Annotated in this window: 58 protein-coding genes and 4 pseudogenes (1 of these 62 only partly in view); 40 read left to right on the forward strand and 22 right to left on the reverse strand. The window is 71.2% G+C overall.

Going from position 1 to position 54,744, the window contains the following annotated elements:
* On the reverse strand, window positions 1–784 hold a 784-nt coding region (locus CIB93_RS03575; RefSeq protein ID WP_257001995.1), incomplete at its 3' end, for a UbiA family prenyltransferase.
* Between the two features lie 118 nt (window positions 785–902).
* On the opposite strand from CIB93_RS03575, the gene CIB93_RS03580 reads away from it, so the two are divergent.
* The 10 genes from CIB93_RS03580 (at window position 903) to CIB93_RS03625 (ending at window position 8,478) form a co-directional block, all read left to right on the forward strand.
* Window positions 903–1,955, forward strand: a complete 1,053-nt coding sequence (locus tag CIB93_RS03580) for a type III polyketide synthase (protein ID WP_096623974.1) — start codon at window positions 903–905, stop codon at window positions 1,953–1,955.
* Window positions 1,956–1,970: 15 nt separating this feature from the next.
* The gene (locus tag CIB93_RS03585; protein ID WP_096623976.1) at window positions 1,971–2,498 is read left to right on the forward strand and encodes an isoprenylcysteine carboxyl methyltransferase family protein; all 528 of its coding nucleotides are present in this window, start codon (window positions 1,971–1,973) and stop codon (window positions 2,496–2,498) included.
* Window positions 2,495–3,511 (forward strand): NAD(P)/FAD-dependent oxidoreductase, encoded by a 1,017-nt coding sequence (locus CIB93_RS03590; RefSeq protein WP_096623978.1) that lies wholly within the window; start codon window positions 2,495–2,497, stop codon window positions 3,509–3,511. Before CIB93_RS03585 ends, CIB93_RS03590 begins: the two co-directional genes overlap by 4 nt.
* Window positions 3,512–3,667: 156 nt before the next feature.
* Complete coding sequence (locus CIB93_RS03595; RefSeq protein ID WP_096623980.1) at window positions 3,668–5,287, forward strand: MFS transporter; 1,620 nt, start codon at window positions 3,668–3,670, stop codon at window positions 5,285–5,287.
* 3 nt (window positions 5,288–5,290) lie between these two features.
* Complete coding sequence (locus tag CIB93_RS03600; RefSeq protein WP_096623982.1) at window positions 5,291–5,746, forward strand: VOC family protein; 456 nt, start codon at window positions 5,291–5,293, stop codon at window positions 5,744–5,746.
* Window positions 5,747–5,842: 96 nt separating this feature from the next.
* Entirely contained in the window at window positions 5,843–6,241 is a 399-nt protein-coding gene (locus CIB93_RS03605; protein ID WP_096623984.1) for a DUF6221 family protein, read from the forward strand.
* 117 nt (window positions 6,242–6,358) lie between these two features.
* Window positions 6,359–7,228 carry a hypothetical protein gene (locus CIB93_RS03610; protein WP_096623986.1) on the forward strand — a complete coding sequence of 290 codons (870 nt, stop codon included), beginning with the start codon at window positions 6,359–6,361 and terminating at the stop codon, window positions 7,226–7,228.
* A gap of 1 nt (window position 7,229) precedes the next feature.
* Window positions 7,230–7,670, forward strand: a complete 441-nt coding sequence (locus CIB93_RS03615; protein WP_096623988.1) for a hypothetical protein — start codon at window positions 7,230–7,232, stop codon at window positions 7,668–7,670.
* On the forward strand, window positions 7,667–7,984 hold the full coding sequence (locus CIB93_RS03620) for a hypothetical protein (protein ID WP_096623990.1): 318 nt from the start codon (window positions 7,667–7,669) through the stop codon (window positions 7,982–7,984). The genes CIB93_RS03615 and CIB93_RS03620 overlap by 4 nt, the downstream gene beginning before the upstream one ends.
* 290 nt (window positions 7,985–8,274) lie before the next feature.
* Entirely contained in the window at window positions 8,275–8,478 is a 204-nt protein-coding gene (locus CIB93_RS03625; RefSeq protein WP_003964323.1) for a cold-shock protein, read from the forward strand.
* A gap of 107 nt (window positions 8,479–8,585) precedes the next feature.
* Here CIB93_RS03625 and CIB93_RS03630 read toward each other — a convergent pair whose 3' ends face one another.
* Window positions 8,586–8,831: a hypothetical protein gene (locus CIB93_RS03630; RefSeq protein WP_096623992.1), complete on the reverse strand. Its 246-nt coding sequence runs from the start codon at window positions 8,829–8,831 to the stop codon at window positions 8,586–8,588.
* A gap of 426 nt (window positions 8,832–9,257) precedes the next feature.
* On the opposite strand from CIB93_RS03630, the gene CIB93_RS03635 reads away from it, so the two are divergent.
* Window positions 9,258–9,821 (forward strand): DJ-1/PfpI/YhbO family deglycase/protease, encoded by a 564-nt coding sequence (locus tag CIB93_RS03635; protein WP_096623994.1) that lies wholly within the window; start codon window positions 9,258–9,260, stop codon window positions 9,819–9,821.
* Window positions 9,822–9,829: 8 nt separating this feature from the next.
* Here the strand turns inward: CIB93_RS03635 and bla are convergent, their stop codons facing one another.
* The 3 genes from bla to CIB93_RS03650 all read right to left on the reverse strand — a co-directional run bounded on the left by bla (window position 9,830) and on the right by CIB93_RS03650 (window position 12,108).
* Window positions 9,830–10,777, reverse strand: a complete 948-nt coding sequence (gene bla / locus CIB93_RS03640; RefSeq protein WP_096623996.1) for a class A beta-lactamase — start codon at window positions 10,775–10,777, stop codon at window positions 9,830–9,832.
* A 49-nt stretch (window positions 10,778–10,826) separates the two neighbouring features.
* Window positions 10,827–10,973 carry a hypothetical protein gene (locus tag CIB93_RS39520; RefSeq protein WP_179499945.1) on the reverse strand — a complete coding sequence of 49 codons (147 nt, stop codon included), beginning with the start codon at window positions 10,971–10,973 and terminating at the stop codon, window positions 10,827–10,829.
* Window positions 10,974–11,079: 106 nt separating this feature from the next.
* Window positions 11,080–12,108 carry a S66 peptidase family protein gene (locus CIB93_RS03650; RefSeq protein WP_096623998.1) on the reverse strand — a complete coding sequence of 343 codons (1,029 nt, stop codon included), beginning with the start codon at window positions 12,106–12,108 and terminating at the stop codon, window positions 11,080–11,082.
* A 284-nt stretch (window positions 12,109–12,392) separates the two neighbouring features.
* On the opposite strand from CIB93_RS03650, the gene CIB93_RS03655 reads away from it, so the two are divergent.
* The 5 genes from CIB93_RS03655 (at window position 12,393) to CIB93_RS03670 (ending at window position 14,366) form a co-directional block, all read left to right on the forward strand.
* Window positions 12,393–12,611, forward strand: coding sequence for an MbtH family protein (locus tag CIB93_RS03655; protein WP_096624000.1), 219 nt, complete (start codon window positions 12,393–12,395; stop codon window positions 12,609–12,611).
* Window positions 12,608–12,751, forward strand: coding sequence for a hypothetical protein (locus CIB93_RS37645; protein WP_179499946.1), 144 nt, complete (start codon window positions 12,608–12,610; stop codon window positions 12,749–12,751). The genes CIB93_RS03655 and CIB93_RS37645 overlap by 4 nt, the downstream gene beginning before the upstream one ends.
* A gap of 118 nt (window positions 12,752–12,869) precedes the next feature.
* A complete protein-coding gene (locus tag CIB93_RS03660; RefSeq protein ID WP_096624002.1) occupies window positions 12,870–13,436 on the forward strand; it encodes an FABP family protein in 567 nt (188 codons plus the stop codon).
* 86 nt (window positions 13,437–13,522) lie between these two features.
* Window positions 13,523–13,951 carry a DUF4190 domain-containing protein gene (locus CIB93_RS03665; RefSeq protein ID WP_096624004.1) on the forward strand — a complete coding sequence of 143 codons (429 nt, stop codon included), beginning with the start codon at window positions 13,523–13,525 and terminating at the stop codon, window positions 13,949–13,951.
* A 28-nt stretch (window positions 13,952–13,979) separates the two neighbouring features.
* On the forward strand, window positions 13,980–14,366 hold the full coding sequence (locus CIB93_RS03670; protein WP_096624006.1) for a VOC family protein: 387 nt from the start codon (window positions 13,980–13,982) through the stop codon (window positions 14,364–14,366).
* Here CIB93_RS03670 and CIB93_RS03675 read toward each other — a convergent pair.
* Window positions 14,354–15,240 (reverse strand): annotated as a pseudogene (locus CIB93_RS03675) (NAD(P)H-binding protein). The gene CIB93_RS03670 and the pseudogene CIB93_RS03675 overlap by 13 nt on opposite strands.
* Before the next feature lie 124 nt (window positions 15,241–15,364).
* On the opposite strand from CIB93_RS03675, the gene CIB93_RS03680 reads away from it, so the two are divergent.
* Together CIB93_RS03680 and CIB93_RS39525 are read left to right on the forward strand one after the other, a co-directional pair.
* On the forward strand, window positions 15,365–15,958 hold the full coding sequence (locus CIB93_RS03680) for a TetR/AcrR family transcriptional regulator (RefSeq protein WP_096624008.1): 594 nt from the start codon (window positions 15,365–15,367) through the stop codon (window positions 15,956–15,958).
* Between the two features lie 177 nt (window positions 15,959–16,135).
* Window positions 16,136–16,213, forward strand: coding sequence for a 50S ribosomal protein bL37 (locus CIB93_RS39525; RefSeq protein ID WP_373558710.1), 78 nt, complete (start codon window positions 16,136–16,138; stop codon window positions 16,211–16,213).
* A gap of 221 nt (window positions 16,214–16,434) precedes the next feature.
* Here CIB93_RS39525 and CIB93_RS03685 read toward each other — a convergent pair whose 3' ends face one another.
* The 9 genes and pseudogenes from CIB93_RS03685 to CIB93_RS03725 form a co-directional block, all read right to left on the reverse strand.
* Entirely contained in the window at window positions 16,435–17,373 is a 939-nt protein-coding gene (locus CIB93_RS03685) for a PfkB family carbohydrate kinase (protein ID WP_096624010.1), read from the reverse strand.
* Window positions 17,370–18,359, reverse strand: coding sequence for a zinc-dependent alcohol dehydrogenase family protein (locus CIB93_RS03690; protein WP_096624012.1), 990 nt, complete (start codon window positions 18,357–18,359; stop codon window positions 17,370–17,372). Before CIB93_RS03690 ends, CIB93_RS03685 begins: the two co-directional genes overlap by 4 nt.
* A complete protein-coding gene (locus tag CIB93_RS03695) occupies window positions 18,356–19,228 on the reverse strand; it encodes a carbohydrate ABC transporter permease (RefSeq protein ID WP_096624014.1) in 873 nt (290 codons plus the stop codon). The genes CIB93_RS03690 and CIB93_RS03695 overlap by 4 nt, the downstream gene beginning before the upstream one ends.
* Window positions 19,225–20,187: a carbohydrate ABC transporter permease gene (locus tag CIB93_RS03700; RefSeq protein ID WP_096624016.1), complete on the reverse strand. Its 963-nt coding sequence runs from the start codon at window positions 20,185–20,187 to the stop codon at window positions 19,225–19,227. Before CIB93_RS03700 ends, CIB93_RS03695 begins: the two co-directional genes overlap by 4 nt.
* On the reverse strand, window positions 20,184–21,551 hold the full coding sequence (locus tag CIB93_RS03705) for a sugar ABC transporter substrate-binding protein (protein ID WP_096624018.1): 1,368 nt from the start codon (window positions 21,549–21,551) through the stop codon (window positions 20,184–20,186). Before CIB93_RS03705 ends, CIB93_RS03700 begins: the two co-directional genes overlap by 4 nt.
* A gap of 140 nt (window positions 21,552–21,691) precedes the next feature.
* Window positions 21,692–22,453: a DeoR/GlpR family DNA-binding transcription regulator gene (locus tag CIB93_RS03710; protein WP_096624020.1), complete on the reverse strand. Its 762-nt coding sequence runs from the start codon at window positions 22,451–22,453 to the stop codon at window positions 21,692–21,694.
* A 240-nt stretch (window positions 22,454–22,693) separates the two neighbouring features.
* A pseudogene (locus tag CIB93_RS39395) lies at window positions 22,694–23,825 on the reverse strand (MAB_1171c family putative transporter).
* Window positions 23,826–23,848: 23 nt separating this feature from the next.
* Window positions 23,849–24,373, reverse strand: coding sequence for a hypothetical protein (locus CIB93_RS03720; protein ID WP_096624022.1), 525 nt, complete (start codon window positions 24,371–24,373; stop codon window positions 23,849–23,851).
* A gap of 11 nt (window positions 24,374–24,384) precedes the next feature.
* Complete coding sequence (locus CIB93_RS03725; protein WP_218839751.1) at window positions 24,385–24,855, reverse strand: hypothetical protein; 471 nt, start codon at window positions 24,853–24,855, stop codon at window positions 24,385–24,387.
* Window positions 24,856–25,038: 183 nt separating this feature from the next.
* Between CIB93_RS03725 and CIB93_RS03730 the strand changes: the two genes are divergently transcribed.
* The 15 genes from CIB93_RS03730 to CIB93_RS03800 all read left to right on the forward strand — a co-directional run bounded on the left by CIB93_RS03730 (window position 25,039) and on the right by CIB93_RS03800 (window position 41,257).
* On the forward strand, window positions 25,039–26,157 hold the full coding sequence (locus tag CIB93_RS03730) for a ParB/RepB/Spo0J family partition protein (protein ID WP_096624026.1): 1,119 nt from the start codon (window positions 25,039–25,041) through the stop codon (window positions 26,155–26,157).
* 698 nt (window positions 26,158–26,855) lie between these two features.
* Window positions 26,856–28,034: a LuxR C-terminal-related transcriptional regulator gene (locus CIB93_RS03735; RefSeq protein ID WP_179499947.1), complete on the forward strand. Its 1,179-nt coding sequence runs from the start codon at window positions 26,856–26,858 to the stop codon at window positions 28,032–28,034.
* A 290-nt stretch (window positions 28,035–28,324) separates the two neighbouring features.
* On the forward strand, window positions 28,325–28,750 hold the full coding sequence (locus tag CIB93_RS03740; protein ID WP_096624030.1) for a MarR family winged helix-turn-helix transcriptional regulator: 426 nt from the start codon (window positions 28,325–28,327) through the stop codon (window positions 28,748–28,750).
* Between the two features lie 25 nt (window positions 28,751–28,775).
* Window positions 28,776–30,260, forward strand: coding sequence for an FAD-dependent monooxygenase (locus CIB93_RS03745; protein ID WP_096624032.1), 1,485 nt, complete (start codon window positions 28,776–28,778; stop codon window positions 30,258–30,260).
* Window positions 30,260–30,583, forward strand: coding sequence for a TcmI family type II polyketide cyclase (locus tag CIB93_RS03750; protein ID WP_096624220.1), 324 nt, complete (start codon window positions 30,260–30,262; stop codon window positions 30,581–30,583). The genes CIB93_RS03745 and CIB93_RS03750 overlap by 1 nt, the downstream gene beginning before the upstream one ends.
* Window positions 30,583–31,863: a beta-ketoacyl synthase gene (locus CIB93_RS03755; RefSeq protein WP_096624034.1), complete on the forward strand. Its 1,281-nt coding sequence runs from the start codon at window positions 30,583–30,585 to the stop codon at window positions 31,861–31,863. The genes CIB93_RS03750 and CIB93_RS03755 overlap by 1 nt, the downstream gene beginning before the upstream one ends.
* Window positions 31,860–33,122: a ketosynthase chain-length factor gene (locus tag CIB93_RS03760; protein ID WP_096624036.1), complete on the forward strand. Its 1,263-nt coding sequence runs from the start codon at window positions 31,860–31,862 to the stop codon at window positions 33,120–33,122. The genes CIB93_RS03755 and CIB93_RS03760 overlap by 4 nt, the downstream gene beginning before the upstream one ends.
* Window positions 33,109–33,378, forward strand: a complete 270-nt coding sequence (locus CIB93_RS03765; RefSeq protein ID WP_096624038.1) for an acyl carrier protein — start codon at window positions 33,109–33,111, stop codon at window positions 33,376–33,378. The genes CIB93_RS03760 and CIB93_RS03765 overlap by 14 nt, the downstream gene beginning before the upstream one ends.
* Before the next feature lie 12 nt (window positions 33,379–33,390).
* Window positions 33,391–34,176, forward strand: coding sequence for a 3-oxoacyl-ACP reductase FabG (gene fabG / locus CIB93_RS03770; protein WP_096624040.1), 786 nt, complete (start codon window positions 33,391–33,393; stop codon window positions 34,174–34,176).
* A gap of 67 nt (window positions 34,177–34,243) precedes the next feature.
* Complete coding sequence (locus CIB93_RS03775; RefSeq protein WP_257001997.1) at window positions 34,244–35,191, forward strand: aromatase/cyclase; 948 nt, start codon at window positions 34,244–34,246, stop codon at window positions 35,189–35,191.
* A 3-nt stretch (window positions 35,192–35,194) separates the two neighbouring features.
* On the forward strand, window positions 35,195–37,225 hold the full coding sequence (locus CIB93_RS03780) for an SDR family oxidoreductase (protein WP_096624044.1): 2,031 nt from the start codon (window positions 35,195–35,197) through the stop codon (window positions 37,223–37,225).
* Between the two features lie 33 nt (window positions 37,226–37,258).
* Window positions 37,259–38,830, forward strand: a complete 1,572-nt coding sequence (locus tag CIB93_RS03785) for an acyl-CoA carboxylase subunit beta (protein WP_096624046.1) — start codon at window positions 37,259–37,261, stop codon at window positions 38,828–38,830.
* Window positions 38,827–39,048: an acyl-CoA carboxylase subunit epsilon gene (locus tag CIB93_RS03790; RefSeq protein ID WP_179499948.1), complete on the forward strand. Its 222-nt coding sequence runs from the start codon at window positions 38,827–38,829 to the stop codon at window positions 39,046–39,048. Before CIB93_RS03785 ends, CIB93_RS03790 begins: the two co-directional genes overlap by 4 nt.
* A 29-nt stretch (window positions 39,049–39,077) precedes the next feature.
* Entirely contained in the window at window positions 39,078–40,061 is a 984-nt protein-coding gene (locus tag CIB93_RS03795) for an LLM class flavin-dependent oxidoreductase (protein WP_096624048.1), read from the forward strand.
* Entirely contained in the window at window positions 40,058–41,257 is a 1,200-nt protein-coding gene (locus CIB93_RS03800; protein ID WP_257001998.1) for an MFS transporter, read from the forward strand. The genes CIB93_RS03795 and CIB93_RS03800 overlap by 4 nt, the downstream gene beginning before the upstream one ends.
* 20 nt (window positions 41,258–41,277) lie before the next feature.
* On the opposite strand, the gene CIB93_RS03805 is transcribed toward CIB93_RS03800, so the two are convergent.
* On the reverse strand, window positions 41,278–42,093 hold the full coding sequence (locus CIB93_RS03805; RefSeq protein ID WP_257001999.1) for an SDR family NAD(P)-dependent oxidoreductase: 816 nt from the start codon (window positions 42,091–42,093) through the stop codon (window positions 41,278–41,280).
* A 54-nt stretch (window positions 42,094–42,147) separates the two neighbouring features.
* Between CIB93_RS03805 and CIB93_RS03810 the strand changes: the two genes are divergently transcribed.
* Complete coding sequence (locus tag CIB93_RS03810) at window positions 42,148–42,657, forward strand: nuclear transport factor 2 family protein (protein WP_096624052.1); 510 nt, start codon at window positions 42,148–42,150, stop codon at window positions 42,655–42,657.
* A gap of 73 nt (window positions 42,658–42,730) precedes the next feature.
* Here CIB93_RS03810 and CIB93_RS03815 read toward each other — a convergent pair whose 3' ends face one another.
* Window positions 42,731–44,188, reverse strand: a complete 1,458-nt coding sequence (locus CIB93_RS03815) for an MFS transporter (protein WP_096624054.1) — start codon at window positions 44,186–44,188, stop codon at window positions 42,731–42,733.
* A 177-nt stretch (window positions 44,189–44,365) separates the two neighbouring features.
* Here CIB93_RS03815 and CIB93_RS03820 point away from each other — a divergent pair, with 177 nt between their 5' ends.
* Together CIB93_RS03820 and CIB93_RS03825 are read left to right on the forward strand one after the other, a co-directional pair.
* The gene (locus CIB93_RS03820; protein ID WP_179499949.1) at window positions 44,366–44,944 is read left to right on the forward strand and encodes a TetR/AcrR family transcriptional regulator; all 579 of its coding nucleotides are present in this window, start codon (window positions 44,366–44,368) and stop codon (window positions 44,942–44,944) included.
* Window positions 44,945–45,038: 94 nt separating this feature from the next.
* Complete coding sequence (locus CIB93_RS03825) at window positions 45,039–45,827, forward strand: SDR family oxidoreductase (protein ID WP_096624058.1); 789 nt, start codon at window positions 45,039–45,041, stop codon at window positions 45,825–45,827.
* Between the two features lies 1 nt (window position 45,828).
* Here the strand turns inward: CIB93_RS03825 and CIB93_RS03830 are convergent, their stop codons facing one another.
* Together CIB93_RS03830 and CIB93_RS03835 are read right to left on the reverse strand one after the other, a co-directional pair.
* Window positions 45,829–46,719 carry an LLM class F420-dependent oxidoreductase gene (locus CIB93_RS03830; RefSeq protein ID WP_096624060.1) on the reverse strand — a complete coding sequence of 297 codons (891 nt, stop codon included), beginning with the start codon at window positions 46,717–46,719 and terminating at the stop codon, window positions 45,829–45,831.
* Window positions 46,720–46,767: 48 nt separating this feature from the next.
* Window positions 46,768–47,998: pseudogene (locus tag CIB93_RS03835) on the reverse strand (erythromycin esterase family protein).
* 75 nt (window positions 47,999–48,073) lie between these two features.
* On the opposite strand from CIB93_RS03835, the gene CIB93_RS03840 reads away from it, so the two are divergent.
* The gene (locus CIB93_RS03840; protein WP_096624062.1) at window positions 48,074–48,817 is read left to right on the forward strand and encodes a TioE family transcriptional regulator; all 744 of its coding nucleotides are present in this window, start codon (window positions 48,074–48,076) and stop codon (window positions 48,815–48,817) included.
* Here CIB93_RS03840 and CIB93_RS03845 read toward each other — a convergent pair.
* The 3 genes and pseudogenes from CIB93_RS03845 to CIB93_RS03855 all read right to left on the reverse strand — a co-directional run bounded on the left by CIB93_RS03845 (window position 48,771) and on the right by CIB93_RS03855 (window position 51,255).
* A complete protein-coding gene (locus CIB93_RS03845) occupies window positions 48,771–49,463 on the reverse strand; it encodes a 2-phosphosulfolactate phosphatase (protein ID WP_096624064.1) in 693 nt (230 codons plus the stop codon). The two genes, CIB93_RS03840 and CIB93_RS03845, sit on opposite strands and share 47 nt — an antisense overlap.
* A 79-nt stretch (window positions 49,464–49,542) precedes the next feature.
* Window positions 49,543–50,369: pseudogene (locus CIB93_RS03850) on the reverse strand (sorbosone dehydrogenase family protein).
* A gap of 265 nt (window positions 50,370–50,634) precedes the next feature.
* Complete coding sequence (locus CIB93_RS03855; RefSeq protein WP_096624066.1) at window positions 50,635–51,255, reverse strand: TetR/AcrR family transcriptional regulator; 621 nt, start codon at window positions 51,253–51,255, stop codon at window positions 50,635–50,637.
* Window positions 51,256–51,422: 167 nt separating this feature from the next.
* Here CIB93_RS03855 and CIB93_RS03860 point away from each other — a divergent pair, with 167 nt between their 5' ends.
* The 3 genes in view from CIB93_RS03860 to CIB93_RS03870 are tightly spaced (each overlapping or abutting the next) and all read left to right on the forward strand, a layout consistent with a single transcriptional unit that may run on beyond the window.
* Window positions 51,423–52,001, forward strand: a complete 579-nt coding sequence (locus tag CIB93_RS03860) for a (2Fe-2S)-binding protein (RefSeq protein ID WP_096624068.1) — start codon at window positions 51,423–51,425, stop codon at window positions 51,999–52,001.
* Entirely contained in the window at window positions 51,998–52,990 is a 993-nt protein-coding gene (locus tag CIB93_RS03865; RefSeq protein ID WP_096624070.1) for a xanthine dehydrogenase family protein subunit M, read from the forward strand. The genes CIB93_RS03860 and CIB93_RS03865 overlap by 4 nt, the downstream gene beginning before the upstream one ends.
* Window positions 52,987–54,744: the 5' portion of a xanthine dehydrogenase family protein molybdopterin-binding subunit gene (locus CIB93_RS03870; RefSeq protein ID WP_096624072.1), read on the forward strand. 399 nt of this gene lie beyond the right edge of the window; only the first 1,758 of its 2,157 coding nucleotides appear in the window; the start codon lies at window positions 52,987–52,989; its stop codon lies off the right edge, out of view. The genes CIB93_RS03865 and CIB93_RS03870 overlap by 4 nt, the downstream gene beginning before the upstream one ends.

Here is a 54,744-nt window from a genome sequence, read left to right on the forward strand (position 1 = left end):
CCCCGGCCAGGGCGAGCGCGGCCGCGCCTCCGGCATTCGGCGGGCCGGACGGCCCGAGCGCCAGCACGGCCGTGGCCCCCAGCAGCGGCAGCGGCAGCAGCAGCCGGGTTCCCGCGCCGCCCAGCCGGTGCGGCAGCCCCCGGATGCCGGCCGACCGGTCCGCCGCGATGTCCGGGAGCGTGTCGGCCAGATGCGCCGCGAACCCGAGCAGCGCCCCGGCCGTGACCGTCCACCACCGGGGCGAAGGGCCGCCGGGCTGGGCCAGGGCGACCGCCGCGGGCAGGGCGGCGAACCCGGCCACGTACGGCAGCCAGGACAGGGCGGTCGCCTTGAGCCACAGGTTGTAGAGCCAGGCCACCGCGACCGCGGCGAGGTGCACCGTACCGGCGAGGACTCCGCAGGCCAGCGAGAGCGGTACGCACAGGGCGAGCGCGAGCCCCGCCGCCCCCCACACCGCGCGCACCCCGACCGCACCGTCGGCCACCGGCTTCCCCCGGCGCCCCGCGAGGGCGTCGCGCCGGGTGTCGTACGCGTCGTTGCACCACCCCACCGACAACTGACCCGCCAGCACCGCCGCCGCGACCAGCGCCGAACGCGGGCCGCCCAGGCCCGAGCCGAGAGCCAGGGCGAAGGCGATCGCGGTCACGGCGGCCACCGGCCCCGGATGGCAGGCGAGCGCCAGAGCGGCGGCGAGGTCCGTGACACGCCGGACCGGCCGGAGGGTGACCGCCGCCCCGCGCGGCGGCGCTGCGGCGGTGCGCGGGGTCCCGTCCATGGCGTCCATCGGGCGATCGTAGGGACCTGCCGACCCGTCAATGCGACAACCGGGCGGGTCCTTTGCCCCATTTCATCACTTCTTGTGGGCAGGATGGGGCCATGACGTCCCCGAAGCAGGAGCCAGGATGACCCGGATCGCCGCGGTCCACGGGGTCCTGCCGCCCCACCGCCACACCCAGTCCGAGGTCACCGACATGGTGGCCCGCACCTGTCTGCCGCCAGGCGCCGACCGCCGCGTCCTGGACCGGCTCCACAAGAACTCCCGTGTACGCAACCGGCACACCGTGCTCCCCCTGGACGGCTACCGCGAACTGGAGGGATTCGGCGACGCCAACGACGTGTTCATCCGCTCCGCGGTCGACCTCGGGGCGCAGGCAGTACGCGGCGCGCTGTGCTCGGCCGGGCTGCGCCCCACCGACGTCGACCTGCTGATGTTCACCTCCGTCACCGGCATCGCGGCCCCCTCCGTCGACGCCCGGCTCGTGACGCGCCTGGGCATGCGGTCCGACGTCAAACGGCTGCCCGTCTTCGGCCTCGGCTGCGTCGCCGGAGCCGCCGGGGTGGCCCGGTTGCACGACTACCTCCTCGGCCGTCCCGACGACGTCGCCGTGCTGCTCTCGGTCGAGCTCTGCTCCCTCACCTTCCAGCGCCGGGACGCGACCCCCGCCAACCTGGTGGCGACCGCGCTGTTCGGCGACGGGGCGGCCGCCGTTGTCGCCCTCGGACAACGCCGGGCCGTCGCCGGACCCGAGATCGTGGACACCCGCAGCCGGATGTACCCGGACACCGAACACGTCATGGGCTGGGACATCGGCAGCACCGGCTTCACCGTGGTCCTGGACCCGGCGGTGCCCGACGTCGTCCGCCGCTACCTCGCCGACGACGTCAGGGAGTTCCTCGCCGGACACGGCCTCAAGCCCAAGGACATCGCCCACTGGGTCTGTCACCCCGGCGGCCCCAAGGTGCTGGAGACCGTCACGGAGGTCCTCGGCCTGCCCGACGGCGCGCTCGACGTCACCTGGCGCTCGCTCACCGACATCGGCAACCTGTCCTCCGCCTCGGTCCTGCACGTCCTGCGCGACACCATCGAACAGCGCCGGCCGGAGCCCGGCACCCCCGGCCTGCTGCTGGCCATGGGCCCGGGATTCTGCTGCGAACTGGTGCTGCTGCGCTGGTAGAAAGGGAGGGGCAGGATGATCTGGTACACCGCCCTGGTGCTGGCCGTCGCCGCCGAGCGCCTGGCCGAACTCGTCGTGGCCCGCCGCAACACCCGCTGGAGCCTCGCCCGCGGCGGTACGGAATCGGGCCGGGGGCACTACCCGGCGATGGTCGCCCTGCACACCGCGCTCCTGGTCGGCTGCCTCGCGGAGGTCCGGCTGGCCGAACGCCCGTTCCTGCCCGCCATCGGCTGGGCCATGGCCGCCCTCGTCGTGGCCGCAGAGGCGCTGCGCTGGTGGTGCATCCGCACGCTCGGCCCCCGCTGGAACACCCGCGTCATCGTCGTACCCGGCCTGCCCCGCGTCACCGGCGGCCCCTACCGGTGGCTGAGCCACCCCAACTACGTCGCCGTCGCCGCCGAGGGCGTGGCGCTGCCCCTGGTCCACGGTGCCTGGGTGACCGCCCTCGTCTTCACCGTGCTCAACGCCGCCCTGATGACCGTCCGGATCCGCTGCGAGGATGGGGCACTGGCCCGTCTCCCGGCAGCGGACGCCCGGGCATGATCGACGTCCTGGTCGCGGGCGGCGGCCCGGCCGGGCTCGCGGCCGCGATCCGGGCCGCGTCGGCGGGCCTGGAGGCGGTGGTGGTCGAGCCGCGCGCCGCCCCCGTCGACAAGGCGTGCGGCGAGGGAATCATGCCCGGTGGCGTCGCGGCCCTGCGCGGCCTCGGCGTCCGGGTGAACGGCCACGACCTCCGGGGCATCCGGTACACCGACGGCCGGCGCAGCGCGGAGGCGGCGTTCCGGGGCGGCCCCGGCGCGGGCGTACGCCGCACCGAACTCCACGCCGCCCTGCACGAACGGGCCGCCGCCCTCGGCGTGCGCGTCGTCACGGGAAAGGCGGGGGAGATCCGCCAGGACGAGCACACCGTCCGGGCCGCCGGGCTCACCGCCCGCTGGCTCATCGCGGCCGACGGCCTGCACTCGCCGCTGCGCCGAGCCCTGGGCCTGGACCGGCCGGTCCCTGGGCCCGGCCGCTACGGGCTGCGACGCCACTACGCCATCGCCCCCTGGACCGACCACGTCGAGGTGCACTGGTCGCGGCACGGTGAGGCGTACGTGACCCCGGTCGGCGAACGCCTCGTCGGCGTGGCCGTCCTGAGCCGCGACCGCCGCCCCTACGAACGCCACCTGGCCGCCTTCCCGGCCCTCGCCGCCCGGCTGGGGGGCGGCCCCGACGCCACCCCCGTACGCGGGGCAGGTCCGCTGCGGCAACGGGCGCTGGGGCAGCGGGCCGGGCGGGTCCTGCTGGTCGGCGACGCCGCGGGCTACGTCGACGCCCTGACCGGGGAGGGCATCGCCCTCGCGGTGGCCACCGCGAGCGCCGCCGTCGACTGCCTGAGCGCCGGGCGGCCCGAGGACTACCCGCGCCGCTGGGCCGGGGTCACGCGACGGTACCGGCTGCTGACCCTCGCCCTGCTGAGCGCCGCAGGGCATCCGTCCTCGGGCCGGCTGATCGTCGCGGCCGCCCACCGGGCCCCCGCCGTCTTCCGCGCGGCGGTCCGCGCGCTCCAGTGAAACGACCCCGCGGGAGCGCCCGGTGATCGATTGGCGGGGCCCGGGGTTCCGTCATAACGTCGGTCGGGTGAACGCCCGCGGTCACCGTTCACCGGACCGGCGGAGACCGGACGCCCCACGCGGCGCACTGCCTCGGCACGAGAGACGGACCCCACCATGACGGGCTCCCACGCGACACCCGCGCACCCGGCCAAGAACTCCGAACGGCACCGGGGCGGCGCGATGGCGCTGCTGGTCATCGCCTCGTGCCAGCTGATGGTGGTGCTCGACATCACCATCGTCAACATCGCGCTTCCGCACATGCAGAAGTCCCTGGGGTTCTCCACCGAGAACCTCTCCTGGGTGATCAACGCCTACACGCTGACCTTCGGCGGGCTGCTGCTGCTCGGCGGACGCCTCGGCGACATCCTCGGCCGCCGCCGGGTCTTCGTCTTCGGCGTGCTCCTCTTCGTCTTCGCCTCGCTGCTCGGCGGACTGTCCCAGGAGTCCTGGCAGTTGCTGGCGGCCCGATCGCTCCAGGGCGTCGGCGGCGCGATCGCCTCGCCCACCGCCCTGTCGCTGATCACCACCACCTTCCGCGAGGGCCCCGAACGCAACCGGGCGTTCGGGGTGTTCGCCGCCGTGTCGGCGGGCGGCAGCGCGATCGGGCTGCTGGCGGGCGGGCTCCTCGTGGAGTGGCTCGACTGGCGCTGGGTCCTGTTCGTCAACGTCCCCATCGGCCTGCTGATCGCGCTGGCCACCCCCCGCTACATCGCCGAGTCCGAACGCCGTCCCGGCCACTTCGACGTCGCGGGCGCCCTCACCTCCACGGTGGGCATGGTGCTGCTCGTCTACGGCTTCATCCGCGCGTCCGAGGACGGCTGGAGCGACGCCCTGACCCTCGGGTCGTTCGCCGCCGCCGTGGTGCTCCTGACCGGGTTCATCGCCATCGAACGCGGCTCCAGACAGCCCATCACCCCCCTGTGGATGTTCCGCGACCGCAACCGTGCCGGGGTCTACGGCATGATGCTCAGCCTGGCCGCGGCCATGTTCGGGATGTTCTTCTTCCTGACCCTCTTCGTGCAGAACGTCCTCGACTTCAGCCCGCTGCGGGCCGGACTCGCGTTCCTGCCGGTGAGCGCCATCATCGCGGTCGGCGCGGGACTCGCCTCCCAGCTGCTGCCCAGGTGGGGGCCCAAACCCTTCATGGTGGCCGGTGCGCTGTTCGCCGCGACCGGCCTCGGCTGGCTCACCCTGACCGACGTCCACAGCTCCTACCTCGGCTCCATCCTCGGGCCGATGCTCGTCTTCGGATTCGGCATGGGCATGCAGTTCGTGTCGTTGACCCTGATGGCCGTCTCCGGTGTCGCCCCGAAGGAGGCGGGCGCCGCATCCGGCATCCTCAACGCCACCCAGCAGGTCGGCGGATCCCTCGGCCTGTCGATCCTGGTGACGATGTTCGGCACGGCCAGCCGCAACGAAGCCACCGAGCAGGTGCCCGAATTCCTCCAGGAGGCCACCCCGGCCCAGCTGCTGGAGTTCCGCAGAACCGGTGAACTGCCACCGCCCTGGGCCGACCAGGTCCTGACCTCGGGGGTGTCCAGCGCCTTCGTCGTCGCGGCCTGCTTCGCCGTGTTCGCCGCCCTGATCGCTCTGCTGGTCATCCAGGTGCGGCCCGCGGACCTGGCCCGCCTGCAGGGCGGCGCGACCCCGCTCGCCGGTGAGGAGACCGTCGACAGCGGGCAGGATGAACCCCGGGCCGACCCGGACACCGACCGCCCCGCGAAAGGGAGCTGAACCATGGACTGGACCCTCGAAGTGATCGTCCTTCCCGTCACCGACATCGACCGGGCCCGGGACTTCTACCGGGACAAACTGGGCTTCCACCTCGACATCGACGCCGAAGTGATGGCGGGCGCCCGGGTCGTGCAGCTGACCCCGCCCGGCTCCGGCTGCTCGATCGCCCTCACCGACGGCCTGCCCAACCCGACGGGAACCCCGAAGCCGGGCACGTACCACGGCCTCCAGCTCTGCGTCACCGACATCGACGCCGCCCACGCCGAGCTCGTCGGCCGGGGTGTCGAGGTGTCCGAGCCCCAGCGGTACACCGACGAGGACGGCGCGACCTTCATGTACTTCACCGACCCGGACGGCAACGGCTGGGCGGTGCAGGAATACCGCCGCCGCAAGACCGAGCCGCTGCACCGGCTCCTCACCGACCTGGCCGCGCGGAGCACGGGCGACACGGCGGGGTGAACCGGCCGGAGTCGGATCGTGCCCCGCCCGGCCCATCCATCAGAATGCTCCCCGTATCGAGTGCGGAGATCCAACAGCGCAAGGGAGCAGCATTCAATGGGCGGCAACGCAGACATGGTGGCCTTCGTCCGGGCGCGGCTCGCCGACGAGGAACAGGTCGCCCGGGCCGCCGGCGGGGACCGATGGCGGTGCCCGGCCGATGTGCCGGGCGAGGTCCACGACCGCACCGGCGGGGTGGCGTTCACCGTGCGGGGCCGCGGGTTCGACCAGCACATCGCCTTCCAGGACCCGGCGCGCTCCCTGGAGCGCATCGAGACCCACCGGGTCCTGCTGGGTGAGTACGTCGAGGTCGCCGACCTCGACACCGACCGCCCCGCGCAGGACTTCCCCTCCGGCCGCGCGGTGGGCCTCGGCTTCGCCGTACGCCAACTGGCCGCCGAGTACGCCGGACACCCCGACTACCAGGCGCGCTGGCTGCCCCGCTTCATCCAGTAGCGGCCCCCGGGGGGCGGGAGACTCTCCGCCGGACCATGATTCCGGGAAGTCCGCCTGCACGGAGTGCAGTTGATCGATAGCATCTCCCCATCGGCCGACACCGGGGGAGTTGCGCGCGTGCCCGACGTCTGGGAGAACACTCGATCGCGGTGGGAGAGCGTCCGGCACGCCGTCGAAGGCGGCGGTCCGGCCCCCGGGCCGGAAGCGGCGACCCTCCACGGCAGGATCGGACTCTCCGTCAATCCCGTCGCCATCACCGGCGAGGCGGGGGCGGGCAAGACCGTCCTGTACGACGCCCTGACACAGTCGATCCGCAGCGGCGACAGCGACAGCGCCCGCAGCCCCGACATCGAGAAGCACGCCACCGTCCTGCGCTCCGGCAGCCGGCGCACCCGGGCAGCCGTCACCGTCATCCCGGGCCAGCTCTCCGCCCAGCGCGAACGCGCCCTGACCGACACGATGCGCGGGGACGCCTCCCCGCACGGCATCGTCCACGTCGTCTGCTGGGGACACAACAGGATCTGGCAGCGGGGCGCCCAGCGCGACGTCCACGAGGCGATCGCCGCCCAGGGCGGCCCCGTCGACCAGGAAGCCGTACGGAACTGGCACCGGCGCAAGGAGGCGGCGGACTTCCGGCTGCTCGTCGACGCGATCATCGACGGGCAACTGGCCCAACGGCTGCGGTGGCTGATCGTCGCCGTGTCCAAGAGCGATCTGTACTGGGACCGCCTCGGCGAGGCACGCGACCACTACATCCCCGGCGGCTCCCGCCGGGAGTCCTCGTTCGCCGCCCTGATGCGGGACCTGCAGAACGAGACGTCGCTGCGCCTGTCCGTCCTCCCCATGGCCTCCCGCCTCATCCGGCACCAGTTCCTGCCGGGACTGCCCGCGCAGACCTCACAGCTGGACGATGCGCAGATCGGCGCGCTGCGCACCCACTTCGGCCAGGAACTCCAGGCGTTCATCACGCAGCGGAACGGGGGCTGACATGGCCGCGATCGACAGCGGAGCGGCGTTCCTTCGGACACTGGCGGCCGCGGAACGACGGCTGGCCGCCGTCCAGGCGCTCAGCGCGCGGCGACGGCGGGTCCGTCGGCCCCGGATCGCCGCGGCCTCCCTCGCCGCGCTGATCCCGGCGGTGTTGCTGCTCGCCGCCGCGGCGGGCGACGGCCCCGGCGGTGCGGCAGTGGCGGTGGGTCTGGCCGTGGCGGCGCTCGCGCTCGCCGCGTACATCGCCCTCGGCCTCATGATCGAGCGGCCACTCGGCCGACGTATGGCGCAGGAGGAGCACACCATGATCGAGGAGGTGAACCGGATGCGGGAGCTGTTCACCCATATCGCCGAGCGGGAGCGGTGGGAGGCACGACTGACCCGGTCGGTCCGGGAGCGCCTCTCCTGCTTCCCCGTCGAAGGAGGGTCCCTGCGGTGATCCGACGCCTGGCGGTCGTCTTCGGACTGGTGGCCTTCCCCGCCGCCCTGTTCACCTCGGCCGGATACGTCCTGGCCACCCGGGACCAGGGCCCCTACCAGCGGGTGTTCGAGGACCAGTGGGACGCCATCGCGGCCGGGTTCGCCGTCACGGCCTGCGGGGCACTCGTGGTGGCGTACGGCGCCCGGCTCTGCTTCAGCGTGCTCGGCGGCTTCCAGCCGGACAACGTACGCCGGGGAGCGCTGGCCCTGCTGGGCGGTGCGCTCGTCTGCGGAGTGGGTCTCCTGCTGCTGTGGCGGCTGCTGGAGGTCTGAAGAGGCGCGCGGCGACACCTGCGGAATCTCTCCGTCCGGGTCGCCGACGGCCCCTGAACGGAACGTGATCGGAAGACTACGGAGCGGTTACTGTGACACTGATCGTCAGCAAAATGGCGTTGCTCTCTGGTGAGGAGTGATCCCGCCGTGTAGCGTCGCCGACAGATGTCGTGGTTCGCAGTACCTGCCCGCGCCTGGCGCGGGCGTTTTGCTGTGCAGTGCCTGAGAACCAGGGCGATCACCTCCGGGTCCGCGCGGTGCGGATCCGTTTACTGCTGAGAGGTACAGGCATGGCCAGCGGAACCGTCAAGTGGTTCAACTCGGAAAAGGGCTTCGGCTTCATCGCGCAGGACGGCGGCGGCCCCGACGTCTTCGCGCACTACTCGAACATCAACTCCACCGGCTTCCGTGAGCTCCAGGAAGGCCAGGCGGTGACCTTCGACATCACCCAGGGCCAGAAGGGCCCGCAGGCGGAGAACATCACCACCGCCTGATCCGGGTTGACCGACTCTCGGGCCCCGAAGCGCACGCACCGCGCTCCGGGGCCCGAGGGCGTTCCCGGGCCCTGCGGCCCGCCCTGCCTCGGCTCCGGCCCGGACTCCTAGTCCGGTGACTCGTCCGGAGTCGGATCCTCGGGGTGCGCGCCGGCGTTGCGCGGGGTGTCCGGGCCGGAGCCCGCCTCGTCCGGATCGGGCTCGCCGCTCTCGCGGGCCACCCGCTCGGGCACCGGTATGTCGAGCGAGTCCTCGTCCTCCCCGGTCTGCTGGTCCGGCAGGTCCGCCGGTATGGGGGGCGGGCTGCCGGAAGCCCCGTTGTGGGCGGCGCCTTCGGGCCTGCGGTCGGTCATGAGAGCTTCCTTCCGTGCTGACCCCGGTGGGACCGGGGACGACTGGTCCGCCCTGCTGGGTACCCCTTGCCGCGCGGAGCACTCCTCCCGGATCCGGCCTCCGGCCGAAGGTGCGGGGTGCCGACGGCTCGGCCGTATCGGGAGCCCCGGCCCATCGGCCCGGACCGCACGCGCGGTGCGACGGTGTGACCCGCCCGGGTGCGGGTACCCGGTGCGTGGCTCCACCTCCACAGTAGGGCCCGACCGCGGAAGGGGAGGCGCAGAGGATGGTCCACTTCGACGCGCGCCTCTCGTACCGCTGCGCCACAGTGGAGATCAGGATCGCGGACGTCTGACCGGGCCCGGCCGGCATGGTGCTGCCGGCCACGCTCGTACGGGGCGCAGAGGGAACAGAAGCGTCGGAAGACCGGAAGAGAGGAGCAGTCCATGTCCACCACCGATCTCGGCGACCGCCGGATCCTGGTCATCGTCACCAACTACGGGGTCGAGCAGGACGAACTCGTCGTCCCCGTCCGGCACCTGCGCGACCGAGGCGCCCAGGTCGGCGTGGCGGCGGTCTCCGGCGACGAGATCCGCACCCTCGTCGGCGACCGCGATCCCGGCGAGAGTGTGCGGCCCGACCTCACGCTCGCCGACGTCGACCCCGCCGCGTACGACCTCCTGCTGGTACCTGGCGGCACGCTGAACGCCGACTCGCTGCGCCTGGAGGACGCCACCACCCGGATCGTCAGCTCGTTCGCCGCATCCGGCAGGCCGGTGGCCGCGATCTGCCACGGCCCGTGGGCGCTCGTGGAGGGCGGCTATGTCAGAGGTAAGACGCTGACCTCGTACGCCTCCCTGCGCACCGACATCACCAACGCGGGCGGCACCTGGGTCGACAAGTCGGTCGTCCGCGACGACGCCTCCGGCTGGCCGCTGATCACCTCGCGGAACCCCGGTGACCTGGAGGACTTCCTCGGCGAGATCGACGCCGTGCTCACCGGGGCCTGACCCACCTGTCAGGGAGTGTCCTGCCCGGTCAGCGCGCCGACGGCGACGGACGCCGCCTTCGCGATCAGCGTGTTGTCGAAGGCGGCTTTCGCGTCCTTCCGGTTGGACAGCACCGCCAGCACGAGCGGGGCGGCGTCTGGCGGCCACACCACGGCGATGTCGTTGCGCGTCCCGTACGAACCGCCCGCCCCGGTCTTGTCGCCGACGGTCCACCCCTTCGGGGCCCCGGCCCGGATCAGCTCGTCGCCGGTGGTGTTGGTCCGCAGCCACTGGGTGAGCCGGGCCCGCTCGGGCCTGCCGAGGACATCGCCCAGGACGAACGCGCGCAGATCCTCGGCCAGGGCCCGGGGCGTGCTGGTGTCGCGTGTCGCGCCCGGGCTCCACTCGTTGAGCTCCGTCTCGCGCCGCTCCATTCGCGTCACGTCGTCCCCGAGCCCCGCCAGCACCGTCTGGAGCCCCCGGGGCCCGCCGAGCGCGTCGAACAGCAGGTTCCCGGCCGTGTTGTCGCTGTAGCGGACGGCGGCGTCGCACAGGTCGCCCAGGCTCATTCCGGTGGCCACATGCTTCTCGGTGACAGGGGAGTAGTCGACGAGATCCTCGCGGCGGTACGTCACGACGTGCTCCAGCCCGCTCAGCCCGTGCTTGTGCAGCACCGCCCCCGCCGCCAGCGCCTTGAACGTTGAGGTGTAAGGGAACCGCTCCCCATCACGATGGGCGACCGTACGTCCGCTCCCGGTGTCCACGGCGTACACGCCGAGCCGGGCCGTGTACTCCTTCTCCAGCGCCGCGAACGCGCGGGTCGGGTCCTTTGCCGCCGACGGCGATCCCGCCGCCTTCCCGGGGGACGCCGAAGCGCTGTCCGGGCCCCCGCAGGCGACGAGCGGTACGGAAACCAGCGCGCCGCCCATCATGCGGAGTACGGAACGTCGGGTGTGGGGGTTGGGCAGTCGGCTCATCCCGCCATGCTAGGCAGCCCGGGGACGGACCATCACGTACCTGATCGAATCAGGCCACGTACGGGTGCGCGGCGACTGCGAGGGCGAGCCCGTCGCCTGCGTGCCGCCGGACCCCGCCGACGCGGTCCTGGAAGCGGTGCGCGACCGCCCGTTGGGCAAGGAGGCGGTACGGATCGGCAGCTGTGTCGAGGACCATTCCGGCAGGGTCGTGGCCCCACCGGGCTCGGCGGGAAACGGGTGGCCGACGTGCCGTTGGGCGAGCGACTGCCGCGCGTCTGCTGACAGGGAGGGCTTCCCGCCGCTCAGTCCAGCGTCTGCGTGATCTCACTGTGCGTCGCGGTGTGCACGACCCGGGCGCGCGCGCCGTTGACGAGCGGCATGTACGGGGGCACGTGCCCGCACTCGACGTCGGCGAGGATCGGCACGTTCAGCGGACCGAGCGCGTCGAGCACCGCCTCGTGCTGACCGAGCGACGGTGTGCCCGGCGCCGAGGTCCGGCCGACCAGCACCGCCCGCGCCGTGTCGAAGAATCCGGCCATTCGCATCCCGTGCAGGTAGCGGCAGATGGCGAGCGCGTCCTCGCCCGCCGCTTCCACGTACACGAGGAGGCCGTCCGGGGCGTGCGCCCGGGCGAAGGAGGAGGAGTCGAGATACGGGGTCCCCGTGAGGTTGCACAGCATTTCGGTGCAGCCACCGATGAGCCGTCCTTCCGCGTCCACGTCCCCGTCGCCGTCCAGCCGGGTCCACCGCCCCGGGGTGTCGAGCGTGAGCGTACGGGCGTCGGGGTGCTCCGCCCAGTCGTCCCAGCCCGAGGCCCGGTGTCGTTCCGGCGGGATCTGGGTGAACCGGTGGCCCGGCGGGGCGGCGACGATGTCGAACCAGGACACCAGCCCCTCCGGCACCCGGTAGGGGGTGTCCATGAGGTTGTTCCCGTGCACGGTCGCCACCCCGGTGAGCAGGGTCAGCGGTGTCATCACGGTAGACATGTCCGAGTAGCCCACCAGCCAGGTCGGCTCAGCCGCCCGCACGGCGTCCCAGTCGATCAGCGGCAGCAGGTCGAGCGCGGTCTCCCCGCCCCACGGCGGCACCACGGCCCGGATCGCGGGATTCGTCAACATCTCCGTCAACTCGGCCGCCCGGTCGGCCGCGGGCGCGCTGACATGCCCCGAACCGTCCATGCAACGGCCGGTCACGACCTCGTACCCCCGTGCCTCCACATCGCGCACCGCCACGGCGAGCCGCTCGCGCAGCTCCTTGGGCACTCCGCTGGAAGGGGAGGTGATTCCGATGCGGTCACCGGGGTGCAGGGGGCGCGGGTATCGAACTGACATGCGCTGGATTCTGGCACAACACCCCGCACGGGCGGCGGGACACCGGGTGCCGTCGGGCTCCGGGCCCGGACCGGTGTGGCGGATGGGGAAGCCGCCACGGGCGGCCGGAGCGTGGTCCAGGAGTCCCAGCGCGACAACCTGCTTCCGGTCGGTGTCACCACGGCCGTGCCGGCGGTGTGCGACGGAAGGGAGTTGTGAGATTCGGTGGGTCAACCGAGAAAGAGACGGGTAGGATCGCTGACATCCAAGTAAAGAGAGCCTTGCCTAAGTTGACGGAGGATGCGGTGGCCAACCCGTTCGAGGACGAGAACGGCACCTATCTGGTGCTCGTCAACGACGAGGGACAGCACTCCTTGTGGCCCGCCTTCGCCGAGGTGCCCGCCGGGTGGACCGTGGCTCACCCCGAGGACACCCGCCAGGCCTGCTTGGACTACGTGGAGCGGAACTGGACCGACCTGCGGCCCAAGAGCCTGATAGAGAGCACGGCGGCCGATCCCGCGTGAGCACATCCCCCAAGCTGCCCGACCTGGTCGCCAGATGGGGCTTCCTCGCCGGAGCCGGAGCCGGAGTGGCGGGCGCGGCAGCGGCTCTCTGTGTCGGCCTCGCCGATGGAGCCGGGCGTTCACCGCTGTCGCTGCCCTGACCGTCGTCGGAGGGTGCAGATCTCCCCGCTCCGGCCTCGCCCGGCTGCTGGACCTCCTCTCAGGCCCGCACGACCGATGACACCGCCCCGCACCGACCGCCCCAGGAGCGCACACCCCATGCACCACCCCCTCCGCCCCGCCCGCGAAGTCCCGTTCCCCGACGCCCTCGGCCCCCACGAGTCACCGGCCCCGCACCCCCTGCTCGCCCCGGTCGCCGGTTACCTCGGGACCTGGTCCGGTACCGGCCGCGGCGGATACCCGACGCTCGACGAGGGGTTCACGTACGCCCAGGAAGTGACGTTCAGCCATGACGGGCGGCCCTTCCTCGCGTACGAGGCGCGGGCCTGGCTGCTGGGCCCCGACGGGCAGCCCGTGCGGCCGTCCGCCAGGGAGACCGGATGGTGGCGGCTCCAGCCCGACGGGCGGGTGGAGGCGCTGATCACCCAGCCCACCGGCATCGCGGAGATCTCGGTCGGTCAGGTTCACGACGGTACGGTCGACCTCGCCACCCATCACGTGGGGCTCGCCCCCACCGCCAAGACGGTCGAGGCCACCCGGCGTCGCTACACCTTGACGGACGGGAACACCCTCGCCTTCGTCCACGAGCTCGCGGCCGTCGGACAGCCGCTCCAGCACCACCTGTCGGCAGAGCTTCGCCGGGCGGCGCCCGGACAAGGCCTTTAGTTGCCCGAGCGTGACCAAGAGGGCGCATAGGGGACGGTTCTTCGGGCATATGCTCGGATGACCAGGAGAACAGGAGCCCTCACCCGATGTCCCTTCCCTCTTACCCGGACCCCTCGTACACGGGCCCGCCCGCAGCCGGGCGGGAACCCTACGGCAGTCACGGGCCCGCCCCGACGAACGGCTTCGCGGTCGCCGCCCTCGTCCTCGGCCTCAGCGCCTGTGTGTTCTTCTGGACCGTGGTCGGCGGGGTTCTCCTCGGGCTGCTCGCCATCGTCTTCGGGATCATCGCAGCGCTCCGCACCCGTCAGGGCCGGGCCCCGCGCCGGGTGATGGCCATAGTCGGCGCCTCGTTCGGGGCACTCGGTCTCATCGGTTCCGCGGTCCTCCTCGTGTGGGTGGTCAACCTGGTCGACTCCGAGGAGTTCAGGAACTTCGAACGGTGCATGGACCGCGCGGTCGGCCAGACGGCGCAGGACCGCTGCACCGAGGACTTCCTCGACGAGCTGACCAACTGACGGACCGCGCACGGCGTACGCTCGGGGCATGGTGCACGTACTGGGCAGCAGGATCCTGCTCCACCCCACCGACCCCGAGCGTTCGCGTGCCTTCTACGGCGAGGCTCTGGGCCTCGCCGTCTACCGCGAGTTCGGCACCGGCCCCGAGCGCGGCACGGTCTACTTCCTGGGCGGCGGATTCCTGGAGGTCTCCGGGCGCGGGGAGGATCCGCCCTCGTCCTCCGTGCAGATCTGGCTCCAGGTCGACGACGCCGGGGCCGCCCACGAGGAGTTGCGGGCCAAGGGCGTCGACGTGCTGCGTCCGCCGCGGCGGGAGCCCTGGGGGCTGATCGAGATGTGGATCGCCGACCCCGACGGGGTGCGGATCGCCGTGGTCGAGGTCCCGGAGGACCATCCGCTGCGCTACCGGGCCTGAGCGCCCGGACGGCTGTCCGCCGCGCCCGCCGTCCTGCCCAACTCCCGTGCCGCGAAGCCGTCGAAGTCTCCCGGTGGCCGGCCCGTGAGCCGTAGCACGGTGTCCGTGACCCGGTCCTCGGCTCCACCGGCGATGGCGCGGTCCATTCCGGCGAGCATCTCCGCGAACAGGACGGGTGTCCCGGAGGCGGCGAGCCGGTCGCGCATGTTCTCGTACGTCAGGTGCTCATGGCGGACGTTCCGCCCGGTGGCCCGGCCGACCGCAGAGGCGACCTCGTCGTAACTCAGCGGCCGGGGACCGGTGAGGACCAGGTCGGTGTCGGGTGCCCGCTCGTCGGTCAGGGCGTGCACGGCGACCGCGGCGATGTCCTCCGCGGCCACGAAGCCGACCCGTCCCTCGCCCGCCGCGGTCCGGATGACGCCTGCCTCCCGGATGCTCAGGGCATGCGTGTGGTCACCCGTGAAGTTCTGCATGAACCAGGACGGCCGCAGCACCGCCCACTCCTCGAAGAGGCTGGGCAGCGCCCGGTGGACACGGCCGGTCGCGGGCCCGCCCACCGGGATCGCGGAGGAGCTGAGCAGCACCGCACGGCGAACCCCGGCATCGCGGGCCCGCTCCAGGAAGGGCGGCATCACCTCGGCCGGGTCCGGTTGGCCGGTCGGCGGCACCAGATAGACCCGGTCCGCCCCGGTCAGCGTCTCGCCGTGGCTGGAGGGGTCCTCCCAGTCGAAGCGGACCGCCTCGGCGCCGGGTGCCGGACGGGGGGCGCGGGAGGCGGCCCGCGCACGGTGCCCGGCTGCGGCGAGGCCGGCGACGACACGGCTGCCGGTGGTGCGGTCGCGCCGATGACGAGGGTTGCGGCGGAGGTCTGCATCGGCTGCTCCCGGTGAAGTCGTTCGACGGCCCCGCAGGTTCCGTCACCTAGAATGTGGACCGTCGGTCCGTTTCAGTGGCGACGATACGGATCGTGGGTCCGTTTTGTAATCGGAGGAGACCCCATGACCGCCCGCACGCCTCGCAAGGACGCCGCCCGCAACCGTGCGGCCGTCCTCGCGGCGGCCGATGATCTCTTCGCCCGCTGCGAGAGCCCCGCCGCCGTCACCATGGCCGATATCGCGGCGGCGGCCGGTGTCGGCAAGGCGACCCTCTTCCGCGGTTTCGGTGACCGCACCGGGTTGATCCGTGCCCTGTTCGAAGCGCGCCTCGAACCGATCCGGGCCGCCGTCGAGTCCGGCCCGCCGCCACTGGGCCCCGCGGCCCCGCCGCTGCGTCGCGTACCCGCCCTGCTGGACGCCGTCCTGTGCTTCAAGCTCGACAACCGGCACCTCGCCCTCGCTCTGGAGGACACCGGCGGAGACAGCCCGTACCGCACAGAGCACTACGAGAGCTGGCACCGCACCCTCCAGGGCCTGCTGGACCGGATCGAGGGCTTCACCGGCAGCGCCTACGCCGCACATGCCCTGCTGGCGGCCACACGCGCCGATCTCGTCGAGCACCTGGTCGTCCAGCAGGGCATGGGCCGTGAGGAACTGCGTGCGAACCTGGCCGACTACGCCGCCACGGTCCTCGCATCCCGCCATTCCCCGGGCTGAGCGGCTGCCCCCGTCGCCTCCCCCGGGTCACCGCCCGGACTTGTGTGCGCCGTGTCGCCGGTTGCACCCGCACCGGGTGTTTGCCACGGTGTCCCTCGGCAGGTGGCACAGTGATCGCCGGGGTTCATCGCCCCGCACACCGTCCGCACGGAACGCAGAGCAGAGAAGGAGGGTTCGATGTCCTCGAAGCGACGTCGGAAGAAGAAGGCCCGCCGCAAGAACGGCGCCAACCACGGCAAGCGCCCTCAGTGCTGATCGGCCGTAACTGAGCCAAGCGCCCCGCCCGGGGTCCGGCACCGTTGGGTGCCGGACCCCGGGCGGTGTGCTGTCCGCTCGCCGAACGCCGTAGCGGTCCGCCGGACACACCGCGGCCCCACCCCGCGGGGGAGCCGGGTGGGGCCGCGGTGGTTTCCGTGGACCGGGGGAGGGCCTTCGGGAACTCGGGTCCCGATGTTGATGCCCGGTGTGCGGGTCCCTCACACCGCAAGCGGGGCCGTGGGTTCCGTGCCCGCCCGGGCGCAGACCGACGCGGCGGTTCCGGCCGAGTACTCCAGCATCGCCCGCATTTCCTCGGCGGACAGGTCGGTCCGCCACCCCGCCTCCGCCCCGAGCCAGGACAGCATCCCCGCCATGAACGCGTCGCCCGCGCCGATCGTGTTGACCACCCGCACCGGCAGGGCCGGGACGGAGACCGCCGGTGCGCCGTGAGCGTACGCGACGGCCCCGCGCGGGCCCCGGGTCAGCACGACCAGCCGCTCCTGTGCGGCCAGCCTGCGGCAGCTGGCCTCCGGCTCCGCGTCCGGCCACAGGCGTACCAGGTCCTCGTCGCTCGCCTTGACGACGCGGGCGAGGCCGCACAGCTCGCGCAGCCGCAGGAGGCTCCGTACGGGGTCGAGGGTGCGGTCCTCGCGGACATTCGGGTCCACCGCCAGCAGTCCGTCGCCGGCGGCCGCCCGCGCGGTGGCGGCGACGGCCCGGGCCGCGGGCTCCACGACCGCGGCGAGCCCGCCCACGTACACCGCGCCGAAGCGGGACGCCTCCGTGCTGCGGTCCGGCAGCTGGAAGGTCGCCGTGTCCCGCAGGTGGAAGCGGTAGCTGTTCCCACCGCGGCCCGGGTCCGCGACCGCGAGCGCCGTGGGCAGCGCCGGGCGGGCGCTCAGCGAGAGATCCACGCCCGCCCCGCCCAGCCACGCCTCGATGGTGCCCGCGAAGGCGTCGTTGCCGATCCCGCCCACGAAGGACGGCCGCCCGCCGAGCCGGGCGAGGCCCACCGCGACATTGGCGGGCGCGCCACCCGGCTGGGCTGCCCGGACCCCGGGATCTCCGTCCACCGGGACCAGATCCACCAGCGCCTCACCGACCACGAGCACGGAGCCGGGGACCGGCGCGGTGGCGGGAGTCTGGGGGCCCGTCACGGCTCCACCACGGTCTTGCGGCCGATGCCCGCCCCGAAACGCTCGACCGCCTGCGGATACCGCTCCAGCGGCAGTCGGTCGCTGATGAACACCGACGCGTCCAGCACCCCGCTCGCGAACAGCGCGGCGGCCCGCTCGAAACTGTGCAGTACCGCCATCGAACCGGTGATGGTGATCTCCTGGTTGTAGATCCGGTACGGCTCGATCACCGCCGTCGTCGCGTAGTCGGCGACCCCGAACTGGAGGAACGTACCGCCCTTGGCGACCCGCCCGAGCCCGTCCTGGATGGCCCCCGCGTTGCCCGTGGCGTCGATCACCACGTCCCAGCCGCGCGGGCGGTCCAGCTCCTCGGCGCGGGCGGCCGAAGCGCTGCACCCCAGGAGCGACGCCGTGGCCAGCCGCTGGGCGTTGACGTCCAGCACGTCCACCGACGCCGCGCCGGTGCGCTTGGCCAGCTCCAGCATCATCAGGCCCATGGTGCCCGAGCCGTAGATCAGCACCTCCGCACCCAGGTTGCCCCGGAGCACGTCATAACCCCGCACCGCGCACGACAGCGGCTCGATCAGCGCCGCGTCCCGCACGTCGACATGCTCGGGCAGCCGTACGCAGTTGGCGACGGGCGCCACCGCGAACTCGGCCGCGCCGCCCGGCACGGTGACACCGATCGCCGCCCAGTCGTCGCAGAGATTCCCCCGCCCCGAACGGCAGTATCGGCACTCGTGGCAGTGCAGCGAGGGGTCCACGGCCACCCGGTCGCCGACGGACAACTCCGTGACGTCAGCGCCGAGGCCGACGACCTCCCCGGCGAACTCATGACCGGGCACGATCGGCAGAGTCGGGGCGAACTCGCCCTGGAGAATGTGCAGATCGGTGCCGCACAGTCCGCACGACGCCACCTTGACGACCACGTCGCGGGGGCCCGGCGCGGGGTCCGGGACGGTGGTCACGGAGACCTTGCCGGGGGCTTCGACGATGGCTGCCCTCATTTGACTGCTCCCAGGGAGAGGCCCTGGACGAGTTTGTCCTGGGCGGCGTAACCGGCGACCAGCACCGGCAGGGACACGACCACCGACGCCGCGCACAGCTGGGCGAGGAAGAGGCCCTGGCTGGTGACGAAGGTGGTCAGATGGACGGGTGCGGTCCCGGCGACGACACCGGTCAGCACCCGCGCGAACAACAGCTCGTTCCAGCTGAAGATGAAACAGATCAGGGCGGTCGCCGCGATGCCCGGCCCGGCGACCGGGGCGACGACCCGGCGCAGCACCGTGGGCAGCCGGGCCCCGTCGACCTGCGCGGCCTCGATGATGGAGACGGGCACGTCCGCGAGGAAGGACTGCATCATCCACACCGCGATCGGCAGGTTCATCGAGGTGTAGAGCAGAACGAGCAGCCAGATGTTGTCCAGCAGCCCGGTGTTCTTCGCGAACAGATACACCGGCAGCAGCCCGGCGACCACCGGCAGCATCTTCGTGGACAGGAAGAAGAACATCACGTCAGTCCACTTGCGCACCCGCCGGATGGACAGTGCGTACGCGGCGGGCAGTGCGAGGAGCAGCACCAGCACGGTCGAGAAGAACGAGGCCGCCAGCGAGTTGACCAGCGGGGGCCACGGCGTCGGACCGCCTCCGCCGCCGAAGAACGTACGGTAGCCGTCGAGCGTCAACGCGGCCGCCAGGGAAGGCGGGTTGGTCGCCGCGTCGGCCTCCGCGTGGAAGGACGTCAGCACCATCCACAGGGCGGGCAGACAGAAGCCGACACCCACCACCCAGGCGGCCGCACCGAGCGCAGCGGAGCGCCGACGGGCCCTGCGGGACAGGGTGTTGGCGGAACGGGGACTCGCGGTCGAGGCGCTCATGCGCGGCTCGCCTCCTCACGGAAGAGCGACGAGACCACCCGGAGCGCGAAGGTGGCGATGATGATCGTGCCGACCACCACGACCACACCCGCCGCGGACGCCAGCCCGTACTCATGGGCCCGGTAGAAGGTCTCGTAGACGGTGTACGGCAGGTTTGCGGTGCCCAGACCGCCGGAGGTGATCGTGAACACCGCGTCGAAGTTCTGCACGATGTACACCGACCCCAGCAGGATGCCCAGTTCGAGGTAGCGGCGCAGATGCGGCAGGGTCAGATACTGGAAGGTCTGCCAGGGTCCGGCCCCGTCCAGCCGTGCGGCCTCCATGATCTCGGCGGGCCGGCTCTGGAGTCCGGCGAGCAGGATCAGCATCATGAACGGCGTCCACTGCCACACGAGTGCCGCCTCGATCGCGATCAGCGGCATCTGGGACGTCCACTCCGGCTGCGCGACGCTCTCGATGCCGAACAGGTCGCCGAACCAGGTGAGCGCCCCGTTGAACAGCCCGTATTCGGGGTTGTAGAGCGCGTGTTTCCACAGCAGAGCGGCGGAGACCGGCACCAGCAGGAACGGGGTGATCAGCAGCGTACGGACGAACCCCCGGCCGAAGAAGGTGCGGTCCAGCAGCAGGGCGAACGCCAGCCCCAGAACGACGCTGACGAGCACCACGGACGCGGTGAGGACGACGGTCGTCACCACGGACTCGCGCAGGGACTCGTCGGTGAAGACGGAGGCGTAGTTGGACAACCCGGTGAAGTGGCGCTTCTCCGGCTTGAGGGAGTTCCAGTCGAACAGGGATATCACCAGCGTGGCCACGAAGGGCAGTTGGGTGACGGCGATGAGGAAGACGAGGGCGGGCAGCAGCGGGGCACGGGTGGCCCAGGCGCGCCTGCGGCCGCTGCCGCCGGGCTTCCTCGCCGGGGCGGGAGGCGCTGGTGTCTCTCTGGTGGCGGTGGCTGTCATCGGTACTCCTCGGCGACCTTCTCGGCCAGCTTCTGGGAGGCGGCGAGCGCGGCGTCCACCGACTGGCGGCCCGCGATGGCCGCACTGATCTCCTGCGCCACCTTGGTGCCCAGATCGGTGAACTCGGGTACGCCGACGAACTGGATGCCCGCCGTGGGGCGGGGTTGGGTCCCGGGGTTCCACGGGTCGGCCTCGGAGATGGCCCGCTCGGTGACATCGGCGAACGCGCCCGCCTCCGCCCGGTAGTCGGGGTGGGCGTAGGTGGAAGCCCTTTTGCCGGCGGGCACGTTGGACCAGCCGCTGGTCGAGCCGACCAGCTCCTCGTACTCCTTGCTCGACGCCCAGGACACGAACTTCCAGGCGTCGTCCGACTTCTTGGACGCCTTCTGCAGACCCCACGCCCAGGTGTAGAGCCACCCGGAGCTCTCGGTCCGCTCGACGGGGGCGGGGACGTAACCGATCTTCCCCTTCACCGGGGAGCCCTTGGCCTCCAGCGAACCGGCGCCCGCCGTGGCGTCGTACCACATGGCGGTCTTGCCCTGGGTCATGTTGTTGAGGCACTCGGCATACCCGGACTGCGGGGCGCCGAGCTCGCCGTGCTTGCGTACCAGGTCGACATAGAACTTCGTCGCCTTCCTGAACTCCGGTGCGGTGAGCCGCGGTTCCCAGTCCTTCGTGAACCAGGTGCCGCCCATCGTGTTGACCACCGTGGTGAGCGGGGCGATCACCTCGCCCCAGCCGGGCAGCCCGCGCAGACAGATGCCCTTCATCCCGCGCTCCGCACCGTCCGTCCGCGCGGCGAGGTCCGCCACCTGCTGCCAGGTGGGCTTCGGGGGCATGGTGAGCCCCAGCTTCTCGAAGACGTCCCTGCGGTACATCAGGAAGGACGACTCACCGTAGAACGGCTGCGCGTAGAGCTTGCCGTCCTCGGCGGTCAGCGATTCCCGCAGCGGTTCCAGGATGTCCTCCTGATCGAAGGCGGCGTCGGCGTCCGCGTAGTCGTCCAAGGGGTGCAGCCAGCCGTTCTTCGCGAAGAACGGCAGCTCGAAGTTGCTGATGGTGGCGATGTCGTACTGACCGGCCTGGTTGGAGAAGTCCTGACTGATCTTGTCCCGTACGTCGTTCTCGGGCAGGACCGTGAAGTGGACCTTGATTCCGGTCCTCCTCGTGAAGTGCTTCGCCGTGAGCTTCTGCAACTCGACCATCTGCGGGTTGTTCACCATCAGGACGTTCAGCGCGTCTCCGCCCCCGAAGGAGGTCCCGCCCGCCCCGGCACAGCCGGTGGCGAGCAGGGCGAGGGCGGCCGTCGCGGCGCAGGCCCGACCGCGCAGCGGTGGTCGACGGCGGCGGCGTGGGTGGGGCATGGGGGACTCCTGATCAGTCGTAGCGGCTCGGTGATCGGGTCAGTTGCGGGCATGGCGGACCAGGCCCCGGCGGACGGGGGGCGAGCGGTGCCCAACGGGCAGGGGTGCGGAGACGGGGGCGGTGCGCGCAGCCGTACCGGTCAGACGCGGATGACCTGGGGGCCGAGGAGGGAGTAGCGCTGCGCCTCGGCCGAGGGGAGTCCCGCGTCGGTGACGATCGCTTCAAAATCTCCGACACCGGCGAACCGGCAGAAGCTCACCGCCCCGAACTTGCTGTGGATCCCGGCGAAGACCCGCCGCCGGGAACTGCGCAGGGCCTGCGCCTTGACCTCGGCGACGGCGGGGTCCGGGGTGGTCAGGCCGTACTCGCGGGAGATGCCGTTGGCCCCGAGGAACGCCAGGTCGATGACGAAGTCCGCGAGCATCCGGCTGGCCCAGTGATCGACCGTCGCCATGGTCGAACCGCGTACCCGGCCGCCCAGCAGGAGCACCGCCGTCTTCTCCGCCCCGGCCAGCGCGGTCGCGACGGCCAGCGAGGCGGTGACCACGGTCAGCGGCCGGTCCTTCGGCAGTGCCTCGGCGACGAGCTGCGGGGTGAAGCCCTCGTCGACGAAGACCGTCTCGGCGTCGCCGAGCAGATCCGCGGCGGCCGCCGCGATCCGTGACTTCTGCGGAACATTACGGGTGGTGCGGACAGCGAGCGTGGTCTCGAAGCCCGCCGACTCCACGGGATAGGCGCCCCCGTGGGTACGGCGGACGAGGCCGTGCTCCTCCAACACGTGCAGATCCCGGCGGACGGTCTCCTTGGCCACCTTGAACAGGTCCGCGAGGGCGTTCACTCCGACCGACCCGTCCCGTCGCGCCGTGTCCAGAATTCCCCGACGGCGTTCTTCGGTGTCCACGGCGCACTTCCCTGATCGCTGCTGGGCCCGGTCGGGCGGAGCCCGCTGTCCGTTCGGGCTCATGTGTCGTTTCTACAAGCACTTCCCCTGCTTCTACCAGCCGCTTCACTGAATCCCCTGGGCCCGTTCGTGTCCGTTTCCCCGGGTGCACCGGTGCTGGTCACGCCCACGGCGAGGGCAGGTCCGGCAGCCCGGCGTGCCCGCTTCCCGCCGACCGGCGCCCGAATCCTGACCGAAGGCTCAGCGGCAGGGCACGGGCGCTCCACGGCCGAGCGTGGTGAGCGCGGCGAACGAGGTGGAAACGGCGATGAGCTCGTGGGCCTCGGCGTCCATGTCGTTGCCCGACGGGGAGGCGACGCGCACGGCCGGATGCGTCGTGTCCGGGTCCTCGACGAGCGGTTTCCGGGCCAGCGCCGCACGGATGTGCAGGGCGAGCTGATCGGGCCCGCAGCGGGCGAGGTCGGTGCCGGGCGCCACGCGGACAAGGTGGGGACTCAACCGGACCAGCCCGTCGCGGCATTCGATGAGGCGGCGGTAGAAGCGTGCGTGGGTGTGGCGCAGCCGCAGTCGGCCCCACCGGGACGTGGGTGGCTCCCGGTTGAGGACGACGTCCGGGTACGCCGTGACCAGCGCCGTCCACAGGGGAGTGAGCTGGTGGTGCATCCGCCGGTGGCGCGCGACCGAACGCAGGTGGGTCACCAGCTGCACTCCGGCGGAGAGGGTGATGCCGATGAGCACGGCCCCCAGGGCCACATCGGTGAGGGCTCGGTTGACCGTGTCGAGCACCGGGTGAGACGGCCCGCACGATCACCCAGAGAACCCGCACGGCCGAGGTGACCGCCAAGCCGAAGAGCCCGATCGACATGGTCCGCAGGCTGGGGGCCAGGGAACGGGACGCCAGGCGCGTGTAGCGCAGCGCCCAGCGGCCCGAGGTGAGGTGCGCGTAGAAGAAGTAGGCGTTGCCGATGAGGTAGAAGGAGGCGATGGCCGGCTCGGCCATGTGCGGGGTGGAGAGCGTATGGCCCCGCAGGGCGGGCGGGGTGGCGAGCATGGTGACGACCAGAGCCCCCAGGACCGCGGCCAGCAGGCCGGTGTGCAGACGGACGTGGCGTCGGTGAAGGGAGGGGGCGTCACTGGTCGAGGCGGTGAAGAAGAGTACGAGAACGCCCAGGCCGCACATGTAGACCCAGTTGAAGGCGATCTTGCCGACGCCGACGGCCGTCAACTCGTCCACCCGGCCGCTGACTTCCTCGAATCCCAGGAGGTCGCCCACCGTGAGCAGGAACAGCGAGGCGACGAGCAGACGCAGGACTCGGTCGTGCGGGGCGCGGACGAGATCGATGGTTTTCCACGCGAAGCCGATGACCAGCATGACGGTCACCGGCACATGGAGGATCACCTCCACCCCCAGCGCGAACCCAGCGCGGAACGCAGCGGATCGAGGGACGGGTCCTCGCAGCCGCGCGCCGTGGTGTGGTCAATGACGACGGCCCACTCCTGGATGATGGTCGCGACCAGCTCCGCCTCGCGTTCGTAGTCCTCGGAGTAGGAGGTGCGGTGGAGCCTCCGGGTGATCAGACCGCGGGGGTGATCGGTGCCGCTCATCCCCAGAACCTCCTCCTCCGCGCGCGCGTCGGCCTCGTGATCGGCGAGGATGTGGCCGACCTCATGGAGGATGATGTGGTCCTGGTGTACCCGGGTCGTCTCCTTCTGGTAAAAAATGTGTTCCTCGTCCGTGCGGGATATCCACACGCCGAAGGGGCCGGGAGCGGGCAGCTCCCAGGGGATCAGCCGGATGGGCTTTCCGCGGTTCAGGCCGAGCCGGTGGCACAGTTCGTCCACGCGGAGCGGTGGCCGGATGTCGAGTTGGCGCAACAGACGTTTGCAGTAGCGGCGGAGCTCGCGCTCGCGTATGGCCACGACGTCCTTCCTCAGTGCTGGGCGCCGGGGTCGGCGGGGGCGTCCTGATCGAAGGTCTCGATCATCTTGAGCAGCTGTTCCCGCATCGTAGGCGTCATCGCGCCCGCCCTCATGGCGATCATCCGGACCTGCCGGCTGGCCAACTGCTCGCGGAGCAGTTCGTCTTCGGGATCTCTGCCCGCCACCAGCGACTGGATCGTGATCGGAGCGGCCCCCGGCTCACGGTGGTCGTCGAAGAACTTCACCAGGCCGTCGAGGACGCCCAGCGTCGGGTTCGTGTGTGAGCCGTTGCGCAGCATCGCGAGGTAGCTCCTCGACAACGTCGCTGGGTGGGACGGATCGGCGGTCACCGCCTTGGCCACCTCGGCCGTCGAATACTCCCGTTGCCTCCCATGGGCGTCGCGCCATCGCACCATGGCGAACAACGCGTTCAACCGCTCGGCCAACGACTGGCCGCGACACTGCTCCCTACCTGCTGACAAGGTTCACGCTCCCCGGTCGGATCGCCCGACGTTCCTGCTCGTCCTGCTCGTCCCGCTGTCCGTGCGTTGTACGGAGAGTAGCCAACACCGCTGGCTGGGTGGAGACTTGGGTGATAATATCTTGGACACTTCGCTTACTTCATTGACATCCGCCCGGGCAGGAGCGCGCTAAGAGGAGCAACGATGTCCGATGGGTTGGCCGACGTCGTCGAAGACAGTGAGTACGGGCGCGGCACGGAGCTGGTATCCGTCGACGCCCTGCATGTCTCGGGTCGTCCACGTGTCGCGGCGGAGGACACTCGGCACACCCGGGCCCTCGCCGATTCGGACGTCCCGCTGCCGCCCATCGTCGTCCACCGGCCCACGATGCGTGTCGTGGACGGCTTCCACCGTCTGCGGGCCACGGTGCTGCGGGGAGAAGAACGTATCCGCGTCAGCTTCGTCGAGGGCACGCTCGACGAGGCCTTCGTCCTGGCCGTAAGGGTCAACACACGGCAGGGGATGCCTCTTTCGCACGCCGACCGGACGGCGGCAGCCGCCCGCCTCGTCGAGAGCCACCCCCAGTGGTCCGACCGCCGCATCGCCGAGATCGCCTGCCTGTCGCCCACCACCGTGGCCGCGCTGCGGAGCCGTTCAACCGGCCGTCGTGGGCAGTTGAACGCACGGGCGGGCCGCGATGGACGGGTCCGCCCGCTCGACGCCGACGCCGCGCGGGGGCGTCGGCGCGCGGCGCTATTCATCGGTGCCAGGCCCGAGGCATCCCTGCGCGAGGTGGCGGCCGTGGCCGGTGTCGCGGTCGCCACGGCCAGAGACGTACGGGCCAGGCTGCGGGCCGGTGAGAGTCCGCTGCCCCCGAAGCTGCGGGCCGCCGAACGGGAGGGCGTCCCCGATGACGGTGCGGCGGCCCCGGCGTCCGCTCGCGGTGCGGAGGAGGCGCCCGCTCGCGGTACGGAGGAAGCGTTCGCTTGCGGTACGGAGGAGCGGTCGCCGACCGCCGCCGGTCCGTCGCCGACGGGGGGCGGCAGATGTGTGGTGCAGATGCCGCAGCGCTTCGCGCACCCGGCCGTCCCCAATCTGCGCAAGGACCCCTCGCTGCGCTTCACCGAGGCCGGTCGCACGCTGCTGAGGCTGTGGAGTGCGCACTCGATGGACGCCCAACGATGGCGGTGGCTGGCCGGAGGTGTGCCCGCCCACCGGCTTGGCGATGCCGTCTGGGCCGCACAACAGTGCGCCGACCAGTGGCGTCGCTTCGCCAGAGACCTCGAAATCCGAGCGGCGGAAGGCCGTGACCGGACCGGCTGACACCTGAAATTAATGTCGCCCGTGCATAGGGGGCGTCGTAAACACGCAGTGGATGAGACGGACTTCACGGCGAGCGGTCTTGAAGAGTGCCGAAGTGACTCGTGTACGTTGAAGTAATTGTCGGCGTGCTGCTTCCCGGCTTTGTGGTGGTAATGGAGCCCGGTGTGCGTCGTGGGATTGCTGAAGGGATGCTGGGATGCCTCATTGCATGGCGTGCACAGTTCCGGTAGTTCCTCGGGTCTGCGAGGCTGGGTACACGCGAGGCGGTCCGTCCTCGCGATGTTTGCCGGTTTTCGGCGGCCGGTGAGCCGCACACCAGAAGAAGGGTGCCGGCCAGGCCCGCTGTCGTGCCCGCCGGTCCTGTACTTTGCCCGAAGTGCTTCCCTTCCGCGGTGGGCATCGGGAATTCTCGATGCTGTTGCCCGCGCCCGTGTGCCGACACCTTGGTACGTATCGCCAGTTATGGGGGAAAGATGAATGCGACGGAGTGCGAAAACAATCGGAAAGCGGATGTTTTCGCCGGGCGGCACGCGTGGCGCACAGATCCGGTTGCGCCAGGGTGGCGCAACGCAGCCGTTCACACGGCATGGGAGGGAAGGGGACAGGAGAGCGCCCCTGCCTTAGCCAGGCCGTCGGCGCCGTCCCGGTCCGCGGTCACCTACACGCCGGGGATCGTGCTCCGTGGTGAGGTCGATGGTATGCGGCCCGAATTGCGCGCCGCCGTGCAGAGCATCGGACTGGCCAATCTCGGGGTGGGCCGTGCGGTGGTCACCGAACAGACCGAGTGGGTGCTGGAATCGGACGCGGCCAGGTCCGAGGCGCACTGCGCCTGGCTGGCGATCCTGGCGCTGCACTACACCGGTGACCTCGTCTCGGCGGACGCGCAGTGCGAGCGGCTCGCCCGTGATCCCGTGTGGGCCGGGTCGGACCGGCACCAGGAACTGCTGACGCTCCTGAGGGCCCGCAGCAGTCTGATGTCGGGCGATGTGGCGCGGGCCGCGGAGCTGCTGAAGGCGCTTCTCGCCCGCCGCGCGCCGACGTTGCCCATCTGCCTCACGGTCGCCTGGCTGATCGAGGCGCTGGTCCACCTGGGCGAGTTCGACCAGGCCCACCAAGTGCTCCTCGACCACGGGCTGGTCGGCCGGCTCGGCTCCCACCTGCCCGACCGGGTGCACGTGCTGGCGGCCAGGGGTGCCCTGCACATGGCCGCCGGTCAGTTCCGGCACGCCATCGATGACTACACCGCCTGCGGCCGGATTCTGGCCACGCTCAACGTGGTCAACTCCGCTGTCGTTCCCTGGCGGTCCAGGGCGGCCCTCGGGGCGCTGGCCGTACAGCGGTACGACCTGGCACTCGCGCTGGCCGAGGACGAACTGATCGCGGCCCGGAAGTGGGGATCGGCCAGGGGTGTGGGCACGGCGCTGCACGCGGTGGCCATGGCGCGCCGGGACGGGACGTCCCCGGCCCTGCTGGAGGAGGCCGTCCAGCTCCTCGAACTCGGGCACGCCAGGTCCGAGCTGATGCAGGCGCTCTACGACCTCGGGATGATGCAGGCCGAACGCAAGGACGTGGTGGGCGGGCGCAGCCGGCTGGAGGAGGTCGACGAGGTGGCCCACGCGTGCGGCAACGCCTTCTGGGCGCGGCGCGTGAAGCCGGCTCTGGCCCGCCTGAACGACCCCGACGGCAGTCGTGTGCTCACCCGGCAGGAGAACAAGATCGCCCAGCTGGCCCGGGCCGGATACAGCAACCGGAGGATAGCGGAGACGCTCTTCCTGGCGGTTCGGACGGTCGAATTCCACTTGTCCAGTGTGTACCGGAAGCTGGATATCTCGGGCCGGCAGGAGCTGGTCACCGCCCTGGGGGTCGTGGCCCCTTAGAGAACACCGCGTCGCGGCGCCGCCCATCTCTCCGAGATGGGCGGCATTTTCGTGTTCTGTTCGGCGGAGTTTCCCCGGTTGAAATAAAGGTGTGCTGCTGCGAGGGGGAATCTGCGGGTGGGCCGCAGCGACCCTGTGGGTGCCCCGTAATGGAACCTGCGGGTGCCCCGCAGGTTCCCCGCGGTTCCCTTGTGTGCCAGTCGGTGCGGATGACAGGCTCGAAATCAATTCAGCGGGATTCGCTCACCGGGCTGCGGCCGCAACCGACGTACACCGAGGCAGGAATTCGCATGCTTCAGCAGAACACGACCAAGCGCATCGGATATTGGCTGCTGCACCTGCATCAACTTTTCGACGAAGCCACTCGGCGGGCACTGTCGGAACAGAACCTGAATCGGCGTCAGTGGCAGGTGCTGCACGCGATCAGTATCCAGGTGAATACCGTCGCCGGAATCGATGAGGCGTTCTCCCCCTTCCTGGCGGTGGACCGGGCGGGGACGTACGGCCCCATCGTGAAGGAGTTCGAGGCCCGTGGCTGGGTGACAACGGACGGCACGGCCATTTCCCTCACCGAGGACGGGGAGGCGGCGCATGCACGGGCCGAGGCCGCGGTGAACGCGCATGCGGACCAGTCGCTCGCGGGGATATCCGAGGCCGAGTTCCTCGCCGCCAACGACGTACTGGCGCGCATCGCCCACAACCTTGAGACCAAATAGCGCCGGTTCTCCTCGGGAGGTACGTATGGATGCTTCAGTCATTGTCGTGGGAGCCGGGCCCGCAGGGCTCGCGCTGGCCGGGGAACTGCGTCTCGCCGGTGTCGACGTCATCGTGCTGGACCGGCTGGCCGCACCGTCCGGAGAATCGCGCGGCATCGGGTTCACGATCCGGACCATGGAAGTCTTCGACCAGCGGGGACTTCTCTCCCGCTTCGGCGAGATCGAGACCAGCGAGGCCGGGCACTTCGGCGGCCTGCCCCTCGACCTGGGGGCGCTGGGCGCCGCCCACGCATCCGCGAGGACCGTTCCCCAGTCCGTGACCGAGGGAGTCCTGGAGCGCTGGGCCCGCGACCTGGGCGCCGACATCAGGCGCGGACACGAGGTCACAGGCCATGTCGAGGACGGCGACGGGGTGACCGTCACCGTCTCGGGCGACGGGGCCAATCTGCGCGCCCGCTACCTGGTGGGCTGTGACGGAGGGCGCAGCGGCGTTCGCCGGGCCGCCGGCTTCGACTTCCCCGGAACTCCCGCCACCACCGAACTCTTCCTCGCCGACATCAAAGGCGCGGATCTGTCGCCCCGCATGGTGATCGACCGGACCGACGACGGCCTGGTGATGGTCGCGCAACTGCCGGGCGGCATCCACCGCGTCATCGTGGGCGAGCGAGGCACGACGCCCCCCGAGCGGCGCACCGCACCGCCCGCCTTCAGCGAGGTCGCCGATGTCTGGAAGCGCCTGACGGGCGGTGACATCTCCGGGGCGGAGCCAGTCTGGGTCAGCGCGTTCACCGACGCCGCCCGGCAGGTCACCGCGTACCGGCGCGGCCGGGTGCTGCTGGCCGGGGACGCCGCGCACGTCCATCTGCCCGCCGGTGGGCAGGGGATGAACACCAGCATCCAGGACTCGGTGAACCTCGGCTGGAAGCTCGCGGCGGTGGTGCGCGGCACCGCCCCCGACACGCTTCTCGACTCCTACCACGACGAACGCCACGAGGTCGGCCGCAGGCTCCTCACGAACACCCGGGCACAGAGCTCCCTCATCCTCGGCGGCGCCGATGCCGGGCCGGTTCGCGAGATCCTGGGCGAACTCCTCACCCTGCCCGAGGTGGAACGCCATCTGGCGGCCCGGGTCAGCGGCCTGGACATCCGCTACGACGTGGGCGGCGGCGCGCATCCCCTGCTCGGGGCCCGCATGCCGCGGCTCCGGCTCACTCACGAGGGCAAGGAGACCAGCAGCGGCGAACTCCTGCGGACGGGGCGCGGGGTACTGCTGGACCTGGCGGACAACGCCACGCTGCGCGGCCGTGCCCGGGAATGGACCGACCGGATCGACGTGGTGACAGCCGTCCCGCACGACCCCACGGCCGACCACCTGCCGGCCGGCACCACCGCACTCCTGCTGCGTCCCGACGGCCATGTGGCCTGGGCCGCTCCGGGCTCCCACTCCGACCTGCCGATGGCGCTGGCCCGCTGGTTCGGGCCGGCCCGACGAACACGAGAAGGGGAATGATGCACAGCACGCTGATCGTGGCCAGGATGGCATCCGGCTCGGCCGAGGAAGTCGCCGAACTCTTCGGAGCCTTCGACCGTACGGATGTTCCCGGCCGCATGGGCACCCGCCGCCGCCGGCTCTTCGAGTTCCGCGGCCTCTACTTCCACCTCCAGGACTTCGACGAGGACAACGGCGAGGACCTGATCGAGGAGGCCAAGACCGACCCCCGCTTCGTCCGCATCAGCCAGGACCTGAAGCCGCACATCCAGGCATACGACCCCGCCACCTGGCGGTCGCCCAAGGACGCCATGGCCCGACGCTTCTACGACTGGAGGGCCTGATGAGCGGGGTGTACGGACGCCGGGTCGTGATCACCGGGGTCGGAGTCACCGCCCCCGGCGGAAAGGGCCCCAAGGAGTTCTGGAAGCTTCTCACCGACGGACGTACGGCCACCCGCCGTATCTCCTTCTTCGACCCCTCGCCGTTCCGCTCGCAGATCGCCGCCGAGGTCGACTTCGACGCCGAACTCTCCGGACTCGGCCCGCAGGAGATCCGCAGGATGGACCGGGCCGCCCAGTTCGCGGTGGTCACCGCCCGCGACGCGGTCGCCGACAGCGGACTGGAGTTCGCCGCCCTCGTCCCGCAGCGGACCGGGGTGACGATCGGCAGCGCGGTCGGCGCGACCACCGGCCTGGACCAGGAGTACCGCACGGTCAGCGACGGCGGCCGACTGGAACTGGTGGACCACGCCTACGCGGTCCCGCATCTGTACAACCACATGGTCCCCAGCTCCTTCGCGACCGAGGTCGCGTGGGCGGTGGGCGCGGAGGGGCCGAGCACGGTGGTGTCCACCGGCTGCACCTCCGGTCTGGACGCGGTGGGGTACGCCGCGGACGTCATCAGGGAAGGCTCGGCCGATGTGATGATCGCGGGCGCGACCGACGCGCCCATCTCGCCGATCACCGTGGCCTGCTTCGACGCGATCAAGGCCACCACGCCCCGCAACGACGACCCCGAGCACGCCTCGCGGCCCTTCGACGCCAGCCGCAACGGCTTCGTCATGGGTGAGGGATCGGCCGTGTTCGTCCTGGAGGAACTGGACAGCGCCCGTGCCCGCGGGGCGCGGATCTACGCCGAGGTCGCCGGATTCGCGACACGCTCGAACGCGTTCCACATGACCGGACTCCGCCCCGACGGCGCCGAGATGGCCGAGGCCATCAGGGTCGCCCTGGACGAGGCCCGGCTCAACCCCGAGGACATCGACTACATCAACGCCCACGGTTCCGGGACCAAGCAGAACGACCGGCACGAGACGGCGGCGTTCAAGCGCAGCCTGGGGGAGCACGCTCACCGGACCCCGGTCAGCTCCATCAAGTCGATGGTCGGCCACTCGCTCGGCGCCATCGGCTCGATCGAGATCGCAGCGTCCGTCCTCGCCATGACCCACGACGTGGTGCCGCCGACGGCGAATCTCCACAACCCCGACCCGGAGTGCGACCTGGACTACGTGCCGCTGACCGCACGCGACTGGAAGACCGACAGCGTGCTCTCCGTGGGCAGCGGCTTCGGCGGATTCCAGAGCGCGATGGTGCTGGCCAAGCCCGAGCGGGGCGCCCGATGAGCGCGCGTGCACTGGTCACCGGGCTCGGGATCGTCGCGCCGACCGGACTCGGCATCGAGGACTACTGGTCGGCCACCCTCGCGGGCCGCAGCGCGATCGGACGGGTGACGCACTTCGACCCCACGCCCTACCCGTCCCGGCTGGCGGGCCAGGTCAGCGGGTTCGACGCCGCGGAGCACCTGCCCAGCCGGCTCCTGCCGCAGACCGACCGGATGACCCGGCTCGCCCTGGTCGGCGCCGACTGGGCGTTCGAGGACGCCGGTGTGGTCCCCGCCGACCTGCCCACGTACGACATCGGAGTGATCACCGCGAGCCACTCCGGCGGCTTCGAGTTCGGCCAGAACGAGCTGCGGGCGCTGTGGAGCAAGGGCGGCCAGTACGTCAGCGCGTACCAGTCCTTCGCCTGGTTCTACGCGGTCAACAGCGGGCAGATCTCCATCCGCAGCGGCCTCCGCGGCCCCAGCAGCGTCGTGGTCAGTGACCAGGCGGGAGGGCTCGACGCGGTCGCCCAGGCCCGCCGGCAGATCCGCAAGGGGACCAGCATGGTCATCTCGGGCGCGGTCGACGCGTCGATCTGCCCCTGGGGGTGGGTCGCCCAGATGGCCGGAGGCCGCCTCAGCACCTCCGACGACCCGGAGCGGGCCTACCTCCCCTTCGACGACCGGGCCGCCGGGCACGTACCGGGTGAGGGCGGCGCGCTGCTGGTCGTCGAGGACGCCGGACACGCGAAGCGGCGTGCGGCGCCCCGGGTGTACGGCGAGATCGCCGGGCACGCGTCGACGGTGGACCCCAGGCCAGGCAGCGACCGTGCGCCCACCCTGCAGAACGCCATCCAACTCGCCCTGGCAGACGCGGACATGGTCGCCGACGACATCGGCGTCGTGTTCGCCGACGCCGCGGGCCTGCCGGACCTGGACCGGGCCGAGGCCGAGGCGATCACCAAGGTCTTCGGGCCCCGCGGGGTGCCGGTGACCGCGCCCAAGACCACGACAGGACGGCTGTACTCCGGTGCCGCTCCTCTGGACCTCGCCGCCGCGTTCCTCTCGATGCGCGACCAGGTCGTGCCGCCGACGGCCGCCTCCACCCCGGCCAGGTCCTACGAGATCGACCTCGTGACCGGCGCCCCCCGTCCCGCCGAACTGCGCAGCGCGCTCGTGCTCGCCCGCGGTCACGGCGGCTTCAACTCGGCGATGGTCGTGCGCGGAGCCGACCACGCCGCTCTGCGACCCGTAGGGAAGGACACCCATGACCACCAGTGAATTCACCCTCCAGGCCCTCAGGACCACGCTCCTGGAAGGCGCCGGAACCGACGAGAACGTGGATCTGAACGGCGACATCGCCGACACCACCTTCGAGGACCTCGGCTACGAGTCGCTGGCGATGCTGGAGACCGTCGGCCGCATCGAGCGCGAGTACGGCATCGACCTGGACGAGGAGGAGGTCGCCCTGGCGAACACCCCCCGCGCACTCATCCGCCTCGTCAACGACCGGCTGTCCGCCGCCCAGTCCGCCTGATCGGAGACCCTGATGACCGACAACACGGCCAAAGTCGCGCTGGTCACCGGCGCCACCAGCGGAATCGGCCTGGCTTCCGCCCGGCTCCTCGCCGAGCAGGGACACCGGGTGTTCCTCTGCGCCCGGGACGCGAGCGCGGTCGCCGAGACCGTCAAAGCCCTGCGGAACGAGAACCTCGACGTGGACGGCGAGGCCGCCGACGTCCGCTCCAAGGACGACATCGAGGCCGTCGTGCGAGCGGCGGTGGCCCGGTTCGGGCCGATCGACGTCCTGGTCAACAACGCGGGCCGCAGCGGGGGAGGGGTCACCGCGGACATCGCCGACGACCTGTGGGACGACGTCATCGCCACCAACCTCACCAGTGTGTTCCAGGTGACCCGGGAAGTCCTCAACACCGGTGGCATGCGCGAGAAGAAGCGCGGCCGCATCATCAGCATCGCCTCCACGGCGGGCAAGCAGGGCGTGGTGCTCGGCGCCCCGTACTCCGCCTCGAAGCACGGTGTGGTCGGATTCACCAAGGCGCTGGGCAACGAGCTGGCGCCGACCGGGATCACCGTCAACGCGGTGTGCCCCGGCTACGTCGAGACGCCGATGGCGCAGCGTGTGCGGCAGGGGTACGCGGCCGCCTACGAGACGTCCGAGGACGCGATCCTGGAGAAGTTCCGCGCGAAGATCCCCCTGGGCCGGTACTCCACCCCGCAGGAGGTCGCCGGACTCGTCGGCTACCTCGCCTCCGACCCGGCGGCCTCCATCACCGCGCAGGCGCTGAACGTCTGCGGAGGTCTGGGCAACTTCTGACGGCGCCATCCCCCATACCCCGTAGCGACTTCCCTGCCCATTGAGCACGTTGAGTGAGGAGACAGCTGTGTCCGTACAAGCCGGCCGCGAGGTCGAGCACGAGATTACCGTCCTGGCCGCCGCCGAGGACGTCTACCGACTGCTTGCCGAGGTGGAGAACTGGCCGAGGCTCTTCCCGCCGTCGGTGTACGTCGACGTCCTGGAGCGTGAGGGAAGCCTGGAGCGGATACGTATCTGGGCCACCGCGAACGGCGAGGCCAAGAACTGGACCTCGATCCGGGACCTCGATCCGGACGGGCTGCGCATCACGTTCCGGCAGGAGATCTCCGCCCCACCCGTGGCGTCGATGAGCGGCACCTGGATCGTGGAGCCGCTGGGGGAGGAGGAATCCCGGCTCTGGCTGCTCCACGAGTACCGCGCGATCGACGACGACCCCGAAGGCCTCGCCTGGATCGACGAGGCCGTCGACCGCAACAGCCGCGCCGAACTCCCCTCGGTCAAGGCCGGACTCGAAGAAGCCACCCGGACCGACGAGCTGACGCTGTCCTTCGTGGACAGCGTCACGGTCGAAGGCTCCGCGAAGGACCTCTTCGACTTCGTCAACGAGGCCGACCGCTGGACCGAGCGGCTGCCGCACGTCAATGACGTCAAACTCACCGAGGAGACCCCCGGCCTCCAGGTCCTGCGGATGGAGACCCTCACCAAGGACGGCTCGGCACACACGACCGAGTCGGTACGGGTCTGCTTCCCGCACCACCGCATCGCCTACAAGCAGACCACGCTGCCCGCCCTGATGAACCTCCACACCGGGTACTGGCTCTTCGAGGAGGCCCCCGACGGCACCACCACCGCGAGCTCGCAGCACACGGTGGTCCTCAACGCCGCGAACATCACCAAGATCCTCGGAGCGGACGCGGGCGTCCCCGAAGCCAGGGAGTTCCTTCGCAACGCCCTCGGCAACAACAGCCGCGCCACGCTGGAGCACGCCAGGAAGTACGCGGAAGCGCGGCGCTGACCGATGCCCGTGCACACCCCCCGGAGCGCGGTGGACACCGACGTGGTCGTGGTCGGCGCCGGTCCGGTCGGGCTGCTCCTCGCCGGAGACCTGCGCACCCATGGGGTGCGGGTCACCGTGGTGGAGCGGCTGACCACGCCGATGACCGAATCACGCGCGTCCACCCTGCACGCCCGCACGATGGAGGCGCTCGCCGAACGCGGCGTCCTCGACCGGCTCGGCCCGCTCCCGGACGGCGGTCCGGGGCACTTCGGCGGCATCCGGCTCGACCTGGCCGAGGCCGAGCCGGGCCATCCGCACGCGGGACAGTGGAAGTGTCCCCAGACCAGGATGGAGGCGGTGCTCCAGGAGCGGGCCGTCGAGCTGGGGGCGCGGATACTGCGAGGGCGACAGCTCGTCGCCCTGGCGGACCGCGGCGACCGCGTGCTGGTCGCGACCGCCGCGACGGAACCGGCCGGCGGCCCGGCCGAGGAGCTGACCGGATCGTATGTCGTCGGCTGCGACGGCTGGCGGTCCGCCGTACGGGACCTGGCGGGCTTCACGTTCCCCGGCCGGCCGGCGGGCCGCGAGATGCTGCGGGCCGACGTCACCGGAATCCATGTCCCCGACCGTCGGTTCGAGCGCCTGCCCGACGGACTGGCCACCGCCCACCGCTGGCCGGACGGCAGCACCCGGGTCATGGTGCACGTCTTCGGCACGGAGCCCCGGCGCCACGCCGGGGAGCCGGAGTTCGACGAGATCGTGCGGGCCTGGGCACACGTCACCGGTGAGGACATCGGCCACGGGACCCCCCGGTGGCTGAACGCCTTCGACGACGCCCGACGCCAGGCCGCCCGCTACCGCCGGGGCCGGGTCCTGCTCGCCGGAGACGCCGCCCACGTACAGATGCCGGTCGGCGGGCAGGCCCTCAACCTCGGCCTCCAGGACGCCGCCGCGCTCGGCGCACGGCTCGCCGAGCAGCTCAGGGCCCCGACGGGCGGCGGTCCCGGGGCCGACGGGGACGCCCTGGACGCGTACCACCGTGAGCGCCACCCCGTGGGGGCCGCCACGCTCACCAACATCCAGGCGCAGTCGACGCTACTGCTCGGCGGGCACGAGGTGGAGCCGCTGCGCGAGCTCTTCGCCGAGCTCATGCGCCTCGGGCCGGTACGCCGACGGCTCGCCCGCATGATCAGCGGCCTCGGCGCGCCGCCTACGGCCGGCGCGGGGGCCGACGGGCTCCCCGCTCTCCCTTCCCCGACGACTTCACAGGACAGGACTCCCACGATGGCCAAGCTCACGAACAAGACCGCGCTGGTGACCGGCTCCAGCCGGGGAATCGGCCGCGCCACCGCCCAGCGGCTGGCCGCCGAGGGCGCACTCGTCGCGGTGCACTACGCGTCCAACGAGGACGCGGCGCGCGAAACCGTCGAACTGATCGAGAAGGACGGGGGACGGGCCTTCAAGGTCCGGGCCGAACTCGGTGTCCCCGGAGACGTGCACGAACTCTTCCTGGGACTGGAGCGCGGTCTCAAGGAGCGCACCGGCGCCACGACCCTCGACATCGTGGTCAACAACGCGGCGGTGACCACCCCCGCCGGGGTGCGGCCGGAGGATGTCACGCCCGAGGAGTTCGAGCGGCTCTTCGCGGTGAACGCCAAGGCCCCGTTCTTCATCGTGCAGCGCGCTCTCGCCCTGCTCCGCGACGGCGGCCGCATCATCAACATCTCCTCCGGCCTCACCCGCTGCGCCAACCCCGACCAGGTCGCGTACTCCATGACCAAGGGCGCGGTCGAGCAGATCACCCTGCACTTCGCGCGCCACCTGGCGCCGCGCGGCATCACCGTCAACAGCGTGGCGCCCGGCATCACCAACAACGGCGGCCCGGTCTTCGACATCCCCGAGGCCGTGGAGCAGATGGCTCAGCTGTCGGCGTTCAAACGCGTCGGCGAGGCGGTGGACGTCGCGGACGTGGTGACCTTCCTCGCCACCCACGAGGCCCGGTGGATCACCGGAGCCTTCATCGACGCAAGCGGTGGCACCCTGCTGGGCTGACCGCCGCGGCATCCGAGACGAGCAGGAGGACCGGTGACGACCGTACAAGCAACGCCGAGCATTGCCGAACACCTCGGTGAACTCATCGAGTTGAAGAAGTCCGCCCGGGTCGGACCCGATCCCGCGGCAACGGAGCGCCAGCACGCCAAGGGCAAGCTCACCGCGTACGAACGCATCGATCTCCTGCTGGATCCGGGCAGCTTCACCGAGGTCGAGCCACTGCGGCGGCACCGGGCCACGGGATTCGGTCTTGAGGCCAAACGGCCGCACTCCGACGGTGTGGTCACCGGCTGGGGAACCGTCGAGGGACGCACCGTATTCGTGTACGCGCACGACTTCCGGATCTTCGGGGGCGCGCTGGGAGAGGCGCACGCGCAGAAGATCCAGAAGATCATGGACATGGCCATCGCTTCGGGCGGTCCGCTGGTGTCCCTGAACGACGGCGCGGGCGCCCGTATCCAGGAAGGCGTCTCGGCACTGGCCGGATACGGCGGCATCTTCCAGCGCAACACCCGGGCATCCGGGGTCATCCCGCAGATCAGCGTGATGCTCGGCCCCTGCGCGGGGGGAGCCGCCTACTCCCCGGCGCTGACCGACTTCGTCTTCGCGGTCCGCGGGATAGCGCAGATGTTCATCACCGGCCCCGACGTGGTCCGCACGGTCACCGGGGAGGAGGTCTCACAGGACGGGCTGGGCGGGGCCGATGTGCACGGCTCCACGTCGGGCGTCGCGCACTTCGTCCACGACGACGAGGAGACCTGCCTGGCCGAGGTGCGCTGGCTCCTGTCGCTGCTGCCCGCCAACAACCGTGAACTGCCGCCCGCCGTCGTCACCGGCGATCCGGCGGACCGCAGGGTGGACCGCCTCCTCGAACTGGTCCCGGCCGACGGCAACCGCTCCTACGACATCCGCGACGTCATCGCCGAACTCGTCGACGACGAGGACTACATGGAGGTCCACGCCCAGTGGGGTACCAACCTGGTCTGCGCACTGGCCCGGCTCGACGGCCGGGTCGTCGGCGTGGTCGGGAGCCAGCCCGCCGCCCTGGCCGGTGTCCTGGACATCACCGCGAGCGAGAAGGGCGCCAGATTCGTCCAGTTCTGCGACGCCTTCAACATCCCCCTCCTGACGCTCGTGGACGTGCCGGGCTTCCTGCCCGGCGTGGACCAGGAGCACGGTGGCATCATCCGGCGTGGCGCCAAGCTGCTGTACGCCTACTGCAACGCCACCGTGCCGCGGATCTCCGTGGTGCTCCGCAAGGCGTACGGCGGTGCGTACATCGTGATGGACTCGCGCTCCATCGGCACGGACCTCGCCCTGGCCTGGCCCACCAACGAGATCGCGGTGATGGGTGCGGAAGCAGCCGCGGACGTGGTCTTCCGGCGCGAGATCGCCGCCTCCGACGACCCGGCGACCACCCGCGAGCAGAAGATCAAGGAATACCGGCGGGAGCTCGTACACCCCTACTACGCGGCCGAACGCGGCCTGGTCGACGATGTGATCGACCCGGGCGACACGCGGGCCGTCCTCATCCGCTCCTTCGCGATGCTCCAGCGCAAGGACGCCGACCTGCCGCGCCGCAAGCACGGCAACCCGCCCCAGTGAACGCCGCCCCCGGCCGGGAGGAGCCGCTGCTCCTGCGGATCGAGAAGGGCTCACCCGACGCGGCGGAGCTCGCCGCCGTCACCACCGCCCTGTTCACCCGCCTCACCGCCCCACCACCGGAGTCCGGCCACCCCGGGCGCACTGCCGCCCCGTGGCGCCGCCCCGAACGGTCCTCCGGCTTCGAGGGCCCCAGAAGCTGGCAGGACACCCTCACTTGAGCACGCCGATCATGAACGGAGAACAGAGCATGGACACGGGACTCCTCTTCGACCTGCGCAACCCGGACGCCTGGCACCGGCCGTGGGCCGACCACTACGCGCACGCGCTGGAGCTCTGCGAGGAAGCGGACCGGCGAGGCGTCGGCGGTCTCTGGTTCACCGAGCACCACCTCTTCGAGGACGGCTATCTGCCGCAGCCGCTGGTGTTCGCCGCGGCCGCCGCCGCCCGTACCCGCGACTGCCGCATCGGAACCGCGGTCGTGCTCCCCAACCTGCGCAGGCCCGCACAACTCGCCGAGGACGCCGCGGTCGTCGACCTGATCAGCGGCGGCCGGCTGGAGCTGGGCGTCGGGGCCGGATACCGGGTGCCCGAATACCAGCTGTTCGAATCCGAGTTCGAGGGCCGCATCGGGCGGGTCGAGAAGAACATCGCCGAGGTCCGGCGCCTGTGGGCCGAGGGCGGCATCACCCCCGGGCCGATCCAGCGCCCGGTACCCGTGTGGGGCGGCTTCTACGGGCCGCGCGGCGCACGGATCGCGGGACGCCTCGGCATCGGTCTGCTCCATATCAACCACGCCATGTACGAGCACTACCGTACGGGCCTGGAGGAGGGCGGCCACGACCCGTCCGTCGCCCGGGTCTCCGACCTGCTGCCGGTGATCCTGGCCGACGACCCCGAGGCCGCCTGGCCCCGGATCGCCCCGCACCTGGTCCATCAGATGAACTCCTACCGCACCGGGTCCGTGGAAGGCACCGATCACCCCGCTCCGCCACTGCTGAAGGCGGAGGACTTCCCCGAGAAGCGCGCCGACGACGGGTCCTGGTCGACCCTGGAGGTCCTCACCCCCGAAGAAGCAGCGGTACGCATCCACGAGCGCACCGAGGGACTCCCGGTCAAGCACCTCATCTTCTGGGCGAGCATCGCGGGGATGCCCGACGACCTGGTGACCCGGCACATCGAACTGGTCAGTGAACGACTGCCGAAGCTGCTCGCCGAGGTGCGGGGCCGGTGAGCGGTAGGACCTCCACCGAGGCGGCCGCGGGACGGGCGGGCATAGGGCAGCACCGGCCGCTGCTCGTCGTCCTGTCGGGGAACATGCTCCTCGATGCGGTCGAGGTCTCCGTGGTCCTGGTGGCCCTGCCGACGATCGCCGCCGACCTGGGACTGACCCTGTGGTCGGTGCAGTGGCTGATGAGCGGCTTCGCCCTCGGCTTCGCCGCGATGTTGCTCCTGGGGCCCGTGCTCTCGGGCCGGTGGGGGCTGCGCCGCGTCTACCTCGCCGCGATGCTGGTCTTCGCGCTCGCCTCCCTCGTCGGCGGTCTCGGCGACAGTACGGAGCTGCTGATCGCCTCACGTGTCGTCAAGGGGGCGTGCGCGGCGCTGACCGCCCCGGCCGGGCTCGCGCTCATCGGCACGACCTTCCCGAGCGGACCGGCGCAGCGCCGGGCGGTGTCGGTCTACTCGTTGTTCGGCGCGGCCGGGTTCACCGCGGGTCTGCTGTTCTCCGGGGCTCTGGTCGCCGCCGACTGGCGCTGGACGTTCCTGCTGCCTGCCCCGGTGGCCCTGGTGCTCCTGGTGTGGGGGCTGAAGGTGATCCCCGGCTCCGCCCGGCAGGCCTCACTCCGACCGGTCGCGGCGGTCCTGCGGAACGGGCCTTTGGCGAGGGCGACCCTGGGCGCCTCCGCCCTCAACGGCTCCTACATCGGACTGCTTCTGCTCGTTACGTTCCGGGCCGGGGACGGCTGGGGCTGGGAGCCCTGGCAGATCGCGCTGGCCCTGCTGCCCGCGAGCGTTCCCCTGGCTCTTTCGGTGCCGTACGCGGGGCTTGTGATCCGCCGATTCGGCACGGCACGACTGATCGCCTCAGGCGCGCTCTGCGCCCTTGCCGGACAGCTCTACGCTCTGCTGAGCCCGGAGCCCCACACGTACGCGGCCGGGCTGCTGCCCGCGCTGATCCTGGTGGAGGCCGCGTTCGTGCTCTCCTTCGCGGCCCTGAACCTCCAGGCGACGCAGAGCGTGGAACCCGCGCTGCGGTCCACGGCCGTGCCGGTCTACCAGACCGGGGTACAGATCGGCAGCGTCCTCATGCTGCCGCTGGTCGCCGGGCTCGCCACCGTCACCGACGGCTACCGGGCACCGCTGCTGGCGACGGCGCTGGCCGCCGCCCTGGGGGTGGGGACGGCGGCCGGGGGGCTGCGCGGGAGGTGAGCGGGTCCGGGGCGGTGGTCTCAGCGTGCGAGCACTTCCCGGGTGAGGGCGTCGAGCCGCAGTGCCTCCTGCTGGTCGAAGGAAGGGAGTTGTGTGCTGAGCCGTCGGCCCTCGAAGAAGGCGCTCAGGGGCTCGGCCGGCGGGGCGTCGATGGCCGCGACGATCGGCGCGATGCCCACCTCCACCGGATTCGCGTACCGCAGCATCTCCTGGATGCGGGCAGCGGTGGCCGGATCGAACTCGCCGGCGAACCCGGTCGCCGTACCACCGGGGAAGTTGAGGACGTACCGGGTGCGGTAGCCGCGGTGTTCGGCGGCGAACGAGGCGCCGAGGAGGTCATTGAGCTTTCCGCCCTGGAACATCGCCGCCCAGCCGTCGTAGCCGTGCTCGAAACCGAGGTCGTTCCAGTGGATCCCGCCCGCGTCGACGCCCGGGCCCGCCACGTTCATGATGACCGGCGAGGGTGCCTTCTCCAGGAGGCCGACCAGTCCGTACCCGAGCAGGAAGCGGCTCAGGTAGTACAGCGCGAAGTTGTGTTCGAACCCTTCGGATGTCACACGCCGGTACGAACGGAAGAACCGCGCACACAGCACCAGCGCGTCCACGACAGGAAAGCGCTCCTCGATCTCCTTGACGACCCGCTCGTTCTCGCTGACGAGACTCAGGTCCGCCCGGATGAAGGAGGCCCGCTCCTCGGCGCCCAGGCCGGCCGCGGCGGCGAGGAAACTCTTCCCCTTGTCCGGGTTGGGGCCGATGACGGCGACGCGGTCCCCGCGCTTCAGATAGGTGTGGGCGAGGGCCTCCCCGATTCCGGAGGTGCCGCCTGAAACAACCATGGTTTTCATCGTCGTTCTCCCTGAACGGTGGTGTTCTGAGTGAAAGGAAACGTCATGGGCAACGAATCGGATCTCGTCCGTACGGTGGCACAGCTCTCCGAGCGCGTGCGGGAGCTGGAGAGCATTCATGAACTGCAGAGGCTGCGGGCGGAGTTCCACCGCTGTCTGAACAACGCCGAATGGGATGCCCTGGGCGGCCTGTTCGCGGATGACGCACATCTCGACTACGGGGATTTCGGGCAGGCGCACGGTGGTGCGGGCGTCCGTGACTTCTACAGCGCGCTGCCGAAGAAGATCCTGGAATTCCAGCGCGGTGCTTCCGAGATATCGTTCAAGAACTTCATACAGGGGCACCAGGTGGAGATTCTCGGCCCGGACGAGGCGAAGGGCGTGTCGTTCTTCGCGGAGAAGATCCGTTTCGACCGGGCGAGCGAGATCCACCAGAGCATCGGCCAGTTCACCGACACCTACGTCCGGCAGGGCGGCCGCTGGTACTTCGCCGGGGTCGAGCTCGACCACTACTGGGTGGTGCCCGACAACCAGGACTGGCGCTGGCCCTGGTGATCCGCCGGAGTGCGCCGCCCCCGCCCTGATCCCGTAGGCCCCCGAGGCGTGTCCCGGGGGCCGTGCCGTGCGCTCACCCGTGTGCGGTCTCCTGCTGCGGTACGGGAGCCGCCGCGGGAGACGGCTTGCGCCGGCGCAGCGCGGGCAGCATGGTGACCACTCCGATCAGGGCGAAGACCAGCGGCACCACCAGTGAGAGACGCAGGCCGTGCAGGAACGCGTCCGGGGTGTCTCCGGTATTCGCGGCGTTGACCGCGGTCACCACGCTCAGACCGAGCGCCGGCCCGATCTGGAACGAGGTGTTCACCAGGCCGCCGGCCACGCCCTGGTCCTGCACCGAGACGCTGTCGGCCGCTGCCATGGTCAGTGGCCCGTACGCCAGCGAGAATCCGAGGCCGATCAGGAGGAAGGAGGGCAGCAGCAGGGCGGTGTAGCCGGAGTCGGCGGAGAGGAACTGGAGCAGGGCGTACGCCAGGGCGGCCGACGTCAGCCCCGCGAGGATCACCCGGTCCACCCCGAAGCGGCCGACCAGCGGCGCGGCGATCCGGGTCGAGAGCACGGCGGCGACCAGTCCGACGGGGCTCACCGCGAAGCCGGCCTCCATCGCCGACCAGCCGCGGAAGTCCTGGAGGTACAGCGTCATGGTGAACAGGACACCGATCCAGGCGCCGATCAGCGCCATGGCGCCGATGTTGGCGCGAATCAGCGCGGGGGAGCGCAGAATGTCCAGCCGCACGAGCGGCGAGGGGACCCTTCGCTGGATGGTGGTGAAGAGGACGAGCAACGCCAGCGCGACCAGCAGCGACAACAGGGTGCGAGCCGACGTCCAGCCTGCCTCCGGCGCTTGGACCAGGGTGAACACCACGAGCAGCATGGTCGCGGTGATGGTGACGGCTCCGGCGATGTCGAAGTCCTTCGCGCCGCCCCGGGGGTGGGGCGAGCGCGGGATGAAGGAGAGACCGGCGAGGAACGCGATGAGGCCGACCGCGGCCGGGGCGAAGAACACCCAGCGCCAGTGCAGATCGGTGAGGAGGCCGCCGATGACCATGCCGAGGGCCATGCCCGTGGCGCCGGTCGCGGTGAAGATCGACAGGGCCTTGTTGCGCATGTGGCCCTCGGCGAAGCTCGTGGTGATGATCGAGAAGCCCGCCGGGGCGCTGAACGCGGCGCCGACACCGGTGACGAAACGCGCCGCGATCAGCACATCCCCGTTCGGGGCGGCGCCGCCGACGGCGGAGCCGACGACGAACACCATGAGAGAGACGAGCAGCATCCGGCGGCGCCCGAAGAGGTCGGCGGCGCGCCCGCCGAGCAGGAGGAAGCCACCGAATCCGACCACGTATCCGGTGATCACCCACTGCAGGGCACTGGTCGACATGTCGAGCGCGGAACCGATGGCAGGGAGGGCCACGCCCTTCATCGAGACGTCGAGGGCGTCGAGGAATAACGCGCCGCACAGGACGCTCAGCATCGCGTAGGCCTTGGGGGTCATCGAGGTGAACAAGGCGTTCGAGGGGGGCGGGGCGGACATGGAACCTCCAGGGGAGCCGAGCGGTCACCACGAGCGGACCGATCGGTCTGAAACGCGGACGGCCACAGCATGGCCATGCCCGGAGTGGGATGTCAACGGGCTTCGCCCGCAAGGCGGACCGATCGGTCCGTCGGGGAACTCCCGTTCGGACCGATCGGTCTGATAGGCTGTGAACTCATGGCGCGCAAACCCACGTCCGACGCACACGACCGCATCCTGGATGTCGCGGCCGACCTGTTCGACCGCTACGGCGTGCACGCCGTCGGAATGCAGCAGATCATCGACGAGCTCGGCTACGGCAAGCAGCTCCTCTACCGGGAATTCGCCAGCAAGGACAAGCTGGTCGTGGCATATCTCCAGCGCTGTACGCAGGACTGGGACAGGACGCTGGAAAGCGCGGCGGAGAAGTCGGGCACGCCTGAGGAGCAGCTCGTCGAAGTGGTCCGTGCGGTGCAGGCGATGGCTCCCGGAACCCGTGGTTGTTCACTGCGCAACACCCACGCTGAATTTCCCCACCCGGACCATCCCGCCCACCGGGTCTCCGTCGAACACTTCAAGACCGTACGGGAGCAGCTCCGCGCCCTGGCCCGGCAGACCTCGGCCGCCAACCCCGACCGTCTGGGTGACCGGATCATGCTGATCATCGACGGTCTCTATGCGAGCGGTTCCGTTCTCGGCGCGTCGGGCGCGGCGGCCGAAGCGGTGGATTTCGCCCGTGACGTGATTCGCTTCGAGACGTCCGTGACGGTGGACTGAAATCCCGGAACCTGTGGTCGTCCCGCAGTGACACGGTGTATATCCCCGGCGATACGGTGAGAACCGTTTCAGTCGAATCCCTGAGGAGAGCATCGTGAAACAGCACGAGCGTGTCGCGTTGATCAGCGGAGCCGGCCGTGGAATCGGTGCGGCGACCGCACGGGAATTCGGTCGGCGCGGATATCACGTGGTGGTCAACTACCGCAGCAACGCGGACGCCGCGGCATCCGTCGTCGAGGCGATCGAGAAGCAGGGCGGCTCGGCCCGGGCGGTGCGGGCCGACGTCTGCGACGCGGACGAGGTCGCCGCTCTCATCGAGGAAGTGCGCGGCGAGCACGGACACATCGACGTGCTCGTCTGCAACGCCAACACCGTCAACCCCTCATTCGCGCCGCTGACCGAGCTCTCCTGGGAAGCCTTCGCGGACAAGGTCAACGGCGAGCTGTCCGGGGTCTTCTTCCTCAGCCAGCGCGCCCTGGCCGTGATGCGCGAGCAGCGGGCGGGCCGCATCATCTTCATATCGAGCACCGCCGCCGACTACATCGGCATGGCCGTGGCCCATTCCACGGCGAAGGCGGCCCTCAACACCTTCAGCCGCCATGTCGCGGGGGTCGGCGCGCAGTACGGCGTCACGGTGAACACCATCGCGTTCGGCGCGGTCCGCACCGAGTCCTCCGGCCAGGGATTCAGCGAGGGCCTCCAGAAGTATCTGACGGACCGTTCCGTTCTCACCCGGCTCGTCGAGCCCGAGGACGCGGCACGGACCGTCGCACTGGTCGCCGACGACGACTTCGGTGCTGTGGCCGGTCAACTCATCCGCGTGGAGGGCGGGTACGACGTCCTCGATCAGCAACTGCACCCGCTGACCGGCCACTTCAACTGAACTACAGGTCGTCGCCGAACGCCGCCGCCAGCTCACGCCATGCGGCCCGGGGCAGACCCGGGCCGTCCTCGTCGGCGGTGAGCACCTGAAGGGCGACATGGTCGGCGCCCGCGTCGAAGTACTCCTGGGTCCGGGCCTTGACACGGTCGGCGTCGCCGATGGCGAACAGGGCGTCCAGAAGCCGGAGGCTGCCGCCGCCCTCGAAGTCGTTCTCCGAGAACCCCAGGCGCAGCAGGTTGGCGGTGTAGTTGGGCAGTTGCAGGTACATCCCCAGCATGTTCCGGGCGGTCGTGCGGGCCCGGTCGAGGTCGGTGTCGAGCACCACCGACAGCTCCGGAGCGAGCAGCGCCTGAGGCCCGAGGGCCTCGCGGGCCTCCGCCGTGTGCTCGCTGGTGACGAGATAGGGGTGGGCGCCCAGAGCCCGCCCGGCCGCGAGCTTCAGCATCTTCGGGCCGAGCGCCGCCAGCACCCTGCGGCCGGGCTCCACGGGTGGAGCGCCGGCGTCCAGCGCGTCGAGATAGGCCACCATCGCGCTGTACGGCTTCGCGTACTGCGGCACCAACGGTCCGTGGCTGACGCCCAGACCGAGGACGAACCGCCCGCGCGCGCTCGCGTCGATCGCCGCGATCCGCGCGGCCACGTCCTCGGCGGCGTGGCCCCAGATGCTCAGGATGCCGGTGGCCACGGTGAGCGTACGGGTGGCGGCGACGAGGTCCGCCGCGTCGTCGGGCGAGGGGCTGCCCCCGATCCACACCGTGCCGTAGCCCAACTCCTCCAGCTCGGCCACCGCTTCGGCGATCGCCTTCCTGCCCGGGTCGTCCACCCGCGAACCATGCAGGGCGCTGCTCCAGATACCGACCCGTCCGAATGCCTCATGCGTCACAGTAGCCATGGTGTGATCAACAGCGGTCCGCCTCCGATATTCCCGGCCGGGGGAGGGTCATCCCCGCGACGTTCCGGGCGCCTCTTCGTCCTCCGGAATGTCCTTGATGAAGACGAGACCGTCGATCCCGGACAAGTGCCCGGGGTCCAGGGGGGAGTAGCCGAAGTAGGGGGACACGCGCCGGGCGCGGCGCGCGTCGGCGAGGGCGCCGGCCAGCCGGGGGGGCGTCGAGGAGGAAGCGTTCCTCGGGGAGCTCGTAGAGCAGTCCTTCGACGGTGTCCGGCGGCGGGGTGTCCACGCCCTGGTGGCGCAGGGTGCCGAGCGCGGTGGCGAGGAACCCGTAGCGCTCACCCGGACGGGTGCTGACCAGGGCGCCGGCGCTCCACCACTCCAGCGGCAGCCCGCCCATCAGGGTGCTGCTCCGCTCGCGCTGGAGATGCCCGTTGTGGCCATGGGCCAGGGCCGGGCCCCGCTCGACGACGGCGAGAAGGTTCTCGGCCATCATCCGGTCCCGCAGGCCCATCATGCGCGCCATGCGGCTCGGCGAGGCGTCGGCCATCCAGTAGTGGTACCGCAGCAGGCCCAGCGCGGTGCGACCGTACAGCGACGCCCGGTCCCTCTCCTCCCGGGACGTCGCCGTGATCAGGTGCGGTGTCTGCGCGTCGAGCAACGCCACGAGGTCATCGGCGAGGAGGCGCAGGTGAAGGGCCCCGTCCGACCGCCCCACGGAGGACGCCGGGTCCGTCATCGCGGCGGCGTCCGTCCACCGGTCATCGGGACCGAGCAGACCGTCGAGCGTCTCGGCGGAGCAGGGCAGCATGTCCGCTTCCACCTGGGCCGCGAGGTACCCGTGGAGCGCGGTGAGGGCCTGCCGGGGGCTCGCGGCGTGAGTGATCTCCACCGGACCGTCGAAACCGGCGAAGCGGACCCGGTCGACGAGGGGGCGTCCGTCGTTGAACGTGCGCATCCAGCCGACGAGTTCGCGGTTGGCCGCGGACGCACCCCACCCGTGGCTGAAGCCGTGCTCCATGGCCGCGTCGAGTGTGCCCGTGCCGAACGCGACGTACTCGTCCACGAGCAGTGCCATCAGGCAGTCGCTCTCGATCGCGATCGTCCGGTAGCCCTCCTGCTCCACCAGCTGCCGGAAGAGCTCGTTACGCAGACGGAGCGGGGTCTCCACGCCGTGGGTGGGCTCCCCCAGGGCGAGCAGCCGCGGCCGGGCCGGGAACAGCCTCATGACGGAGGTCGCGTCGAGAGCATGGACGGTGTCTTTGATGTCCGAAGTCATACACTGAACGGTATCGTTGAAGCTTCGGTGTAAACTTTTCCGCAATTCCGGCAGGCAGATGAGAGAAAGTCTCAAATGAGTAGGCAGCTGAGGCCGATCGATCTGGCGCGCGGGCACGGCCTGTCCACGCAGGCTGTCCGGAACTACGAAGCGGCGGGCATCCTTCCGCCCGCCGCCCGCACCCCTCACGGCTACCGCGCCTACACTCCGCGCCACGCAGCGGCCCTGCGGGCCTTCCTCGCCCTGGCTCCCGGCCACGGTCACCGCACCGCCGCGTCGGTCATGCAGGCGGTGAACCGGGGCGAGGAGGACGAGGCGTTCCGGCTCATCGACGAGAGCCACGTCCAACTCCGCGAGGACCGTGGGACCCTGCGGGCCGTCGAGAGCGCCCTGCGCGCCCTGGAACCGGACACGTCCCCCGCGCACCACGACGTGTCCGCCCCCGGCACGACGTACATCGGGCCGCTGGCCGCACAGCTCGGGCTCCGGCCCGCCACGCTCCGCACGTGGGAGCGCGCGGGCCTGGTGCGCCCGCGCCGAGATCCGGGGACCGGATACCGGGTGTACGACGAGGCCGACGTCCGGGACGCCCGGCTCACCCACCAACTCCGGCGGGGCGGCTACCTCCTGGAGCAGATCGCCCCCCTGATCGCCCACGTTCGGGCGGCCGGCGGGCTGGACCCGCTGGAGTCCGCCCTGCACGACTGGCACGGCAGGCTGTCCGCCCGGGGGCGCGCGATGCTGGCGGGGGCGGCCGAACTGGACGCGTACCTCAGGCGGTGGCCGGAGAGGACGACGTTCGCGGACGCAGAACCATGAGCGGACCCTCCAGGGCCGCCACCATGGCGAAGGGAAACCGGTCGACCTCAAGACAGAGGGCGACGTCATCGGGATGGACTCCTTGACGCACCCGCTCGGTCAGTTCGGCGGCGGCACGTGACGCGGCGGCCCGGCGGAGGAACGGGGCCGCGTCCGTCCTGCCGTCGGTCACCCTTCGGGCGATGTACTGGGCACACGCCAGATCCTCATCGGCCCGCCCGTCCTCGCCGGTGACCACGAACGTGACACCCTCACGTCCGTGCGTGCCCAGCAGCCGAGCCGTCGACTCCGCCACCACGAAGGCGGAACACAGCACCAGGGGCGCGTCTTTGACCGCGAGAGCGCCGACCGTCCCCGCCGTGGTCTTCTGCACCACGGTCCGCCCGCCGAGGTCCATGGACCGCAGCATGCCCGGGGAGTTGACCGTGTCGAACCCGGGCGCCGGCGGGCCGTCCTTGATCGCCACCCAGCCGGAGTGGCGGGACTTGAGTGCCAGGGCTTCGTCCAGCGATCCGGCGAGGACGATTCTCTCCGCCCCCTGGCCGAAGGCCCAGGCGGCCACCGTGAAAGCGCGCATGACGTCGACCACGACCGCCACGGACGGGGTTTCGGTCAGCTCGGGGATTCCGAGGAAATGAGCGTCCATCCGGTCATGATCGTGGACGCCCGGCCCGGGGCGCCGGAGCAGTGATGCGTATCACCGTCCCGCGCCCCGGGAGTGCGGCTCACGACTCGGTGATGCACGCCGGGTCGATGCGCGGGATCGCGCCGCCGATGTCGAGTACGTACAGCTCGCCGTCGCCGTCCTGCACGAACGGGATGACCTCGCCGCCCCCTACTCCGAGGTCGCCCTCGTCGGTGACCTGCCCGTTCTCCGACTTCAGAGTGCGTAGCGTCCCGTCGCAGTAGTCACTGAACACGTAGCCCCCCCCGGAGCTGCGGCAGAGCGTCGCCGCGGTGGGCGAATCCGCCGGTGACCGAGCAGCCCGGGCCGCTGCGGTCGTACTCGTGGACCCGCGTCGAAGGAGAACCACCAGGGATTGGCAGCCCGTACGCCCAGATCTCGCCCCTCGCGTCGGCGTCGGCCACGAACGGGTTGTCCGGGGGGATCGCGTAGAGGCCGCCACCGCTCGGGTCGATCCGCAGCACCTTGCCGGGCAGCGTGTCCAGCTTCTGTCCGTTGCCGTGCGGGTCACCGCCCGAACCGCCGTCGCCCAACGCGATGTAGAGGTAGCCGTCGGGGCCGAACGCGACGCCCAGCAGGCCTCGTTCGCCGTCCGTCGTGGTCTCGTCGGAGATGTCGAGCACCGGGTCGCCCAGCCCCTGATCGTCCAGGACCCGTACGGTGCCCGCGCGTTCGGCTATCCATACGGTGTCTCCGGGCCCGGCGGCCGCCGGAGGTCGGACTCTGCGCCCTGCTCACTTCCGTGAGTGCGGCCCGCCTCTCCGGGGCCGGTGCGCCGGTCTCGTCGGCCGACGCCGTGGCCGGGGCCGGGGACGCGACGCGGCAAAGGGTGCCGATGGTGGTGGAGTATCTGGTGCGAACGTTCACCGTGGCCTTCTGGAGGCGGCGAAATGGGGGGAGTTCACCCGGCTGCTCGGGACGGAGCTCAGGGGGAGTGGGGGCACCCGATCCAGCACGCAACCTGGGCGGGGGTGGTCGGTCACTGACCACGGATGAGGATAGTGGGACCGAAGCGGCTTGGCCTGGACCAGCGTTCCGGCCATCTGCTTGCGGCAGCCGTTCGTTCCGTGGCGGGCCGCCGAGCAGTCGCCGCACCGGACCGGGACCGGCCCCGGAGCCAGGCCCGGGCCGGTCACCGCCCGGACGCCCGCGCGCGCAGTCCGTCCATCACGAAGTCCAGCAGCCGGGTGGCCCGCGGCTGCCAGTCCTCCCTCGGGTCGATCTGCCACAGACCGGCGATGGCGAGAAAGAAGTCGTCCGGGGTCACCCCGGAACGGATGGTGCCCGCCTCCTCGTTGGCGCGGAGCAGCATGCCCGCGGCGTCCAGCACCGGGGTGGGGCCGGGCCTGGCGGGGCCGCCCGGCGCGCTGGTGACCAGCCGGATGGCGTCCGCCAGGCCGGCCTTGGTCATGGCGAACCGGGCGAGGCGGTCCATCCACTCGCGCAGGGCCGCTTCCGGCGCGCGGGTGTCGAGCAACGCGGTCGCCGCGTCCGCCACCTGTTGCATCTCGTAGCGGTAGACCTCCAGGACGAGCGCCTCCCGATGGGGGAAGTTGCGGTAGAACGTGCCCTGTCCCACGCCCGCCTTCTTGGCGATCGCGCTGAGCGGGGCGTCCGCGCACCGCGTCAGTTCCACCGTGGCCACTTGCAGGATGCGTTCGCGGTTGCGCTGGGCGTCCGAACGCAGGGGGGCGTCCTTGCGCAGGGGAGTGTCCTTCTTCGACTGGGGCACACGTCCTCCTCGCGGGTTCATGGCCGAAACCCGTCCTTGTTAACCGGACAGCTGTCCGTTAAGTTTTCCGGGAGTGGACAACAGTCCGGTTAGGTCTACCTTAGCGCCGACCGCGGTCGGCAGTCACCGCCCCGGCCCGCTGCCGGCAGCCCGGTTTTCTTGTCACCAGACACCAGAGAAGGCTGATCATGGCCCCAGCTCCCTCGTCGACATCCAGTGCGATCACCCTGAACGTCAATGGTGAGAAGCACCACCTGTCCGTCGACCACCGCACCACCCTTCTCGACGCCCTGCGCGAGCGCCTCGATCTCACCGGCACCAAGAAGGGCTGCGACCAAGGACAGTGCGGCGCGTGCACCGTCCTGGTCGACCAGCGGCGCGTCGTCTCCTGCCTCAACCTGGCGGTCGCCGCCGAGGGGCGTGAGATCACCACCATCGAAGGTGTGGCCGACGGCGACGAACTGCACCCCGTCCAGCAGGCGTTCCTCGATCTCGACGGCTACCAGTGCGGCTACTGCACGCCCGGACAGATCTGCTCGGCCGTCGCCCTCATCGAGGAGCACGCGGCGGGCTGGCCGAGCGCCGTCACGGACGACGTGGGTCCCGAGGCGGGCCCGCCACCGCTGACGCCGGAGGAGATCCGTGAGCGGATGAGCGGCAATCTGTGTCGCTGCGGCGCCTACGTCTCGATCGTCCAGGCCGTCGCCCGGGCCGCCGAGGCCCACGCGGACAGCCGTACGGCAGCCGCGAAGGAGACCGCCGCATGAGGCAGTTCGGCTACCGGCGCGCCCACGACGTCACCGGCGCGGTCGCCCTCCTCGCCGCCGACCCCGACGCGCGGTTCCTCGGCGGCGGCACCAACCTCGTCGACCTGATGAAGACCGGCGTCGAACGCCCAGCCCGCCTCGTCGACGTCCGCGAACTCCCGCTGGACCGCATCGAGCACACCACGGACGGCGGCCTGCACATCGGCGCGACCGTCACCAACAGCGACCTCGCCGCCGACCCTGAAATCCGCCGCCGCTACCCGGCGTTGACCCAGGCCGTGCTGGCCGGGGCGTCCGGGCAGCTGCGCAACATGGCGACCGTCGGCGGCAACCTGCTCCAGCGCACCCGCTGCGGCTACTTCTCCGACGTCAGCAAGCCCTGCAACAAGCGCGTCCCGGGCAGTGGTTGCCCGGCCGTCGGAGGCGAGCACCACAACCACGCGGTGCTCGGCGCCTCCGATCACTGCGTGGCCGTGCACCCCTCCGACATGGGCGTCGCCCTGACGGCCTTCGACGCCGTCGTCGCCTACGAGACCCTCGACGGACCGGGCGAGGTGCCGATCACCGATCTCTACCTCCCCGTCGGCGACACCCCGCACCGCGAAACGGCCCTGCCGCCCGGTGCGCTGATCACCCACGTCACCCTTCCGGTCGGGCCCGTCGCCACCCGCTCCCGCTACCGCAAAGTGCGCGAACGCGCCTCGTACGCCTTCGCCATCGGCTCCGTCGCCGCCGCGCTCACCATCGAGGAAGGCCGCGTACGCGAAGCGCGCCTGGCCCTCGGGGCTGTCGCCTCCCGCCCCTGGCGTGCCCGCGCCGCCGAAGCCGTCCTGACCGGCGCACCGGCCGACGGTGCGACCTTCGCCGCCGCCGCCGACGCCGAGCTCGCGGCCGCACGGCCGCTGCCCCGCAACGGATACAAGGTGACCCTCATGCGTAACCTCGTGGTCTCCGTCCTGACCGAACTCGCCGAGGGGGACGCCCGATGACGACCACCACAGCCGCCTCGGCGGCGGTCCGCGGGGCCGTCGGTGTCGCCCACACCCGGGTGGAGGGCCGCGCCAAGGTCACCGGCGCGGCGCGCTACGCGGGCGAGATCCCCTTCGCCGGGCTGGCCCACGGCTGGCTGGTGCTGTCCACGATCACCCGCGGCCGGATCAGTGACGTCGAGACCGCCCCGGTGCTCGACATGCCGGGCGTGCTCACGGTCCTGCACCACGGCAACGCCCCACGGCTGAAAACCGACTACGTCGGCCTGCTCGGCGTTCCACCGGACCCGACCGCCGCCGTCTTCCAGGACGACAGGGTGCCCCACGCGGGCTGGCCGGTGGCGCTCGTCGTCGCCGAGACGCCCGAGGAGGCCAGGGAGGCCGCCGAAGCGCTCGTCGTGACATACGAGGAGGAGCCGCACGACACCGCACTCGTCGCCGACCACCCCGACGCCTACGCCGCGAGCGGCCACATGTCCGCGGAGACCGACAAGGGGGACCTGGAGACACAACTCGCCGCGTCCGCCGTCGTCGTGGAAGCGGAGTACACCACCCCCGAAGAGCAGCACAGCATGATGGAGCCGCACGCGGCGACAGCCCTGTGGGACGGTGGCACGCTGGAGGTCGTCGACTCCAACCAGGGCGTCAGCTGGGTCCGGAGCGAGCTGGCCACGATGTTCTCGCTCGACCCCGCCTCCGTACGGGTACGTTCCGAGCACATCGGCGGCGGCTTCGGCAGCAAGGGCCTGCGCGCCCACCAGGTGTCCGCCGTGATGGCCGCCACCGCACTGCGCCGCCCGGTACGCGTGGTGATGACCCGCCGTCAGTTGTTCTCGCTGGCCGGATACCGCAGCCCCACCACCCAGCGGATCAGGCTCGGCGCCGACCCCGACGGCCGGCTGCGCGCTCTGGAACACCGTTCGCTGAACCAGACGTCGACCGTGTACGAGTTCGTCGAACCCGGCGCGGCCGTCGCCCGCGTGCTGTACGACGCCGACGCGCACCGCACCGCCAACCACGTCGTACGGCTCGACGTACCGACCCCGACCTGGATGCGCGCGCCGGGGGAGGCCCCGGGGTCGTTCGCGATCGAGACGGCCCTCGACGAGCTCGCCGAACGCTGCGGCGTCGACCCGGTCGAACTGCGACTGCGCAACGAGCCGGAGGTCGGCCCCGTCTCCGGGCTCCCGTTCAGCAGCCGCAACCTGACGGCCTGTTTCCGAGAGGGCGCACGCAGGTTCGGCTGGGCGGACCGCGACCCCCGTCCCGGCACGCGGCGCGACGGGCGCTGGCTGCTGGGCACCGGCACGGCGGCGGGTTCGTACGGAGCCGGGGCCGCCCCTTCCACGGCCCTGCTGACGGCGGAGGCGGACGGTTCCTTCACCGTCCGGATCGCCGCCGCCGACATCGGCACCGGCGCCCGCACCGCCCTCACCCTGGTCGCCGCCGACGCCCTGGAGACCGCACCCGAACGCGTCCGGGTCCGGATCGGTGACAGCGACTTCGGCCATGCCATGATCGCCGGCGGTTCCATGGGCACCCGCTCCTGGGCCTGGGCGGTCACGGCCGCGGCAGCCGAACTGCGGACACGGCTCGCGCCGGGGACGAGCATCCCCCCGGAGGGGATCACCGTGCAGTCCGACACCACGGAGGCCATCGGCGCCCTCGCCCAGAAGGAACGGCACTCCTACGGAGCCCAGTTCGCCGAGGTCGCCGTGGACGTCAGCACCGGCGAGGTCCGGGTGCGCCGGATG

The organism is Streptomyces sp. WZ.A104 (assembly GCF_002382885.1).
Lineage (GTDB): Bacteria > Actinomycetota > Actinomycetes > Streptomycetales > Streptomycetaceae > Streptomyces.

Excerpts from the sequence above, each read along its gene's own strand:
- CIB93_RS39520 (WP_179499945.1), bottom strand. The coding sequence starts at position 10,973 with ATGGTCCTCGACACAGCTGCCGATCCGTACCGCCTCCTTGCCCAACGG.
- CIB93_RS03815 (WP_096624054.1), bottom strand. The coding sequence starts at position 44,188 with ATGTCCGCCCCGCCCCCCTCGAACGCCTTGTTCACCTCGATGACCCCC.
- CIB93_RS03740 (WP_096624030.1), top strand. The coding sequence starts at position 28,325 with ATGCTTCAGCAGAACACGACCAAGCGCATCGGATATTGGCTGCTGCAC.
- CIB93_RS03845 (WP_096624064.1), bottom strand. The coding sequence starts at position 49,463 with ATGGACGCTCATTTCCTCGGAATCCCCGAGCTGACCGAAACCCCGTCC.
- CIB93_RS03705 (WP_096624018.1), bottom strand. The coding sequence starts at position 21,551 with ATGCCCCACCCACGCCGCCGCCGTCGACCACCGCTGCGCGGTCGGGCC.
- CIB93_RS03810 (WP_096624052.1), top strand. The coding sequence starts at position 42,148 with ATGGGCAACGAATCGGATCTCGTCCGTACGGTGGCACAGCTCTCCGAG.
- CIB93_RS03755 (WP_096624034.1), top strand. The coding sequence starts at position 30,583 with ATGAGCGGGGTGTACGGACGCCGGGTCGTGATCACCGGGGTCGGAGTC.
- bla (WP_096623996.1), bottom strand. The coding sequence starts at position 10,777 with ATGAGCCGACTGCCCAACCCCCACACCCGACGTTCCGTACTCCGCATG.
- CIB93_RS03780 (WP_096624044.1), top strand. The coding sequence starts at position 35,195 with ATGCCCGTGCACACCCCCCGGAGCGCGGTGGACACCGACGTGGTCGTG.
- CIB93_RS03695 (WP_096624014.1), bottom strand. The coding sequence starts at position 19,228 with ATGAGCGCCTCGACCGCGAGTCCCCGTTCCGCCAACACCCTGTCCCGC.
- CIB93_RS03650 (WP_096623998.1), bottom strand. The coding sequence starts at position 12,108 with ATGTCAGTTCGATACCCGCGCCCCCTGCACCCCGGTGACCGCATCGGA.
- CIB93_RS03590 (WP_096623978.1), top strand. The coding sequence starts at position 2,495 with ATGATCGACGTCCTGGTCGCGGGCGGCGGCCCGGCCGGGCTCGCGGCC.
- CIB93_RS03670 (WP_096624006.1), top strand. The coding sequence starts at position 13,980 with ATGGTGCACGTACTGGGCAGCAGGATCCTGCTCCACCCCACCGACCCC.
- CIB93_RS03750 (WP_096624220.1), top strand. The coding sequence starts at position 30,260 with ATGCACAGCACGCTGATCGTGGCCAGGATGGCATCCGGCTCGGCCGAG.
- CIB93_RS03635 (WP_096623994.1), top strand. The coding sequence starts at position 9,258 with ATGTCCACCACCGATCTCGGCGACCGCCGGATCCTGGTCATCGTCACC.
- fabG (WP_096624040.1), top strand. The coding sequence starts at position 33,391 with ATGACCGACAACACGGCCAAAGTCGCGCTGGTCACCGGCGCCACCAGC.
- CIB93_RS03860 (WP_096624068.1), top strand. The coding sequence starts at position 51,423 with ATGGCCCCAGCTCCCTCGTCGACATCCAGTGCGATCACCCTGAACGTC.
- CIB93_RS03865 (WP_096624070.1), top strand. The coding sequence starts at position 51,998 with ATGAGGCAGTTCGGCTACCGGCGCGCCCACGACGTCACCGGCGCGGTC.
- CIB93_RS03595 (WP_096623980.1), top strand. The coding sequence starts at position 3,668 with ATGACGGGCTCCCACGCGACACCCGCGCACCCGGCCAAGAACTCCGAA.
- CIB93_RS03760 (WP_096624036.1), top strand. The coding sequence starts at position 31,860 with ATGAGCGCGCGTGCACTGGTCACCGGGCTCGGGATCGTCGCGCCGACC.
- CIB93_RS03625 (WP_003964323.1), top strand. The coding sequence starts at position 8,275 with ATGGCCAGCGGAACCGTCAAGTGGTTCAACTCGGAAAAGGGCTTCGGC.
- CIB93_RS03765 (WP_096624038.1), top strand. The coding sequence starts at position 33,109 with ATGACCACCAGTGAATTCACCCTCCAGGCCCTCAGGACCACGCTCCTG.
- CIB93_RS03795 (WP_096624048.1), top strand. The coding sequence starts at position 39,078 with ATGGACACGGGACTCCTCTTCGACCTGCGCAACCCGGACGCCTGGCAC.
- CIB93_RS03735 (WP_179499947.1), top strand. The coding sequence starts at position 26,856 with ATGCGGCCCGAATTGCGCGCCGCCGTGCAGAGCATCGGACTGGCCAAT.
- CIB93_RS03605 (WP_096623984.1), top strand. The coding sequence starts at position 5,843 with ATGGGCGGCAACGCAGACATGGTGGCCTTCGTCCGGGCGCGGCTCGCC.
- CIB93_RS03830 (WP_096624060.1), bottom strand. The coding sequence starts at position 46,719 with ATGGCTACTGTGACGCATGAGGCATTCGGACGGGTCGGTATCTGGAGC.
- CIB93_RS03615 (WP_096623988.1), top strand. The coding sequence starts at position 7,230 with ATGGCCGCGATCGACAGCGGAGCGGCGTTCCTTCGGACACTGGCGGCC.
- CIB93_RS03585 (WP_096623976.1), top strand. The coding sequence starts at position 1,971 with ATGATCTGGTACACCGCCCTGGTGCTGGCCGTCGCCGCCGAGCGCCTG.
- CIB93_RS03855 (WP_096624066.1), bottom strand. The coding sequence starts at position 51,255 with ATGAACCCGCGAGGAGGACGTGTGCCCCAGTCGAAGAAGGACACTCCC.
- CIB93_RS03805 (WP_257001999.1), bottom strand. The coding sequence starts at position 42,093 with ATGGTTGTTTCAGGCGGCACCTCCGGAATCGGGGAGGCCCTCGCCCAC.
- CIB93_RS39525 (WP_373558710.1), top strand. The coding sequence starts at position 16,136 with ATGTCCTCGAAGCGACGTCGGAAGAAGAAGGCCCGCCGCAAGAACGGC.
- CIB93_RS03745 (WP_096624032.1), top strand. The coding sequence starts at position 28,776 with ATGGATGCTTCAGTCATTGTCGTGGGAGCCGGGCCCGCAGGGCTCGCG.
- CIB93_RS03630 (WP_096623992.1), bottom strand. The coding sequence starts at position 8,831 with ATGACCGACCGCAGGCCCGAAGGCGCCGCCCACAACGGGGCTTCCGGC.
- CIB93_RS03580 (WP_096623974.1), top strand. The coding sequence starts at position 903 with ATGACCCGGATCGCCGCGGTCCACGGGGTCCTGCCGCCCCACCGCCAC.
- CIB93_RS03840 (WP_096624062.1), top strand. The coding sequence starts at position 48,074 with ATGAGTAGGCAGCTGAGGCCGATCGATCTGGCGCGCGGGCACGGCCTG.
- CIB93_RS03665 (WP_096624004.1), top strand. The coding sequence starts at position 13,523 with ATGTCCCTTCCCTCTTACCCGGACCCCTCGTACACGGGCCCGCCCGCA.
- CIB93_RS03600 (WP_096623982.1), top strand. The coding sequence starts at position 5,291 with ATGGACTGGACCCTCGAAGTGATCGTCCTTCCCGTCACCGACATCGAC.
- CIB93_RS03820 (WP_179499949.1), top strand. The coding sequence starts at position 44,366 with ATGGCGCGCAAACCCACGTCCGACGCACACGACCGCATCCTGGATGTC.
- CIB93_RS03660 (WP_096624002.1), top strand. The coding sequence starts at position 12,870 with ATGCACCACCCCCTCCGCCCCGCCCGCGAAGTCCCGTTCCCCGACGCC.
- CIB93_RS03680 (WP_096624008.1), top strand. The coding sequence starts at position 15,365 with ATGACCGCCCGCACGCCTCGCAAGGACGCCGCCCGCAACCGTGCGGCC.
- CIB93_RS03700 (WP_096624016.1), bottom strand. The coding sequence starts at position 20,187 with ATGACAGCCACCGCCACCAGAGAGACACCAGCGCCTCCCGCCCCGGCG.
- CIB93_RS03690 (WP_096624012.1), bottom strand. The coding sequence starts at position 18,359 with ATGAGGGCAGCCATCGTCGAAGCCCCCGGCAAGGTCTCCGTGACCACC.
- CIB93_RS03730 (WP_096624026.1), top strand. The coding sequence starts at position 25,039 with ATGTCCGATGGGTTGGCCGACGTCGTCGAAGACAGTGAGTACGGGCGC.